Source organism: Megasphaera stantonii (assembly GCF_025567065.1).
Lineage (GTDB): Bacteria > Bacillota > Negativicutes > Veillonellales > Megasphaeraceae > Megasphaera > Megasphaera stantonii.
On sequence record NZ_JAOQKD010000005.1, the window covers coordinates 1 to 54990 of the forward strand.

58 protein-coding genes, 1 pseudogene and 1 riboswitch (1 of these 60 only partly in view) are annotated in these 54990 nt (G+C 55.5%); of the genes and pseudogenes, 32 read left to right on the forward strand and 27 right to left on the reverse strand.

Annotated features, from left to right (window positions below):
- Window positions 1-106, forward strand: a pseudogene (locus OCV58_RS04290) (IS30 family transposase); the annotation flags it as partial.
- Window positions 107-181: 75 nt separating this feature from the next.
- On the opposite strand, the gene OCV58_RS04295 reads toward OCV58_RS04290, so the two are convergent.
- The 9 genes from OCV58_RS04295 to dnaA all read right to left on the reverse strand — a co-directional run bounded on the left by OCV58_RS04295 (window position 182) and on the right by dnaA (window position 9393).
- A complete protein-coding gene (locus OCV58_RS04295) occupies window positions 182-940 on the reverse strand; it encodes a hypothetical protein (RefSeq protein WP_087477770.1) in 759 nt (252 codons plus the stop codon).
- Between the two features lie 26 nt (window positions 941-966).
- Window positions 967-2127, reverse strand: coding sequence for a pyridoxal phosphate-dependent aminotransferase (locus tag OCV58_RS04300; RefSeq protein ID WP_154877057.1), 1161 nt, complete (start codon window positions 2125-2127; stop codon window positions 967-969).
- Window positions 2128-2139: 12 nt separating this feature from the next.
- The gene (gene gyrB, locus OCV58_RS04305) at window positions 2140-4059 is read right to left on the reverse strand and encodes a DNA topoisomerase (ATP-hydrolyzing) subunit B (RefSeq protein ID WP_095628986.1); all 1920 of its coding nucleotides are present in this window, start codon (window positions 4057-4059) and stop codon (window positions 2140-2142) included.
- Window positions 4060-4128: 69 nt separating this feature from the next.
- Complete coding sequence (locus tag OCV58_RS04310; protein WP_232818813.1) at window positions 4129-4368, reverse strand: DUF370 domain-containing protein; 240 nt, start codon at window positions 4366-4368, stop codon at window positions 4129-4131.
- Window positions 4361-5269: a DciA family protein gene (locus OCV58_RS04315; RefSeq protein WP_154877058.1), complete on the reverse strand. Its 909-nt coding sequence runs from the start codon at window positions 5267-5269 to the stop codon at window positions 4361-4363. Before OCV58_RS04315 ends, OCV58_RS04310 begins: the two co-directional genes overlap by 8 nt.
- Window positions 5250-6359 (reverse strand): DNA replication/repair protein RecF, encoded by a 1110-nt coding sequence (gene recF / locus OCV58_RS04320; RefSeq protein ID WP_154877059.1) that lies wholly within the window; start codon window positions 6357-6359, stop codon window positions 5250-5252. The genes OCV58_RS04315 and recF overlap by 20 nt, the downstream gene beginning before the upstream one ends.
- 2 nt (window positions 6360-6361) lie before the next feature.
- Complete coding sequence (locus OCV58_RS04325) at window positions 6362-6577, reverse strand: RNA-binding S4 domain-containing protein (protein ID WP_087477764.1); 216 nt, start codon at window positions 6575-6577, stop codon at window positions 6362-6364.
- Window positions 6577-7692 carry a DNA polymerase III subunit beta gene (gene dnaN / locus OCV58_RS04330; RefSeq protein ID WP_087477763.1) on the reverse strand — a complete coding sequence of 372 codons (1116 nt, stop codon included), beginning with the start codon at window positions 7690-7692 and terminating at the stop codon, window positions 6577-6579. Before dnaN ends, OCV58_RS04325 begins: the two co-directional genes overlap by 1 nt.
- A gap of 225 nt (window positions 7693-7917) precedes the next feature.
- On the reverse strand, window positions 7918-9393 hold the full coding sequence (dnaA, locus tag OCV58_RS04335) for a chromosomal replication initiator protein DnaA (protein ID WP_317239260.1): 1476 nt from the start codon (window positions 9391-9393) through the stop codon (window positions 7918-7920).
- Window positions 9394-10100: 707 nt separating this feature from the next.
- On the opposite strand from dnaA, the gene rpmH reads away from it, so the two are divergent.
- From rpmH to OCV58_RS04385, 10 genes are all read left to right on the forward strand, one after another.
- Window positions 10101-10235 (forward strand): 50S ribosomal protein L34, encoded by a 135-nt coding sequence (rpmH, locus tag OCV58_RS04340; protein ID WP_087477762.1) that lies wholly within the window; start codon window positions 10101-10103, stop codon window positions 10233-10235.
- A 73-nt stretch (window positions 10236-10308) separates the two neighbouring features.
- Window positions 10309-10671: a ribonuclease P protein component gene (gene rnpA / locus OCV58_RS04345; RefSeq protein WP_087477761.1), complete on the forward strand. Its 363-nt coding sequence runs from the start codon at window positions 10309-10311 to the stop codon at window positions 10669-10671.
- The gene (gene yidD, locus OCV58_RS04350; RefSeq protein WP_095628990.1) at window positions 10668-10877 is read left to right on the forward strand and encodes a membrane protein insertion efficiency factor YidD; all 210 of its coding nucleotides are present in this window, start codon (window positions 10668-10670) and stop codon (window positions 10875-10877) included. The genes rnpA and yidD overlap by 4 nt, the downstream gene beginning before the upstream one ends.
- A gap of 84 nt (window positions 10878-10961) precedes the next feature.
- Entirely contained in the window at window positions 10962-11624 is a 663-nt protein-coding gene (locus OCV58_RS04355) for a YidC/Oxa1 family membrane protein insertase (RefSeq protein ID WP_095628991.1), read from the forward strand.
- Window positions 11621-12418: an RNA-binding cell elongation regulator Jag/EloR gene (gene jag / locus OCV58_RS04360; protein ID WP_154877060.1), complete on the forward strand. Its 798-nt coding sequence runs from the start codon at window positions 11621-11623 to the stop codon at window positions 12416-12418. The genes OCV58_RS04355 and jag overlap by 4 nt, the downstream gene beginning before the upstream one ends.
- A gap of 105 nt (window positions 12419-12523) precedes the next feature.
- Window positions 12524-13903 carry a tRNA uridine-5-carboxymethylaminomethyl(34) synthesis GTPase MnmE gene (gene mnmE, locus OCV58_RS04365; RefSeq protein WP_154877061.1) on the forward strand — a complete coding sequence of 460 codons (1380 nt, stop codon included), beginning with the start codon at window positions 12524-12526 and terminating at the stop codon, window positions 13901-13903.
- 15 nt (window positions 13904-13918) lie between these two features.
- Window positions 13919-15799 carry a tRNA uridine-5-carboxymethylaminomethyl(34) synthesis enzyme MnmG gene (gene mnmG / locus OCV58_RS04370; protein WP_087477756.1) on the forward strand — a complete coding sequence of 627 codons (1881 nt, stop codon included), beginning with the start codon at window positions 13919-13921 and terminating at the stop codon, window positions 15797-15799.
- Complete coding sequence (rsmG, locus tag OCV58_RS04375; RefSeq protein ID WP_154877062.1) at window positions 15792-16502, forward strand: 16S rRNA (guanine(527)-N(7))-methyltransferase RsmG; 711 nt, start codon at window positions 15792-15794, stop codon at window positions 16500-16502. The genes mnmG and rsmG overlap by 8 nt, the downstream gene beginning before the upstream one ends.
- A 35-nt stretch (window positions 16503-16537) precedes the next feature.
- On the forward strand, window positions 16538-17554 hold the full coding sequence (locus OCV58_RS04380; RefSeq protein WP_154877063.1) for a D-alanyl-D-alanine carboxypeptidase family protein: 1017 nt from the start codon (window positions 16538-16540) through the stop codon (window positions 17552-17554).
- Window positions 17555-17605: 51 nt separating this feature from the next.
- Window positions 17606-17690: riboswitch (ZMP/ZTP riboswitch) on the forward strand.
- Between the two features lie 70 nt (window positions 17691-17760).
- Window positions 17761-19029 (forward strand): L-lactate MFS transporter, encoded by a 1269-nt coding sequence (locus OCV58_RS04385; RefSeq protein ID WP_154877064.1) that lies wholly within the window; start codon window positions 17761-17763, stop codon window positions 19027-19029.
- A gap of 77 nt (window positions 19030-19106) precedes the next feature.
- On the opposite strand, the gene OCV58_RS04390 is transcribed toward OCV58_RS04385, so the two are convergent.
- Both OCV58_RS04390 and OCV58_RS04395 read right to left on the reverse strand, forming a co-directional pair.
- On the reverse strand, window positions 19107-20648 hold the full coding sequence (locus tag OCV58_RS04390; protein ID WP_154877065.1) for an AbgT family transporter: 1542 nt from the start codon (window positions 20646-20648) through the stop codon (window positions 19107-19109).
- A 213-nt stretch (window positions 20649-20861) separates the two neighbouring features.
- Window positions 20862-21287 (reverse strand): type III secretion system chaperone family protein, encoded by a 426-nt coding sequence (locus tag OCV58_RS04395; protein WP_154877066.1) that lies wholly within the window; start codon window positions 21285-21287, stop codon window positions 20862-20864.
- Between the two features lie 250 nt (window positions 21288-21537).
- Here OCV58_RS04395 and OCV58_RS04400 point away from each other — a divergent pair, with 250 nt between their 5' ends.
- The 6 genes from OCV58_RS04400 to OCV58_RS04425 all read left to right on the forward strand — a co-directional run bounded on the left by OCV58_RS04400 (window position 21538) and on the right by OCV58_RS04425 (window position 28155).
- Window positions 21538-22296, forward strand: coding sequence for a DeoR/GlpR family DNA-binding transcription regulator (locus OCV58_RS04400; RefSeq protein WP_095629001.1), 759 nt, complete (start codon window positions 21538-21540; stop codon window positions 22294-22296).
- Complete coding sequence (gene pfkB, locus OCV58_RS04405; RefSeq protein ID WP_087477749.1) at window positions 22293-23201, forward strand: 1-phosphofructokinase; 909 nt, start codon at window positions 22293-22295, stop codon at window positions 23199-23201. The genes OCV58_RS04400 and pfkB overlap by 4 nt, the downstream gene beginning before the upstream one ends.
- A gap of 34 nt (window positions 23202-23235) precedes the next feature.
- Complete coding sequence (locus OCV58_RS04410) at window positions 23236-25182, forward strand: PTS fructose transporter subunit IIABC (protein WP_154877067.1); 1947 nt, start codon at window positions 23236-23238, stop codon at window positions 25180-25182.
- A gap of 97 nt (window positions 25183-25279) precedes the next feature.
- A complete protein-coding gene (locus OCV58_RS04415) occupies window positions 25280-25537 on the forward strand; it encodes an HPr family phosphocarrier protein (protein WP_087477747.1) in 258 nt (85 codons plus the stop codon).
- 27 nt (window positions 25538-25564) lie between these two features.
- The gene (ptsP, locus tag OCV58_RS04420; RefSeq protein WP_154877068.1) at window positions 25565-27196 is read left to right on the forward strand and encodes a phosphoenolpyruvate--protein phosphotransferase; all 1632 of its coding nucleotides are present in this window, start codon (window positions 25565-25567) and stop codon (window positions 27194-27196) included.
- Between the two features lie 146 nt (window positions 27197-27342).
- Window positions 27343-28155, forward strand: a complete 813-nt coding sequence (locus OCV58_RS04425; protein WP_087477745.1) for a basic amino acid ABC transporter substrate-binding protein — start codon at window positions 27343-27345, stop codon at window positions 28153-28155.
- A gap of 33 nt (window positions 28156-28188) precedes the next feature.
- Here OCV58_RS04425 and OCV58_RS04430 read toward each other — a convergent pair whose 3' ends face one another.
- From OCV58_RS04430 to OCV58_RS04440, 3 genes are all read right to left on the reverse strand, one after another.
- Window positions 28189-29511, reverse strand: a complete 1323-nt coding sequence (locus OCV58_RS04430) for an MATE family efflux transporter (protein ID WP_154877069.1) — start codon at window positions 29509-29511, stop codon at window positions 28189-28191.
- A 185-nt stretch (window positions 29512-29696) separates the two neighbouring features.
- Window positions 29697-31169: a sodium:solute symporter family protein gene (locus tag OCV58_RS04435; RefSeq protein ID WP_267312787.1), complete on the reverse strand. Its 1473-nt coding sequence runs from the start codon at window positions 31167-31169 to the stop codon at window positions 29697-29699.
- Window positions 31170-31484: 315 nt separating this feature from the next.
- A complete protein-coding gene (locus OCV58_RS04440; RefSeq protein ID WP_154877070.1) occupies window positions 31485-32309 on the reverse strand; it encodes an undecaprenyl-diphosphate phosphatase in 825 nt (274 codons plus the stop codon).
- A 613-nt stretch (window positions 32310-32922) separates the two neighbouring features.
- Here OCV58_RS04440 and OCV58_RS04445 point away from each other — a divergent pair.
- The 8 genes from OCV58_RS04445 (at window position 32923) to OCV58_RS04480 (ending at window position 37273) form a co-directional block, all read left to right on the forward strand.
- The gene (locus tag OCV58_RS04445) at window positions 32923-33885 is read left to right on the forward strand and encodes a bile acid:sodium symporter family protein (protein WP_154877071.1); all 963 of its coding nucleotides are present in this window, start codon (window positions 32923-32925) and stop codon (window positions 33883-33885) included.
- Window positions 33886-33900: 15 nt separating this feature from the next.
- Window positions 33901-34758, forward strand: a complete 858-nt coding sequence (gene panC, locus OCV58_RS04450; protein ID WP_154877072.1) for a pantoate--beta-alanine ligase — start codon at window positions 33901-33903, stop codon at window positions 34756-34758.
- The gene (panD, locus tag OCV58_RS04455) at window positions 34755-35138 is read left to right on the forward strand and encodes an aspartate 1-decarboxylase (RefSeq protein WP_095629008.1); all 384 of its coding nucleotides are present in this window, start codon (window positions 34755-34757) and stop codon (window positions 35136-35138) included. Before panC ends, panD begins: the two co-directional genes overlap by 4 nt.
- A gap of 165 nt (window positions 35139-35303) precedes the next feature.
- Window positions 35304-35480, forward strand: coding sequence for a hypothetical protein (locus OCV58_RS04460; RefSeq protein WP_158221356.1), 177 nt, complete (start codon window positions 35304-35306; stop codon window positions 35478-35480).
- Window positions 35481-35692: 212 nt separating this feature from the next.
- Window positions 35693-35947: a hypothetical protein gene (locus tag OCV58_RS04465; protein ID WP_154877073.1), complete on the forward strand. Its 255-nt coding sequence runs from the start codon at window positions 35693-35695 to the stop codon at window positions 35945-35947.
- 171 nt (window positions 35948-36118) lie between these two features.
- Window positions 36119-36514, forward strand: a complete 396-nt coding sequence (locus OCV58_RS04470) for a pyridoxamine 5'-phosphate oxidase family protein (protein WP_204967215.1) — start codon at window positions 36119-36121, stop codon at window positions 36512-36514.
- 126 nt (window positions 36515-36640) lie between these two features.
- A complete protein-coding gene (locus OCV58_RS04475; RefSeq protein WP_107196011.1) occupies window positions 36641-36841 on the forward strand; it encodes a 4Fe-4S binding protein in 201 nt (66 codons plus the stop codon).
- A gap of 57 nt (window positions 36842-36898) precedes the next feature.
- Window positions 36899-37273: a winged helix-turn-helix transcriptional regulator gene (locus tag OCV58_RS04480; protein ID WP_107196012.1), complete on the forward strand. Its 375-nt coding sequence runs from the start codon at window positions 36899-36901 to the stop codon at window positions 37271-37273.
- A gap of 144 nt (window positions 37274-37417) precedes the next feature.
- Here OCV58_RS04480 and OCV58_RS04485 read toward each other — a convergent pair whose 3' ends face one another.
- From OCV58_RS04485 to OCV58_RS04495, 3 genes are all read right to left on the reverse strand, one after another.
- Window positions 37418-37840: a PTH2-like family protein gene (locus OCV58_RS04485; protein ID WP_154877074.1), complete on the reverse strand. Its 423-nt coding sequence runs from the start codon at window positions 37838-37840 to the stop codon at window positions 37418-37420.
- A gap of 98 nt (window positions 37841-37938) precedes the next feature.
- Window positions 37939-38787, reverse strand: a complete 849-nt coding sequence (locus OCV58_RS04490; protein WP_154877075.1) for a helix-turn-helix domain-containing protein — start codon at window positions 38785-38787, stop codon at window positions 37939-37941.
- Window positions 38788-38990: 203 nt separating this feature from the next.
- Window positions 38991-39896, reverse strand: a complete 906-nt coding sequence (locus OCV58_RS04495; RefSeq protein ID WP_154877076.1) for an alpha/beta hydrolase — start codon at window positions 39894-39896, stop codon at window positions 38991-38993.
- A 225-nt stretch (window positions 39897-40121) separates the two neighbouring features.
- Between OCV58_RS04495 and OCV58_RS04500 the strand changes: the two genes are divergently transcribed.
- Genes OCV58_RS04500 through OCV58_RS04515 form a run of 4 tightly spaced genes read left to right on the forward strand, consistent with a single transcriptional unit; the run spans window position 40122 to window position 43010 of the window.
- Entirely contained in the window at window positions 40122-40556 is a 435-nt protein-coding gene (locus OCV58_RS04500) for a MerR family transcriptional regulator (RefSeq protein WP_154877077.1), read from the forward strand.
- A gap of 59 nt (window positions 40557-40615) precedes the next feature.
- Window positions 40616-41314 (forward strand): response regulator transcription factor, encoded by a 699-nt coding sequence (locus tag OCV58_RS04505; RefSeq protein WP_154877078.1) that lies wholly within the window; start codon window positions 40616-40618, stop codon window positions 41312-41314.
- On the forward strand, window positions 41311-42432 hold the full coding sequence (locus OCV58_RS04510; RefSeq protein WP_154877079.1) for a sensor histidine kinase: 1122 nt from the start codon (window positions 41311-41313) through the stop codon (window positions 42430-42432). Before OCV58_RS04505 ends, OCV58_RS04510 begins: the two co-directional genes overlap by 4 nt.
- Before the next feature lie 53 nt (window positions 42433-42485).
- Window positions 42486-43010: a GNAT family N-acetyltransferase gene (locus OCV58_RS04515; RefSeq protein WP_154877080.1), complete on the forward strand. Its 525-nt coding sequence runs from the start codon at window positions 42486-42488 to the stop codon at window positions 43008-43010.
- A gap of 318 nt (window positions 43011-43328) precedes the next feature.
- On the opposite strand, the gene OCV58_RS04520 is transcribed toward OCV58_RS04515, so the two are convergent.
- The 6 genes from OCV58_RS04520 to OCV58_RS04545 form a co-directional block, all read right to left on the reverse strand.
- Complete coding sequence (locus OCV58_RS04520) at window positions 43329-45917, reverse strand: heavy metal translocating P-type ATPase (RefSeq protein WP_154877081.1); 2589 nt, start codon at window positions 45915-45917, stop codon at window positions 43329-43331.
- Window positions 45918-45929: 12 nt separating this feature from the next.
- Entirely contained in the window at window positions 45930-46244 is a 315-nt protein-coding gene (locus tag OCV58_RS04525; protein ID WP_154877082.1) for a metal-sensing transcriptional repressor, read from the reverse strand.
- Window positions 46245-46452: 208 nt separating this feature from the next.
- Window positions 46453-47112: a 3-oxoacid CoA-transferase subunit B gene (locus OCV58_RS04530; RefSeq protein WP_087478419.1), complete on the reverse strand. Its 660-nt coding sequence runs from the start codon at window positions 47110-47112 to the stop codon at window positions 46453-46455.
- A complete protein-coding gene (locus tag OCV58_RS04535) occupies window positions 47112-47855 on the reverse strand; it encodes a 3-oxoacid CoA-transferase subunit A (RefSeq protein ID WP_087478420.1) in 744 nt (247 codons plus the stop codon). Before OCV58_RS04535 ends, OCV58_RS04530 begins: the two co-directional genes overlap by 1 nt.
- A 41-nt stretch (window positions 47856-47896) precedes the next feature.
- A complete protein-coding gene (locus OCV58_RS04540) occupies window positions 47897-48691 on the reverse strand; it encodes an enoyl-CoA hydratase/isomerase family protein (RefSeq protein WP_154877083.1) in 795 nt (264 codons plus the stop codon).
- Between the two features lie 398 nt (window positions 48692-49089).
- Window positions 49090-50427, reverse strand: coding sequence for an acetyl-CoA hydrolase/transferase family protein (locus tag OCV58_RS04545; protein ID WP_154877084.1), 1338 nt, complete (start codon window positions 50425-50427; stop codon window positions 49090-49092).
- Window positions 50428-50720: 293 nt separating this feature from the next.
- Between OCV58_RS04545 and OCV58_RS04550 the strand changes: the two genes are divergently transcribed.
- From OCV58_RS04550 to OCV58_RS04560, 3 genes are all read left to right on the forward strand, one after another.
- Window positions 50721-51035, forward strand: coding sequence for an ArsR/SmtB family transcription factor (locus tag OCV58_RS04550; protein ID WP_087478423.1), 315 nt, complete (start codon window positions 50721-50723; stop codon window positions 51033-51035).
- A gap of 90 nt (window positions 51036-51125) precedes the next feature.
- A complete protein-coding gene (locus tag OCV58_RS04555) occupies window positions 51126-52139 on the forward strand; it encodes a permease (protein WP_154877085.1) in 1014 nt (337 codons plus the stop codon).
- A 2-nt stretch (window positions 52140-52141) separates the two neighbouring features.
- On the forward strand, window positions 52142-52489 hold the full coding sequence (locus tag OCV58_RS04560) for a thioredoxin family protein (RefSeq protein WP_087478425.1): 348 nt from the start codon (window positions 52142-52144) through the stop codon (window positions 52487-52489).
- Between the two features lie 213 nt (window positions 52490-52702).
- Here the strand turns inward: OCV58_RS04560 and OCV58_RS04565 are convergent, their stop codons facing one another.
- From OCV58_RS04565 to OCV58_RS04580, 4 genes are all read right to left on the reverse strand, one after another.
- Window positions 52703-53635 carry an AEC family transporter gene (locus OCV58_RS04565; protein ID WP_154877086.1) on the reverse strand — a complete coding sequence of 311 codons (933 nt, stop codon included), beginning with the start codon at window positions 53633-53635 and terminating at the stop codon, window positions 52703-52705.
- Window positions 53636-53759: 124 nt separating this feature from the next.
- Window positions 53760-54191 (reverse strand): OmpH/Skp family outer membrane protein, encoded by a 432-nt coding sequence (locus OCV58_RS04570; RefSeq protein WP_087478427.1) that lies wholly within the window; start codon window positions 54189-54191, stop codon window positions 53760-53762.
- A gap of 118 nt (window positions 54192-54309) precedes the next feature.
- On the reverse strand, window positions 54310-54705 hold the full coding sequence (locus OCV58_RS04575) for a GerW family sporulation protein (RefSeq protein WP_095629022.1): 396 nt from the start codon (window positions 54703-54705) through the stop codon (window positions 54310-54312).
- A protein-coding gene (locus tag OCV58_RS04580) for a hypothetical protein (RefSeq protein ID WP_154877087.1) crosses the window boundary here: on the reverse strand, window positions 54662-54990 show its end. 427 nt of this gene lie beyond the right edge of the window; only the last 329 of its 756 coding nucleotides appear in the window; its start codon lies off the right edge, out of view — the gene reads right to left on this strand; the stop codon is at window positions 54662-54664. The genes OCV58_RS04575 and OCV58_RS04580 overlap by 44 nt, the downstream gene beginning before the upstream one ends.

Consider the following 54990-nt stretch of genomic DNA (forward strand, 5'->3'; position numbering starts at 1 on the left):
CTATGTGCAAGCTGTTTTTGCAGAACTAAATCGCCGTCCCCGAAAATGTTTAGGATACAAAACGCCATACGAAGTACATTACTCTAAAAAGTTGCACTTAGCTTGACAATTCGCCGTATATAAAAACAGAGCGGAATGCGATGACTATTCCGCTCTGTACCTATGCATAGGATATAACGATTTACCACCAGGGCCCGACACCGATGCCGATGCCGCCGCCATGATGCCAGCCGCTGCCCCATCCTACGCCGATACCAATGCCGACGGAGGGGCTCATGCCTCTGTCGCGGCCGTCGTCGGCCGTATCGATAATGGAGACGGTTTCCGTAAAGGTGCGCGTCGCCGAGCCGATCTTCAAGTCGACGACGATGTCCGTCTTGCCGGCGCTGACGGGGACGATATTCATCTTATCGGAGATTTGCGCCACGTTGGCGTTCAAGCTGGTCAGCTTGATGTCGTAGGGGAGCATGCCCGGCACGTGAACCCGGATGATGCCGTAGCTGCCCAAGGCGATTTTCTTGGGATAGACGACGATTTCCGTCTTTTTCAGCAGATTTTCTGCGCTGCCGTAAATCATCACTGCGTCGCCTGTCGGGTCGAGACGCCATACGCAGCTTTCATCCTTGGCGAAGAAATAATTTCCCTTCTGAACGTGCGTATTCGTATCGTAGGCTTTGACGTGATAAAAATAGTCGTGAGTCAGCTTCTTTTCAATTCGGAAATAATAGTCTCCCGAAAGGCCCGACGCCTCGGAAGGAAGATTTTGCAGAAGGGCTGTAATTTTATCATACGTACTGCCCTTCGTAATGTAGTAGTCGTCCAATGTTTCCATACGGACCGACGGGTCGATCTGTACGGCTGCCCCTGCCGGCGCGGCGGCAAAGGCGGAGAAGCTGCCTAAGCAGCACAATACGCTGAGTACTAACGCAGGCCATTTCATACAAAATCCCTCCTTTAACGCAGTGATTACCGTTTCATGCAATGAATGCCTTCCAGGCGGTTCAGCGCTTCATAGAGCGTTTCGTCCTTGACGGCAAATTGAAGGCGGACGAGGTTGTGCACGTCTTCGTGGAAAAAGGTCGAGCCGGGTACGAGGGCTACGCCAAGCTTCCGAATCAAGTCTTCGCAGAAGGCCGTATCGTCATCATAGCCGTATTCCGATATATCCATCAGCATGTAAAAGGCTCCCTGAGGCACGTTGTGAGGAATGCCGATAGCGTCGAGGCCCTTCATGACGATGTCGCGCTTCTTCGTATATACTTCCCGCAGCCCTTCGTAATAGGACCGGTCGAAGCCGAGGCTGGTCACGGCCGCTTCCTGGAGAGGGCTCGGCGCGCTGATGGTCATGAACATGTGGAGCTGCCGCAGCGCCGCGGCCAGATGCGGCGGCGCGAAGAGATAGCCGATGCGCCAGCCCGTAATTGAATAGGTCTTGGACAAGGAGCCGCACGATATAGTCCGTTCGTACATGCCCGGCAAATTGGAGAAGTACGTATATTCCGTCGGCTTGTACACGATGTGCTCGTATACTTCGTCGACGATGGCGAAGGCATCGTATTTCTGCACCAGGCCGGCGATGATTTCCAGCTCGGCCTTGGAAAATACCTTTCCGCAGGGATTGGACGGATTGCAGAGGATGATCGCCTTCGGACGCTGCCGGAAGGCGTCTTCCAGCACGTCGGCGTCGAAGGTGAAGTCCGGCTGGCGGAGAGGCACGTAAATGGGCTCGCCGCCGGCCAGCAGCACGTCCGTGCCGTAGGCTTCGTAAAAGGGCGAAAATACGACGACCTTATCGCCCGGGTCGACGAGGGCCATCATTGTCGTCATCAGGGCTTCCGTGCCGCCGCAGGTGACGATGACTTCCTGTTCCGGGTCCAGCGTCTGGCCGGCGAAGGTCCGGCGGTAGTTCGCCAGGGCCTGCCGCAGGTTCTGGGCGCCGCTGTCTATACTGTATTGGTGTGGCCCCTGAGAGGCTATATCCTTCAGGCGGTTCCGCAGGGCTTCCGGCGGGGGAAAATCGGGAAAGCCTTCCGATAAATTAATCGCCTCGTACCTTTCGGCCATGTGGGAGATTCTGGCAATGGCCGATTCGGAAAACAAGGAAATTCGTTTCGATATGTTCGGCATAGACACATCCTCCTATAAGTCCAGATTCCGCACCTTCTTGGCGTTTTCCTGAATGAATTGACGGCGCGGTTCGACCTTGTCGCCCATAAGGACGGAGAAAATGCGGTCCGCTTCTACGGCGTCTTCCAGATGGACCTGGAGCATCGTGCGGTTCTGGGGGTCCATCGTCGTTTCCCAGAGCTGCTCCGGATTCATTTCACCGAGGCCCTTATAGCGCTGGACGACGACGCTGCTGTCGCGTCCCAGCTCATCGAGCTTGGCGTTCATCGCTTCGTCCGTGTAGTAATACCAGACCTGCTTGCCCTTGCGCACCTGATACAGGGGCGGCTGGGCGATGTAGATATGGCCTTCCGTAATGAGAGGCTTCATAAAGCGGTAGAAGAACGTCAGCAGGAGCGTGCGGATATGGGCTCCGTCGACGTCGGCATCGGTCATGATGATGATCTTGTCGTAACGCCGCTTGCTGATGTCGAATTCTTCGCCGATGCCCGTGCCGAAGGCCGTAATCATGGAGCGGATTTCTTCATTGGCCAGGATCTTGTCCAGACGGGCCTTTTCGACGTTGATGATCTTGCCGCGGAGTGGTAAGATGGCCTGGAATTTCCGGTCCCGGCCCTGTTTGGCCGAGCCGCCGGCCGAATCGCCTTCGACCAGGTAGATTTCCGTCATAGCGGCGTTCTTTTCCGAGCAGTCGGCCAGTTTCCCTGGCAGGCTGCTGATTTCCAGGGCGTTTTTGCGGCGCGTCAGGTCGCGGGCGTGGCGCGCTGCCTGGCGGGCTCTGGCGGCGGAAATCGCCTTGTTGACAATGGACTTGGCTTCGCCGGGATGCTCTTCGAAGAATTCCTTCAATCCGTCGGACACGATGTTGTCGACGATCCCCTTGACTTCGCTGTTGCCCAGCTTCGTCTTCGTCTGCCCTTCGAACTGCGGTTCCCGTACCTTGACGCTGACGATAGCCGTCAGGCCTTCGCGCACGTCTTCGCCGGATAAGTTTTCTTCCTTGTCCTTCAGCAGTCCCGCCGTACGGCCGTAGTCGTTGATCGTGCGGGTCAGGCCGGAACGGAAGCCGCTCAGGTGGGTGCCTCCTTCTTCCGTAAAGATGTCGTTGACGAAGGTCAGGATATTTTCACTGTAGCCGTCGTTGTACTGCATGGCGATGTCCACGAGGACCTTGTTCTTTTCGCCTTCCAGCGTAATGACCGTCGGGTTGACGGCTTCCTTGTTTTCATTCAGAAATTCCACAAAGGACGTGAGGCCCCCTTCGTAGCAGTAGACTTCGCTGCGCCCTTCGCCGCGCTTATCCGTCAGGGTAATATGCAGGCCCTTGTTCAGGAAGGCCAGCTCGCGGAGACGCGTCTTCAGCGTGTCAAAATCATAGGTCGTGTCGGGGAAAATGTCCGCGTCGGGCTTAAAGCTTACCTTGGTGCCCGTTTCTTCGCCCCGTTCCATGGGACGAATTTTTTTCAGCGGTTCCGCCGTCAGGCCCCGGGCAAAGGAGATGTTCCACAAATACCCGTCGCGCTTGACTTCGACCTTCGTCCACAGGCTCAGGGCGTTGACGACGGATATGCCGACGCCGTGCAGGCCGCCGGAAATAGGATAGCCGTCGCCGCCGAATTTGCCGCCGGCGTGAAGCACCGTCAGTACGACTTCGACGGCAGGCTTGCCGATCTTATGCATGGCTACGGGAATGCCGCGGCCGTTGTCGACGACGGTAATGCTGTTATCAGCTTCAATCGTCACTTCAATGTGCGTGCAGTATCCTGCCAGCGCTTCGTCGATACTGTTGTCGACGACTTCATATACTAAATGATGGAGACCGCGCAGAGACGTGCTCCCTATATACATACCAGGACGCTTGCGAACGGCTTCCAGGCCTTCCAGGACCTGAATCTGTTCCGCGCCATAATTTACTTTTTTATCTTGCGGCATGCAGCAATTCCTCCTCTTCAAACATACTTAACATCTTATTATACAGCAAATCCCCCTGGGATAGCTAGTTTACAATCGCTGCACGGGCCCCTTTGACGAAAACAGCCGCTTGTACCGCCCGATAATCGTTTCCAGCGTAATGGGCGAAGCGTAAATGCACTCCTCCGTTACGATATAGCAGCGAATCTGCCCTTCGTCCATGCCGTCGAGCAGCACGAGGGGGCGGTAATACTGCCGCAGCGGGTTCGACTTGTTCATCTTTCGCGGATGGGCCTTGAACATCGCGACAATGCGGCGTATATCAATCATTTTCTGTCCGCCTATGTGAAGATACATCGCTTTTTCTCCTGTATTTTTCCGTTAAATTGCGAATAAACGCGTCGGTCATCTCCGTCGGATTCCGCCGCGTAATCAGCAGGGCCAGCATCATATCGTCTTCCGGCGTATCGCAGCCGTGGTAAATGCGCTCCATGTATTTATAAATGCACTCGCGCCGCACCTCGTTGTACAATTCCTCGTACAGCCGTCCCTCGTCTCCGATCATGCCGTAGGCCTTTAGTTCGTCCAGCGTCAGCCAGGGCATGTCCATAACCGTGGCATAGACGGCTTTTTTCTTTTCCTGACGTGCCCGGAGCCGGCAGAGGAAGCACAGCTCCTCGCCCTTTTCCAGCCACCGCCCGCACGACGGGCACTGCCGGACTCCTGCTGCCTGGTACGCCGTCTGCCGTTTCGCCTGGGCGAAGCGCAGCTGGGCCATTTTTTCCTGGATGGCCTCGGGAAGGGCCGCCGTCTCCTGCCGGATGCGACGCACCGTTTCTTCTGAAAGCCGCGCGTTTCCCACGCGGACAGCGAAGCCTTCCTCTTCTTCTCCGGCAGTATTGGCGTACGTAACGGCTGGGGGCTTTCGGCCGCTCCGCACGAAGCGGATATCCGTGACGAAGGGTTCCTTGATATACTCGTTGATGGCCTTAATGATCTTTTTCTTGTACATGAACAGCTGGTTCATCCATACGGAATTCAGCACGGCTACCTGTACGACGGACTCGTCGAAGCCCTGAATATAGGAGTATTTGGCAATTTGAGGGCCGACGATGGTCTTCCAGTCCAGCTTCGCCTGATACAGCTTATAGGGGACGAGAAGCCGGTTCCGTTCCAATATTTTGGGAATGGAAAGGCCGGCCTTCTCCATCTTATGATTCCGTTCCTCCATGGGATATTACCTTTCCCTGCGCGATGCAGATATGACAGCAGCCGGCCATGGATTCGAAAATCAGCGGCTCTGTCGTCGTAATAAAGGTCTGTATCCGGCCGCGCACAAAATCCAGCAGGGCCTGACGGCGGCCGGCGTCGAGCTCGCTCATCACGTCGTCCAGCAGCAGGACGGGATACTCGCCCGTCTCGGACTTCATATATTCCAGCTCCGACAGCTTGAGGGCCAGAACGGCCGTCCGCTGCTGCCCCTGGGAGCCGTATTTTTTTAAATCGGCTCTGCCTACGGCCAAGGCCAGGTCGTCCCGATGAGGTCCTATCGACGTGGACATGCGGTATATGTCGTCCTGCCGGTGCTCCTGCAGCAGGTCGTAGTACCGCTGAGCGTCGGTAATGCCTCCCGCCCCGTCGCCGTAGGGCTGTACGTAATCCATCGTCAGCAGCTCTGAGCCGCCCGTCAGGCGGCGGTGAATGACACCGGCCAGAAAGCTCATCTTCCGCAGGGCGTCGAGGCGCCTCCGCACGATTGCGGCGGCGAAGGATGCGATCTGCCGGTCCCATTCCTCCAGCGACGCCCCGCCTTCGTACTTCATCTGCTTCAACAGCAGGTTCCGCTGCGATACGGCCCGGTTATACTGCAGCAGCAGGCGGTAGTAGGCCGGGTTGACCTGGGATATTTCCATATCCATAAACCGCCGCCGCAAGGACGGGCTGCCCTTGATCAGCTGCAGGTCTTCCGGGGAAAACAAGACTTCGTTCAGCGTCCCCACTAGCTCCTTCTGTGGGACCTTCGTCTCGTTGACCCATAATTCCTTTTTACTCGTCTTCGATAAGATGACTTTGATCTGCTGGGCGACGCCGCTGCGGACAAAATCCAGGATGACGCTGCCTTCGCCGCAGTCCCATTGAATCAAGTCCGTGTCGGCCATCCCCTTATAGGATTTCCCTATACCTCCCAGGTACAGGGCTTCCAGCAAATTCGTCTTGCCTTGTCCATTCTGACCGTACAACAAGATAATAGACTTGGGAAAGATTATCGTTTCCTGTGTATAATTTCTGAATTGATGAAGCCGTACAGATTGTATATTCATACTTATGCACCAACGATTTCATACGTCCCGATGCCCTTGATTTCTACGATGTCGCCGGCATAAAGCTTTTTCCGCTTTGCCGAGCACAGTTCGCCGTTAACAAAAATCCGCTGTTCGTCCAGCAAAAAGCGGATTTCGCCGCCGCTCTGCAAGATGCTGGCCCACTTTAAAAACTGGTCCAGCTGTATCATTTCCGTTTCAATTTTTACCTTTTCCATTATTTTGTCCTCATCGGCGTCACGACGAATACGCTCGCTTCGTTCCCTTTATCCTGTACCAGCATGGGGCTGTTTTGCCGCGTATTTAACACGACTTCGTCGTCGTGGCAGTGTTTTAAAATATCTAAAATAAACTTGCCGTTAAAGGAAATTTCCAACGGCTCCCCGGTCATTTGGCAGGCTACGTAGTCTTCGATGGTGCCGTAGTCGGGGTTCTGGCTCATGAGATGAATTTCCCCGTCGCCGAATACGAAGTTGATGACGTTGTACTGGGCGTCTTTGGCGACGATGGAGGCCCGTTCGACGGCTCCCGTAAATTCGCTGCGGCCGACGGTGATGCTGCACTGGAAGTCCGTCGGGATGACGCGGCGGTAGTTGGGGAATTCCCCTTCAATCAGGCGGGTGCGGATGTAGACGTTGCCGAACTTAATGGCTAAATAGCTGCGGACCGCCGTAATTTCCACCGCTTCAGGAATGTCCGTCGGCAGCTGGCGGGAAATTTCCGTGAGCAGCCGGCTGGGAATGACGGCCTGGAGGGGATTTTCAATCGGACTATCCAGGGGCGCCGTCTTCAGCGCCAGCCTGTGGGTATCCGTAGCGACCATGGAAATGGTATCGCCCTGAACGTCCAGATAGGTACCCATAAAGATGGGCCGGGCTACGTCCGTCGCGCAGGCGTAAGACGTATTGTCGATGAGATCCTTTAATACGACGCTGGTCGTCGTAAAGTGGGAATAGCCGTTTTCCAGGATTTCCACTTCGTTGAAGTCGTTGGGATTCATGGTCAGGCATTCAAATTTCAGCTTGCCGCCTTTGATGATCATCTGGGTGTCAGCGTCTTTTTTGGTAATTTCGATTTCGTCGCTGGGAAGCTTGCGCGTCAGCTCCATTAAGTACGGGTTGGCAACGAAGGCTTCGCCTTTTTCTTCGATGATGCCGGGAACAATGGTTTTGATTCCCATATCGTAGTCGTTGGCCTGAAATTCGATTACGTCGTTCATGGCCTTGATAAGCAGGCCGTTTTCTGAGGTCAGGTTGTTGTTTTTATTCTGGGCGACCTTTTGGACGGTCTGAAGGCCTTTGTTTAAATCTTCCTTTTTTAAGATAAGTTTCATGGGTGTATCCCCTTTTCTGCGTTTAGTTTTTTAATTGAAGTAAGTTAAAAGAGTAGAAGAAGTAGTAGTAGAGGGTGTGGATAGTGTGGAAAACTGGGGAAAACTCTGAATTTTCAGCTATGCACAGCTGTGTATAACCTGTGTATAATTCATGCCTGCCTATCCACAAATTCACTTTTCTTCCGCAAATTTTCGCTGTCCACAAACTATCTACAGACTATGCACTTACTTGTCCACGTCTAAAATCTTCTCTTTCAGCCGCTCGATCATTTCCTTGAAGGTGTCGCTGTCGTTCATCATCTTGGTAATTTTTTCGCAGGCGTGCATGACCGTCGTATGATCGCGGCCGCTGAAGGCCGTGCCGATGTGAGGGTACGTATTCCCCGTCAGCTCGCGGCATAAGTACATGGCTACCTGCCGGGCCAGGGCAATATTTTTCGTCCTCTTCTTGCCCATGAGCTCGTTGTAGTTTACGCTGTAAAACCGGCAGACCGAACTGGTGATTTCGTCGATGGTGATGTACTTCTTTTCTTCCTTTTCCGCAACCAGGTATTTCAGGGCCCGCTGCGTCAGCGACAAGGTCACGTCGTTTTTTTCGATGGAAGCCATAGACAGGACGTTGTTGTACGCGCCGTACAGGTCGCGGATATTATCGCTGACGTTGGCGGCAATGTAGTTGATGGCGTCCTTATCGATGTTGATTTTTTCCTTCTGAGCCCAGGTCCGCAGAATTGCCGTCCGCGTTTCCAGGTCCGGCGGCTCGATGCCCGTCACCGTGCCGCTCTGGAAGCGCGAGCGCAGGCGGTCTTCCAGGCTTTTAATATCCAGAGGCGGCCGGTCGCTGGTGAATACCATCTGCTTTTGGCCCTGATAGAGCTTATTGAAGGTATGGAAAAATTCTTCCTTCGAGCTGTCCTTGTCGCCTTGGCCTAAAAATTGGATATCGTCGACGAGGAGGACGTCGATGTTGCGGTACTGCTGGCGGAAGTTTTCCGTGTTTTTATCCTGTATGGCCTGGATGAAATCGTTGACGAAGTCTTCGCTCGTAATGCAGCGCAGGCGCATGTGGGGGAAGTTTTTCAGAATCTGGTGGCCGATGGCGTGCATGAGGTGGGTCTTGCCCAGGCCGCTGCCGCCGTATATATATAAGGGATTATATTTCTTGGCCGGCGCTTCCGCCACGCTGGCGGCGATGGAATAGGCGATGCGGTTGCTGTTGCCGACGATGAAATTGTCGAAGGTATAATTGGGAATGAGGTTGTCTTCCGTCGTCGGTTCTTCCGGCGGCGGCGAGATCGATTCGTTCGCTTCCTTGACCATGACGGCCTTCGGCTCGGGCTCCGCCTTTTTCTTTGGCGGCGCTTTCGGCAAGTCTTCGTCGGAAAACAGAGTGTCCTTATATAAATCGTCCGTTTCCGCTGGCTTTGCCGGTTCCGCGGCGGGGGCGTTCATATCTTCCAACTTGACCGTCGTAGGCCTCCCCGTGACGGCTTCGGCGGCTTCGTTGAGCTGATCGGCATAATTCTTATTGACGAAATTGCATACGAATTTCTGCGCCGCCGCCAGTACGAGGACGTCGTTTTCGTAGGACGTCGGGATGAGGGACGAGACGAACCACGTTTCGTAAATCGGTTTTGGCAGAACCTTTTTCAGCTGTTCCAGCATTCCCGCCCATAATGTAGCTAGATCCATTGATTCCATAATAGCAAAGTCCTTCCTGCATAATATTGTGGATATGTGCGTTGCAGCACAATGTGGATAAGTGCGCATTTAGAGGCTGAAAAAAGCGGAAACGCGATAAATATCGAATTTCCGGCCTGATTTTGATTTATCCACACATTGTGAACAACCTGTTGATAACTGAACTTTTTATCCACACATCTGATTACATTGTACAACAAAATCCTCGAAAAATACATAGAAGCAGCTGAATTTGTCAAAAAATTCATAATGCCATTCTCTCTCGTCCTCTGTTCATACCGTAAACAGAATCCTTCTTCGCAAGGATGATTGGGGATATGTTTACGGCCATATTGTGGATATAGTGCATAACTCGATTTGAAAGAAGGGAGAAACGCTAGTATACACCTGGGCTTATAGGTATTTTCTACTTGTCCACATTTTGTGAACAACGTGTTGATAACTTGCCATGCTGTCCACAATGCATGTGGAAACATCTTTCCATGAGAATTTCCTCCCTCTGACAGCTTCAGTATAGCAAAGGGCGGCGACACCCTGTGCCGCCATGTACAAACGGTATACGTTCACGACGCTGTCCCTATGACAAATGCGGCATCATCGCCGCGATTCCGGAAAAAACGATTGACAGCCCTATCCTTTTTGAATATAATTATGCTGTTATGGTGTAAGTTCATCTACTGTTGATTGAGACAAAGGAGGTGCCTATCGTGAAACAGACATATCAGCCGAATACGCTGTGGAGAAAAAGAACGCACGGCTTCCGTGAAAGAATGAAAACCAAAGGCGGCCGCATGGTTTTGAAAAGACGCCGTTTGAAAGGCAGAAAGAGACTCTCCGCGTAATTATTACAAGATGAACAGAAAAGTTCCGCTAAGGAATTTTTCTGTTCTTCTGGCATTTTCGGGACAATAACGTATGTATGAGTTAAAAAAAGAAAAAAGGCTGTGCAAAAATCGGGAATATCAGGTTGTGTACCGACGGGGAAAATCCTATGTGAACCGCTTGGCCGTCTTGTACGTCTTGAAGCGGTCGCCTAAGCAGCCGGCCCGCATCGGCTTCGTAACGGGCAAGAAAATCGGCTGCGCCGTAGAGCGGAACCGCTGCCGGCGCCTGATGAAAGAGGTATACCGCCTTCATCAGTTCGAGCTGGCAAACGGCGTCGACTTGGTGCTTATCGGACGCAGCAGCCTGAAATACGCCGGATACGCCCAGGCGGAACGAAGCATCCTGCAGCTGTTCCGACAGGCCGGGATATTGCGAAAGAACGAGATGCCATGAAAAGATGTTTCATCATTCTAATACGGTTTTATCAGCTTTGTATATCACCATTAAAACCGCCGTGCTGCCGGTTTTACCCTACTTGTTCTGCTTACGCTATCGAGGCGCTGCAGAAATACGGCGCTGTGAAGGGGAGTTATTTAGCAGTCAGGCGCATTTTGAAATGCCATCCCTTTCATAAAGGCGGATATGATCCTGTGCCGTAAGTATCAGGCAGATGAAATAGAGGCTGCCTGCTGGTATTTTATCCTTGACTGGAGTTGAGAATATTGGATTTTTTTAGTGGAATAATGGATTTTCTCAGTGGCATCATGACCACGTTTATGGATTATTGCTATGCCTTTACGCAGAGCATCGGATATCCCAGCTACGGTTTGGCCATCATCATCCTGACGCTGGTAATCAAGCTGGCCCTCTCGCCTCTTACGGCCAAGCAGATTCGTTCCATGGAAGGCATGCAGACCCTGCAGCCGAAGATTAAAGAATTACAGCAGAAATATAAAGGTAATCAGAAAAAGCTTCAGGAAGAAATGGCGAAGCTGTACAAGCAGACCGGCGTCAATCCCCTGTCCGGCTGCCTGCCGATCCTGATTCAGATGCCTTTCCTCATCGCGATTTTTTACGCCCTTCGCTCCTACCCTTACGATCCGGCGTACGAAAGCTTTTTATGGCTGCCCAGCTTAGGCGCGGCCGACCCGACGTATATCATGCCGATTTTATCCGCTGCGTCTACCTACGTCATCCAGAAACAGATGTCGGGCACGCAGGTAGCGGCTTCGGAAGCGCAGGAAAAGCAGCAGAAAATCATGCGCGTCATCATGCCGCTGTTTATCGGCTGGATCAGCTTGAGCTTCCCCAGCGGCCTGGTTATTTACTGGTTCCTTTCCAACGTGTTCCAGTGGGCCCAGCAGATGATTATGTTCCGTAATAAGGGAAAGGGTGCAAAAGCATGAGAACCATTGAAGCGACAGGAAAAACGATAGAAGACGCAGTCCGTTCCGGCCTGGTCCGCCTCGGATTGATGGAAGAAGAAGTGACGATCGAAGTACTGGCCGAACCGAAAAGCGGCTTTCTTGGCTTTGGCAGCAAGCCGGCTAAGGTACGCCTGACGGAAAAGGCCAGAAAGACTGCTCCGATTTACGATATTGAAGAAGAAGAGCGGAAAGCCGCACCTCCGGCGGAACCTAAGGCGGCAGAAGCTGCGCAGGCCGAAGCCGTGACGGCGGAAGCGCCGGAAGAACCGGTCGAAGAGCCGGCTGCCGACGAAGCTGAACCGGCAGAGGAAACTTTTACGGCTGAAGAAGCGGCCGCCAAGGCCAAGGCCTTCCTGCAGGACGTGCTGCGCAACATGGGCATCGACGTGATGATCGAAAAGATGATCAAATCCGATAAAATCATCCTTCACCTGCACGGCAAGAACCTGGGCATCCTCATCGGCAAGCACGGCCAGACGCTGGACGCCCTTCAGTATTTGACGAACTTGACGACGAACCAGGGCGAAGAAACGCGCCATTTCATCATGCTGGACGTAGAAAACTACCGCCAGCGCCGAGAAGAAACGCTGAAGCAGCTGGCCGTACGGTTGGCCGGGCGGGTTAAGCGCAGTGGTGAAAAGGTCGTCCTCGAGCCGATGAACGGCTACGAACGCAAGATCATCCACGTCGCGCTTCAGAACGAAGCCCATGTGCGGACGGAAAGCGAAGGCCAGGACCCGTATCGCCACGTGGTTATTTATTACGAAAAATAAGCTTGAATATGACACGGCAGTGAGTCGGCAGCTATGAGCGGACGAGTCACTGGTACAATAAAAACCGGCGCCGCAGCGCCGGTTTTTTTGAAAGGAGCGTTCACTGTGTACGATACAACCGATACGATAGCCGCCATCGCCACGCCGCTGGGCGAAAGCGGCATCGGCGTCATCCGAATCAGCGGAAGCAAGGCCTACGACGTAGGCGACGCGATTTTTAAGAGCAAATCCTCCCTTCCCTTAGCGCAGCGGCGCGATCGGTCCATACAGTACGGCCTGATCGTAGACGACGACGGCAAAGCGGTGGACGAAGTTATTCTTCTCATCATGAAGGGTCCCCGTTCGTATACGGCAGAGGATGTCTTGGAAATACAATGCCACGGCGGCCGCCAGTCCTTGAGCGAAATCCTGGGGCTGGTCCTGCGCCACGGCGCGCGGCTGGCCAATCCCGGCGAATTTACCCAGCGGGCCTTCGTCAACGGCCGCATCGACCTGGCTCAGGCCGAAGCCGTCATGGACGTCATTCAGGCCAAGAGCGCCCAGGGCCTGACCAGCGCCGTCAGCCAGCTCGAAGGCCGCCTGTCCCGGGTCGTCGGCGACATGCGCCTTCACCTGACCGACTTTATCACGCGGCTGGAAGTAACCGTCGATTATCCCGAAGAAGACCTGGAAGACATAGAAGTGCCCGATATTGCCGGCGCTATCCGGGAGATGGAGCGGCGTCTGGACGATATGCTGGCCGAGTCCAAAAGCGGCCGCATGATGCGGGACGGCGTCATGGCGGCCATCGCCGGCACGCCTAACGCCGGCAAATCGAGCCTGCTCAACCGCTTTTTGGAAACGGAACGGGCCATCGTCACCGACGTGCCGGGCACGACGCGGGACGTCATCGAAGAGTGGATTACTATACAGGGCGTGCCGATTTGCCTCGTCGATACGGCTGGCATCCGCAGCACCGACGATACGGTCGAGCAGATCGGCGTGCGCCGGGCGAAGGAATACATGGACCGGGCCGATATCATCCTCGTCGTCGTCGACCAGTCCCGGCCCTTGCAGGAAGAAGACCGGCAGATTCTGGAAACGGCCAGAGGCAGGCAGGCTCTGATCGTATTGAACAAGGAAGACTTGCAGCCGGCCTTTGCAACGGAAGATCTGCAGTCTTACGGATTGCCCCTCCTTTCGATTTCGGCCAGTACGGGAGCCGGCATGGGCGAATTGAAGGACGCCATGCTGTCGCTGGCTCTTAAGCAGGGGTTGATGGCGGCCCAGAGCGCCCTGCTGGCCAATACGCGCCATATCGAGCTGGTCCGGCAAAGCCGCGAAGCCCTGCAGCGGGCCCTGGACACGATAGAAGCAGGCATGCCCGTCGACTGTGCTATCGTCGATATCCGCGAAGCCTGGGAGCTCCTGGGTTCTATTACGGGCGATACGGTCCACGACGACATCATAGAAGAAATATTCAGCAGATTTTGTTTAGGTAAGTAGAAAAAGGGTGAAATCATGTTTGTAGTCGATACATACGACGTCATCGTCGTCGGCGCAGGCCATGCAGGCTGCGAAGCGGCCCTGGCCAGCGCGCGGTTAGGCGCGCGGACCCTCGTCGCGACGCTTAATTTAGATAATATCGCCCTCATGCCCTGCAATCCCGCCGTAGGCGGCCCCGGCAAGAGCCACCTCGTACGGGAAATCGATGCGCTGGGCGGCGAAATGGGCATCAATACGGATAAGACGTGCATCCAAATGCGCATGCTCAACACGGGCAAGGGGCCGGCCGTCTATTCCCTGCGGGCCCAGTCCGATAAGAAGATGTACCAGATGACCATGACCCAGGTGCTGGAAAATCAGGAACATCTGGACGTCAAGCAGCTCATGATTACGGATATCCAGATGGAAAACGGCGCCGTTACGGGCGTCGTCACGGAAATGGGCGAAGTGTACAAGGCGAAATGCGTCATCCTGGCGACGGGGACCTATTTAAAGGGAAAGATCATTACAGGCGAATGCGTCTATTCCGGCGGCCCCATGGGACAGCGGTCTGCAGAAGACCTGTCTGATTCCCTGCTGGCAGCGGGCATCAAGCTTATGCGCTTTAAGACGGGCACGCCGGCCCGCGTCGACCGCCGCACCTTGCGGACGGAAGAAATGCAGAAGCAGGAAGGCGACGAGCAGGGCCACGCCTTTTCCTTTTTGTCCGAACGGAAGAACCGCAACAAGGAATGCTGCTGGCTGACCTTTACGAACGAGGAAACGCACCGCATCATTCGGGAAAACCTCGACAGGGCGCCCATGTGCAACGGCGTCATCCAGGGCGTTGGCCCGCGCTACTGCCCGTCTATCGAATCGAAAATCGTCCGCTTTGCCGATAAGAAGCGCCATCAGCTCTTCGTTGAGCCCGAAGGCGAAATGACTGAAGAAATGTACGTCCAAGGGATGAGCACCAGCCTTCCCGTCGACGTGCAGTACGCCTTCCTGCGGACGATTCCCGGCCTGGAAGACGTGCGGATCATGCGCCCCGGCTACGCCATCGAATACGACTGCCTGGACCCGACGCAGCTGACGCCGTCGCTGGAAACGAAGGCCATCAGCGGCCTCTTTTCGGCAGGCCAGTCCAACGGCACCAGCGGCTATGAGGAAGCGGCGGCCCAGGGCCTCATGGCCGGCATCAACGCGGCCCGCAAGGTACAGGGCAAGGAGCCCTTTATCCTCACCCGCTCGGAGGCCTACATCGGCGTCCTCATCGACGATTTGGTCACCAAGGGAACGGAAGAACCGTACCGCATGATGACCAGCCGCTCGGAATACCGACTCATCCTGCGGCAGGACAACGCCGACCTGCGCCTGACCCAGAAGGGCTACGACATCGGCCTGGTCACGCAGGAACGGTACGACGCCTTTATAGAGAAGAAAGAAGCCGTCGAAGCGGGACTGGAGGCGCTGAAGGCCCTGCCCGTCACGCCGACAAAGGAAAATCAGGAAAAGCTGGCTTCTATCGGCACGGCTCCCGTCCGTACCGGCCTCAAGGCTTACGATTTGCTGCGGCGCAACGAAGTGACCTATCATACGCTGAGCCAGGTATTTCCCCTGCCGCAGCTGGCCGACGACGTATGCGAGGAAATCGAGATCATGGTCAAGTACGAGGGATATATCAACCGCCAGCTGGAACAGGTGGAAAAGATGAACCGCCTGGAAAAGAAGCTGATGCCGGAAGATATCGTATACGCCGACATCGATACCCTGTCGGGCGAAGCGCGGCAGAAGCTGGACGCCATACGGCCCCGCTCCTTAGGGCAGGCCAGCCGCATCTCCGGCGTATCGCCGGCGGATATTACGGCCCTGCTCATCGTGCTGGAACAGCGCCAGCGGGAGGAAAGCCATGTTTAGAGACGAACTCATCGCGGCGGCGAAGGACTTTGGCCTGGCCCTGACGGCGGAGCAAATCGACCGATTCTGCCTGTTTGCAGAGCGCCTGGTCGAGACGAATAAGGTCATGAACCTGACGGCCCTTACGGAGCCGGCCGACGTAGCCGTAAAGCATATGATAGACAGCCTGTCGTGCTATGACGCGGCGTGGTTTCCCGAAGGGGCCTCCGTCCTGGATCTCGGCACGGGAGCCGGCTTTCCCGGCCTGCCCCTGCTCATCTACCGGCCCGATTTGAAGGTGACCTTTTTCGATTCCCTGCAGAAGCGGCTGACGTTTTTACAGGGCGTGACGGCGGAGCTGGGCCTGCCGGCTTCCTTCCTGCACGGCCGGGCCGAGGAAATGGCCCACAAAGAGGAATACAGGGAACGCTTCGATATCGTGACCAGCCGGGCCGTAGCCCGCCTGCAGATATTGGCCGAATGGGCCCTTCCCTATACGGCTCGCCAGGGCGTATTTATTTCCTTAAAAGGCGCCCAATATGAGGAAGAGCTGGCCGAGGCTCAAAAGGCCCTGTCCATCCTCGGCGGCGCGGCGGCGGAAGTCCGCCCCGTCCATTTGCCGGGGCTGGATGACAAGCGGGCCGTCCTGTACATCAAAAAGACGAAGATATGTCCGGCCAAATACCCGCGCAAGCCGAAAATGGCCGCTAAAAATCCGCTGTAATCATCTATAGTTTATGTTCAAGGGAGGCATGTATCATGTCTTTAAAGAAAACGATCTTAGCTGCGCTGACTGCCTGCGTAGCCCTATCTTCCGTAGCCTTTGCCGAAAATCTGGAACCGCCGGCAGTGGCGGCCCAGGCCGCTTACGTCATGGACGCCGATACGGGCGACGAGCTGTATGCCAAACAGCCCGACCTGAGAGGATATCCGGGCAGTACGACGAAGATGATGACCTGCATCGTCGCCCTGGAAAACGGGCAGGCTATGATGGATCATGCGATTCGCATTACCGACAAGGCCCTGAGCGTCGAAAGCGACGCCTCTGTCCTCGGCCTGCAGCAGGGCGACCAGATTACGCTGCGCAACGCCCTGACGGGCATGATGCTCGTGTCGGGCTGCGATGCCGCCGTGGCCATTGCGGAAACGGTTGAACCGACGGAAGAAGCCTTCGTCGCGAAAATGAACGCGAAGGCGGCGGCTATCGGCGCGACCCATACGCATTTTGTCAATCCCCACGGTCTTCCCGACGCCAACCACTATTCGACGGCCCGGGATCTGGCCAAGATAGGCGCCTACGGCATGAAACTGCCGGCTTTCCGGGATATTGTCAAGCGCAGTACCTTCGATATGCCCTACGTCGACGGCAGCTATAAGCATTGCGTTTCGACGAACGAATTCCTGACCAGCGGGTTCCCCGGAGCAAACGGCATTAAAACCGGCACGACGAATGCCGGCGGGCCGTGCCTCGTCGTTTCGGCGACTCAGAACGGGCGGACGGTCATCGCGGCTATCATGAATTCGGAAGACCGCTACGGCGATGCCCAGGCCCTGATGAAATACGGCTTTTCCGTATTGAAGCCCCTGGAAAACGTCTACATCATCCGCAAGGCCCCGGCAGGTCAGACGCTGACCGAATTGGGCCGGCAGCAGATGGAGCAGGCCAAGGCTGCGGCGGACGCCAAGGCTAAGAGTAAAGCCGCGCAAGAAACAGCTTACGGAACGGACGCCGATACGGCCGACATGGCTGCGGCAGCTGTGAAAAAATCTGCATAATTCTTGACAGGTATGCTCTAAATCCGTATAATCATATCATAACAACGTACCTATACAGTGCAGGACTGACGGAATGAAGTGGAATAACCACGTGGACTGCACGGTGACATACACGCCGACCGTCTGGGCAAGAGTACATCTATTCTTTGTCCAGCCGGCCGGCTTTTTGTATTGCCGCGGCGGGACAAGTCAAAGGAGACGATATCATGAAGAGAAATCGCTGGCTCATTGCCCTGTCCGCCATGGGAATTCATATCTGCATCGGCAGCGTCTACGCCTGGAGCGTCTTGACCAAACCCATTATGGAATCGATGGGCTTTACGCTCCAGCAGACGACGTGGACCTTTTCGCTGGCTATCTTGTTTTTAGGTTTGTCTGCCGGATGCCTGGGAAGCTTCGTCCAAAAGGCCGGCCCCCGTAAGTCGGGCCTCCTTTCGACCTTATTTTTCGTTTCGGCTATGTTCGGCACGGCGGCGGCCATGGAGTTCCGCAGCCTGCCTATGCTGTATCTGTTTTACGGCGTTATCGGCGGCATCGGCTTGGGGACGGGATATATTACGCCCGTCTCGACCCTGGTCAAATGGTTTCCCGACAACCGCGGCTTTGCCACGGGTTTGGCCATCATGGGCTTCGGCTTTGCCAGCATGATCGCCGGTCCGGCGATGCAGCTTCTCGTCGCTAATTTTGGCCTGGCGACGAACTTCCTCATCTTGGGCGCAGTGTATCTCGTCGTCATGACAGCCTCGTCCCTGTACTTAGCGCCGCCGAAGGACGACGAAATACCCCGTCCCGATACAGAGCTGGCGAAGCCATCCGGTCCGGTCTATGCCGATGCCATGCCGCAGTTTTCCCTGAAAGAGGCCATGAAGACCTGGCAGCTCTATACGATTTGGTGGCTCTTTTTCGTCAATATCACCTGCGGCATCGCCCTCCTGGCCGTCGCCTCGCCGATGGCCCAGGAAGTCGTCGGCATGTCGCCCATGGCTGCCGCGTCCATGGTCGGCCTCATCGGCTTTTTGAACGGCGCCGGCCGCATCGCCTGGGCGACCGTATCGGATTATATCGGCCGGGCTAATACGTACGTCCTCTTCTTCTTTATCGAGGCCCTGGCCTTCTTCAAGCTGTCGACGGAAACGAACGCTTTCAGCTTTCAAATCGTCGTGCTGCTCATCATTACCTGCTACGGCGGCGGTTTTTCCTGTATGCCGGCTTACCTCAGCGACCTGTTCGGCACCAAGGCCCTGAGCGCTATCCACGGCCGCATCCTCACAGCCTGGGGGGCCGCCGGCGTGGCCGGCCCCCTGCTTCTGTCGTGGATCAAGGAGACGACGAACAGCTACTCCATTACCCTGCAGGTCTTCTCGGCCCTCTTCGTCACATCCCTGCTGGTCATGGCCGTCCTGAAATACAAGACGCGCCACGGCATCGCCGGTCAGGACGCCTATTGGTCGGCAAGGAAAGCGTCTGTCAAATAGATTTCAGTAATAAAAAATCAGGGTCTTCCTTCATGGTGGAAGATCCTGATTTTTTGTTGTCTATTCAACGATTCAATTTATAACCGCTGGGGAATACCCGGGCCGACGGGCCAGCCTGTGAGATACCAGAAGATGAACAAGGCGTACCACATGACCAAGAAGGCCATGGCGTAGGGCATCATGAGGGACAGGTAGGTGCCGATGCCGCTGTCTTTTTTGTAGCGGCGGATGATTTCCAAAAACAGGGGCAGGAACGGGTTGACCAGGGCTACGGTGTTCAGCGCGCCGTCGCCGGCCCGGAAGGCGGCCTGGATAAAGGCCGGATGATAGCCCAGGAGCATGAACATGGGGACGAAGACCGTCGACAAGAGGGCCCATACGGCGGAGCCGCTGGATGTAAAGAGGCCCAGGAGCTGGCCGAAGAGCATGAAGCAGATGAGAGCCGGCAGGCCGGTCATGCCTACGTCTTTCAGGAACAGAGCCCCTTTCATGGCGATCATCGTCGACATGTTGGTCCAGGCGAAGGCCGCGATAAACTGGGCAATGAAAAAGGCCATGACTAAAAAGCCTGACAGGCCTTTGACGGCGTTGGTCATACAATGTATCATGTCATCGGCGTTTTTGATTTTGCCTATGGATACGCCGTAGGTCAGTCCGACGGTCAGGAGAAAGCCGCAAAGCAGCGGGATGACGCCGCGCAGCAGAGGCGACCCCAGGAGCGAATGGGTCTGGGGATTGCGGAGCAGGCCGTTGTCGGGAAAGGCCATGAGGAAGACGACGGCCAAATACAGGACGGCGGCGATGAGGGTGTGGCGCAGGGCCTTTTTTTCCTCCGGCGACACGTCGGGAATGGTCAGATTTTCCTGGGCGTGGGCCGGGTCATATACGCCCATGCGCGGTTCGACGAATTTTTCCGTAATGAAGGTCGTCACGGCCGTCAGGTAGAATACGGCGAAGGACATGAAATACCAGTTGTCGATTGGCGTGACGGTCATCGTCGCGTCGATGGTACGGATGGCCTGGGTCGTAATGCCCGACAAGAGGACGTCCGTCGTGACGATGAGGATGTTGGCCGTAAATCCCGAATAGATGGCGGCCAGGGAACAGGCGAAGCCAACTAAGGGATGGCGTCCCATGGAATAAAACAGCATGGCCGCTAAGGGCGGCATGATGACGATGGCCGCGTCAGAAGCGATATGGCTCATGAGGCTGATGAAGACGACGGCCAGGGTCACGTACTTCCGCGGGATATTGTGCATGGAGTGATGGATGAGCGTCTGGAGCAGCCCCGTTTCCGACGCCACGCCCAGGCCGAAGGTCAGGACGATGATCATGCCCAGGGGCGGGAAATTAATGTAGTTTTTGATGAGGTTCGTCAGGAGCCAGTCCAAGCCTTCGGCACTGATGAGGCTGCGGATATGGATGATTTCATTGGTCTTGAGATTGACGGCCGTTACGCCGGCCAGCTGCAGGACGTAAGAGCAAAGGGCCAGCACCATGAAGAAAATCAAAAAAAGAATAGCTGGATTGGGAAGCTTGTTGCCTACCCGTTCCAACCATTTGAGAAAAGAGCCGCGCGTGTCGTCGCTTACGGCGACGGCGGCAGCGGTGTGTTTCATACGGATCCCCTCCTATGTAATTATGCTGTAAAGGTATACGTTATCATTCCCCTATTGATATAAAGTAATACTTTACTATAGTAGCGTATTACTTTACACGCAGCATGTCAAGAAAAAGTATTTAATCTATCCATAGGAAATTCGTATGGTTTTAATGTAATGGGGATATAATCGAAAAAATCCCCTGCTTTACCGGCAGGGGACGTCAAATTGTTATTTCCAGATTTCTTTCATAATGTTCTTATACGATTCGTTCAGGTGCTCGATGACGGTCTGGAACAAGGCGTATACGAGGTCGCCGTTCAGCGATTCGTCGGCGCTGACGATGGAAATATCCAGGATCAGGGAGCCCTTGTTGTCAACGTAATACTTAAAGGCCTTGAAGGTCTGGTTGTACGTGTTGAGCAATTTAGCGAGGCCTTCGCTTCCTTCGGGGACTTTCGGGGCGACTAAGATGCGGATAATGCCGTAAATGCTGTCGTCGGCGATGACGATGGTCGGCAGGTTATTGCCGTCGATATTGAGCTGCGAGCGGAAGACGACGGTATGGAAGGGGTCGTCCTTGATTTCGTCGACTGTAAAGGCGGACAGATTTTTTTCTTTTAAATATGCCTGGAAGCTTTCGGCTTTTTTATTCATGACAATCACTCCTAATGTAGTAAAATCAGTAAGCTTATACGTTATTATATCATAAATTGCGCCTTCTGGCTTCCGTATTTGCGTCCACCCTGGCGGTTGTTCTGTGATATAAATCACAATGTATGATTCGTGCGCATAATTGACTGTTAATGATTGAAAAATACGCAATTATGATAGAAAATGATTGAAAAAGAAAGAATTTGATTGTATAATGCAGGTGTAAAGGAACTTAGCAGAAAGGATGAGGGTCATGCTGACCGAAGAAAGACAAGCTGAAATCATGCGCATCGTCAACGTGCACGGCGCCGTGTCGGTTCAGGAGCTGGTCAATTATCTGGATATTTCCGAATCGACGGTCCGGCGGGATTTGGCCGCCTTAGATGAAGAAGGGCTGCTGCGGCGCGTTCACGGCGGGGCGACGTCCTTGAAGGAAGGGGCCTACGACGCGGCCATGGAAGATTTGCAGGACAAGTACTCCCTGCACATCGGGGAAAAGCGGCGCATCGCCCAGTTTGCCGCCTCTCTGGTCCGGCCGGACGACTTCGTGTATCTCGACGGCGGCTCGACGGTCGAGCAGATGGCCGATTTTCTCGTCGGCTCCGAGGCGTCCTTTGTGACCAGCGGCCTGCCGACGGCTCAGAAGCTGGCCCGCAGCGGCGTAAAGGTGTACGTCCTGCCCGGCCTGGTCAAGGGAAAGACCGAATCGGTCATCGGCAGCGAAATGCGGGACATGCTGAGCCGCTACCACTTTACGAAGGGATTTTTCGGCACGAACGGCCTGACGCCTCAGGAGGGCTGCACGACGCCCGACGTGGAGGAAGCGGCCTGCAAGGGCGCAGCCGTGCGGCAGTGCCGGCAAGCCTACGTATTGGCCGACGTCAGCAAGTTCGGCCAGTCGGCGCACATTACCTTTGCAGACCTGGCCCAGGTCACGGTCGTCACGGCCAAGGGCGAAGAAGACATGGACTATAGTTCTTACGAATCTTTGACGGAGGTGCATATCCTTTGATTTATACGGTTACGTTCAATCCCTCGCTGGATTATGTAGTGCAGATGAAGGAATTTAAGGCCGGCGACATCAACCGGGCCGAAGCGGAAACGATTTATCCCGGCGGAAAAGGCGTCAACGTGGCGCTGGTACTGGGAAATCTTCACATTCCGGCGAAAATGCTCGGCTTCATCGCCGGCTTTACGGGACGGGAAATAGAACGGCTGGCTTTGGAATGCGGCAGCGACTGCGATTTCATCGTGCTGGACGAAGGCTATTCGCGCATCAACCTGAAGATCAGCGCAGCTGACGAAACGGCGGTCAACGGCATGGGGCCGGTTATCCCCGACGACAAACTGCAGGCCCTGATGGCCCAGATCGACGGGATGGCCGACGGTGATACCCTCGTATTGGCCGGCAGCATCCCGGCCGCCCTTCCCGACGACATATACGAACGGATCCTGCGCCGCCTCGAAGGCCGCTCCGTACGGGTCGTCGTCGACGCGACGGGCGATTTGCTGAAAAACGTCATGAAATATAAGCCCTTTTTAGTCAAGCCGAATAACTTCGAGCTGGGCGAATTGTTCGATACCGTCCTCAAGACGGACGAAGAAATCGCCGAATGCGCAAGAAAGCTTCAGGATATGGGCGCGCGAAACGTCCTCGTATCCCTCGGCGGCGACGGCGCCCTGCTCCTCGGCGAAGACGGCCGGGTATACCGCATGCAGTCGCCTAAGGGCAAGCTGGTCAATTCCGTCGGCGCCGGCGACAGCATGGTAGCCGGGTTCTTAGCCGGCTTCGAATCGTCGGGCGGCGACCTGCAGGAGGCCCTCAAGATGGGCATCAGCGCCGGCAGCGCTTCGGCCTTCCACGATTGGCTGGCGACGGAAGACGATATTAAAGAAGTATACGGCCAGCTGCCGTAACGCAGGTTTGTAGGTAAAAGGAGATTGTAAATTCATGCGGATTGTAGATTTATTGAAAAAAGAAAGTATCGACTTACAAGCCGTCGTCGCCGACAAGGGCGCGGCGATCGACCATCTCGTATCCCTGATGGATAAAGGCGGCAACGTGACGGATCTGGAAGGATACCGCAAGGCCGTGCTGGCCCGCGAAGCCGAAGGCAGCACGGGCATCGGCGAAGGCATCGCCATCCCCCACGCCAAGACGGACGCCGTGTCGGCTCCGGGGCTGGCGTCGATGATCGTCCGTTCGGGCGTAGAATATGAAAGCCTGGACGACGAACCGGCCTTCCTGTTCTTCCTCATCGCCGCCCCGGCCGGCGGAGCCAACGTCCACCTGGAAGTGCTGAGCCGCCTGAGCCGTATGCTCATGGACGACGAATTCCGGGAAAAATTGATGAACGCCAAGACGGCCGACGAATACCTGGCCGTTATCGATGAGACGGAAACGGCCCAGCTGGCGGCGGAAGCGGAAGAAGAAGCTGCCGAGGCAGAAGCGGCTCCGGCTGACGAACCGGCCTCCCCCGCTCCGTCGGACCGGCCCTTCGTCATCGGCGTCACGGCCTGCCCGACGGGCATCGCCCACACCTACATGGCGGCGGAAGCTCTGGAAAGCAAGGGAGCTGCTATGGGCGTCGACATTAAAATCGAAACGAACGGTTCCGGCGGCGTCAAAAACCATCTGACTGCCGAGGATATCGAGCGGGCCGTCGGCGTCATCGTCGCCTGCGACAAGGACGTGCCGACGCAGCGCTTTGCCGGCAAGCCCGTCGTCTTTACGAAGGTCGCCAACGGCATCAAGATTCCGGAAGAACTGATCCAGACTGTCCTCGACGGCAAGGCCCCCATTTTCAACGGCGAAAGCTCGTCGTCCGAGGCCGTATCGCTGGATGCGGCGGAAAAGGAAAGCGCCGGCCGTCAAATATATAAGCACCTCATGAACGGCGTATCCCACATGCTGCCCTTTGTCATCGGCGGCGGCATCCTCATCGCCCTGGCCTTCCTCTTCGACATGGAGCACGCCGGCACGGCCCAGTTCGGCACGGGCACGCCTCTGGCGGCCTTCCTGAAAAACATCGGCGGCCTGGCCTTCAGCATGATGATGCCTATCCTGGCCGGCTACATCGCCATGAGCATCGGCGAACGGCCCGCCCTCATGCCGGGCATCGTCGGCGGCTTTTTGGCCACGACAGGCGGCTCGGGCTTTTTCGGGGCCCTCTTTGCCGGGTTCATCGCCGGGTACCTCATCATCCTGCTCAAGAAGGTATTTTCCAACCTGCCCCAGGCCCTGGACGGCACGAAGCCCATCCTGATTTATCCCGTCTTGGGACTCGTCCTCATCGGGGTCATCATGACCTATATCATCAACCCGCCGACGGCCCTGTTCAACACGTGGCTCTTTGACGTCCTGAACAGCATGACTACGACGAGCCGCATCGTCCTCGGCTTTATCCTGGGCGGCATGATGTCCATCGACTTCGGCGGCCCCATCAATAAAGCGGCCTACGTCTTCGGTATGGCCTCCCTCATGAGCGCCTCCGGCGAAGCGATTTCTTCGGGTATCATGGCTTCGGTCATGATCGGCGGCATGGTGCCTCCCATTGCCATTGCCCTGGCTATGCTGCTGTTCAAGCAGAAATTCACGGCGAAGGAACGGCAGTCTACGGTGACGAACTTCATCATGGGATTGTCTTTCATTACGGAAGGGGCTATCCCCTTTGCCGCATCCGACCCGGTGCACATCATTCCGCCCTGCGCCGTCGGCGCGGCCGTCGCCGGGGCCCTGTCCATGCTCTTTCACTGCGCCGTTCCGGCTCCTCACGGCGGCATCTTCGTCTTCGGCGTCGTGACCAATCCGCTCATGTACGTCGCGGCTCTGGCGGCAGGCGTCGTCGTCGCGGCCGTGCTGATGGGAATTGTTCGTAAAAAACAGTCGGCTGATTAATTGCATTCGGCTGTAAAATCAGATACACTTATAGTATGTAATATATTTTCACATAATATAATATTGGGCGCACGCGCCTGCGAAGGAGGAACTACACATGAAAGAATTTACGTTTACTGTCACCGATCCTATGGGTATCCACGCTCGTCCGGCCGGACTCTTGGTCAAGGAAGCCAAAAAATATGAATCGGCTATTACGATGCTCAAAGGCTCCCGCAAGGGCGATTTGAAAAAGATTTTTACCATTATGGCTCTCGGCGTTAAACAGGGCGAAACCGTTACGGTCCAGGTAGAAGGCGCCGACGAAGAAGCAGCCGCCGCGATGGTTGAAACTTTCCTCAAGGAAAACTTCTAATATCTACGACATAAGGGGGATGTATCCATGCTGACGTTAAAAGGGAAAAGCGTCTTTCCCGGCATTACGATCGGGCCGCTGGCGCTGTTCCACCGCAACACGATTTCGACGGCCCAGCGTCCGATTCAGGATGCCGAAGCCGAAGTAGCCCGCTTTCAGGATGCTCGCAAGGTAGCCATTGAACAGCTGAAGGACTTGTATGAAAAAGCCCTGGAAAAAGTAGGCGAAGAACAGGCCGCCGTGTTTGAAGTACACCAGATGATGCTGGACGACGACGATTATATCGACTCTATCGAAGGGCAGATCCGCGATGAAATGCTCAACGCCGAAGCGGCCGTCGACCGGACGGCCCAGCAGTTTGCCGAAATGTTCCGCTCTATGGACGACGCCTACATGCAGGCCCGCGCCGCCGACGTCCTCGACATATCGCGCCGCGTGGAACAGCAGCTGTGCGGCGGACCGGGCGTCGATTTCAGCAAATACGACCACGTCATCATCGCCGCCGACGACCTGGCTCCCAGCGAAACGCTGCAGCTCGACACGGACAAGATCCTGGGCTTCGTGACGTCGGCAGGCAGCACGAATTCCCACACGGCGATTTTGGCCCGTACCCTGGGCATCGCCGCCGTCGTCAGCACGGATACGCCCCTGCATACGGATGTAGACGGCATGATGGCCATTATAGACGGCCTGACCGGCACGGTATACATCAATCCCGATGAAGAAACGCTGCAGGCCATGGAAGCAAAACAGCGCGAAGAAGCGGACCGGAAGCGCCGTCTGGAAGAAGTGCGGGGCGCGGTGTCGGAAACGAAAGACGGCCGCCGCGTCAAGATCTTCGCCAACATCGGCAACCCCGGCAATATTCCCCAGGTCCTCGACAATGACGCCGAAGGCATCGGCTTGTTCCGCAGCGAATTCCTCTATCTGGAAAACAGCGACTATCCGACGGAAGACCAGCAGTTTGAAGCCTATAAGAAGACGGCCGAAGCGCTGGGCGGCAAGACCGTCGTCATCCGTACCCTCGATATCGGCGCGGACAAGCAGGTCGACTACTTCCAGCTGGATAAGGAAGAAAACCCGGCTATGGGCATGCGGGCCATCCGCATCTGCCTGACCCGTCCGGAACTGTTCAAGACGCAGCTGCGGGCCCTGCTGCGGGCTTCGGCCTTCGGCAAAATCGCCGTCATGTTCCCCATGATTATCTCTGCAGACGAAGTGAAGCGGTGCAAGGCTATCCTGGCTGACGTCCGGGCCGAGCTGGACGCCGAAGGCGTCGCCTATGACAAGGATATGGAAGTAGGCATCATGGTAGAAACGCCGGCGGCGGCTATCATGAGCGACGAGCTGGCGAAGGAAGTAGACTTCTTCAGCATCGGCTCCAACGACCTGACGCAGTATACACTGGCGATCGACCGCCAGCAGACGAAGCTGGACGCCTTCTTCGACGCCCACCATCCGGCGGTGCTCCGTCTCATTCAGCAGACCGTCGAAAACGGCCATAAGGCCGGCATCTGGGTCGGCATCTGCGGTGAGCTCGGCGCGGATTTGACGCTGACCGAAGCGTTCCTGCGCATGGGCGTCGACGAATTATCCGTCAGCCCGCCCCTGGTGCTTCCCCTGCGTGAAAAGGTACGCTCCCTTGATTTGAGGAAATAACTTGCAGATAATAAAAAGGTAATTCCCAAGTATGCGATTTGGGAATTACTTTTTTTATGTTATGTATTGCATTTTTACTAATAAATGTTGTATAATTTTGCTTAATTAATTCATATGTATTTGAGATTACTAAGGGGATGAACGATATGAAATTTACAAAATACGTTGTTACAGCCTTGGCCGGCATGATGGCCGCGTCGATGATCGCCGGCTGCGGCGGCCAGGATAAGGCGGCTGCTGAAAAGAAGGAACCGCTCCGCGTCGCTACGAACGCTACCTTTGTGCCCTTCGAGTTTAAGGACGAAGCGAATCCGGAAGATTACAAGGGCTTTGAAATGGATTTGATTAAGGCCGTCGGCAAGGAAATGGGCCGGGAAGTCCAGATCAACAACCTTCCCTTCTCCGGCATTATCCCGGTCATCCAGCAGGGCGATATGGATATTGCCGCCGCCGGCATGACCATGACCCAGGAACGGGCTAAGAACGTCCTCTTCGCCGCTCCCTTCTACGAATCGAAGCTGGTTATCCTCGCTCCCAACGGCAGCGGCATCACGTCTATCGACGACTTGCAGGGCAAGACCGTCGCCGTGCAGATGGGCACGACCGGCGCAGGCTACGCCGAACAGAAGGGTCTGAACATCAAGCAGTTCGACCACAACTCCGAGCTCATCATGGACTTGCAGGTCGGCGGCGCCCAGGCCGGCATCCTGGATAAACCTGTCGCCGATTACTTCCTGGCTCAGGACGGCAAGGGCAAGTACGAAATCATCGACATTCCCGATACAAAATCGGAATACTTAGCCTTCGCCATCAATAAGAACAACACGGAGCTGCAGAAGGAAGTCAACGCGGCCCTGGCGAAGCTGAAGGAAACGGGCGAATTCCAGAAGCTGTATAAGCAATGGTTCAATACGGACGCTCCTGATCTGCCGGCTACGGCTGAAGAAGCGTTAAAATAATATTGTCTGTGCCAACGGGCTGACTCGCATATATTACGGCGAGGCGGCCCGTTTTTTGTGCCATAAGAAGTGCGGGACGTAGCATATCAGCATGACGATCCACTGCAGCCCTTCGGCGTGGGCGATAGCCATGTTGCCGAGATACGGGGCCAGGGCGTAGGATAAGGCGATGCGGGCCAGCAGGGACGCGATGCCGACGATGCTGGAATACAGGACCAGGCCCATCCCCTCTACGGCGCCGCGGAGGGCTGAGGCGATGCCGAAGCACAGGTAGTAGACGGCGATTTGCCGGAAGAATTGGCTGCCGATAAACGCCGCTTCAGCTCCGACGCCGAACATAGCCACCAGCTTGCCGCCGAAGGCCGCCATGATGATCATGAGCAGGAAGGCGATGGCTGCGTTCAGGGCGACGCCGTACCGGCAGAACGATTGGGCTTTGGCTAAATTGCCGGCCCCCTTGCTCTGGGCGACCATCGTCGAGACGGCCGAGCCCAGGTTGATGATGGGAAGAAGCATGATGAGGTCGATGCGGTAAGCCGTCGTAACGGCGGCTACGGTAGCGGAGCCGAAGCCGTTCATAAACTGCTGGAGGGCCATATTACCCAGGGCCATGACGCTGCTCTGGACGGCCGGCGGCAGGGCGAACCGCCATCCCTGGGCGACGATATGGGGCTGGACGAGTTTTTCTTTCAGGGACAGGTGCAGCAGGGGCCGCTTCGTTTCTGCGTACCAGACGATGAAGATGGCCATGGCGATTTGCGATATACTCGTAGCCCAGGCCGCCCCGCTTACGCCCCAGCGGCAGACGGCGACGAAGACGAGGTCGGGGACGACGTTGACGACAGACGACAGGACGATGGCGAAAAAGGGCGTCCTGCTGTCGCCGATGGCCCGCAGCAGGGCCGAGTAGAGATTGTAGACGGCCAGAAAGGGCATGCCGAGCAGGATGACGCGCAGGTATTGCCCCGTAAATTCGGCGATGTCTGCCGGCGTGCGGAGGGCGTCGAGAAGGGCTTCTTCCAAGATACAGCCGGCGGCGGCGCAGAAGGCGCAGGCCGGGACGAGGAGGACGAGAAAGGCCGACAAGATGCGGGGCAGCGTCTCGTACTCTTTTTTGCCGTATTTCTGGGCGGCTAAGATGGACAGGCCCAGGGTAAAGCCCGTCATGGACATAGTAAACAAATTGCTGACAGCCGTCGTCATGCCGACGGCGGCCAGGGCCTCTTCGCCGACGACGTGGCCGACGATATAGGCGTCGGCCCAGCTGTACAGCTGCTGCAGCATCCCGCTCAGGATCAAGGGCAGGCTGAAGACGAGCAGGACGGCGGCAGGATGGTCTTTGGAATACAGGGTCATGGCTTGGACTCCCCCTCTCCTCTGATATAGAAAAACAGCCAGACTTTTCAGCCTGACTGTCGGTAGGTGCTCACCCGTATGCTTACTATATCGTATATTTTTTCACCGGTCAAGATTCTGACGGATCCGGCGATAAAAAAGCAGCCGGGCCGGCAGGCCTGACTGCTTGTATGAGGCGTATGTCGTTAGTTTGCCGTTTTGACCGAGCCCGAAGGGAGCACGCGCTGTACCGGCTCCGGTTCTTCGGCGTATTCTGCCTTGACGGTAGGCAGCGTAATCGGCGTCTTGTCGACGACGCGGACGACGAGGAGCGTGATGATGCAGATGAGCCATTCGAAGTAGATGACGTGCGGCAGCACGCGGACTTCCGGGAACAGCTGCCAGGCTACGAGGCCGATGATGCCGACGAGGGTCGTCCAGAAGGCCGTGTTTTTGCGGCACAGGGACGGGCAGAACATGGTGCACAGGAAGACCAGCGTGAAGGCCGTCGTCAGGCTCAAACCGATGAGCATGACCTTGACGATGCCGACGGCGTTGAAGGCCAGCCACAGCGTGCCTAAGCCGATGATCAGGATGATCAGCCGGTTGGCCTTGACGTAATTGGCCTGGGAAATATCGGGCTTGAAGAAGCGCTTGAAAATATCCTGGGCGACGAGGGTGCCGGCTCCGAGGAGAATCGTGCAGGCCGTCGATACGTCAGCCGCCCAAAGCGCTGCCAGGGTCATGCCCGACGAGAAGGGATCGAGACTCATGATGATCTGCGGCAGGGCCATCGTCGGGTTCAGTTCGGGGAACTGGGCTTTAGCCGCCAGTCCCAGTACGGCGCAGAGGAAGCCGACGGGGAAAATCAGGATGCCGCCTAAGATATAGCCTTTGCGGGCGGCGTTGACGTCTTTGGCGCCGCAGGCGATCTGCACGGGGCCCTGGGCCGTAATGGCCTGGGTCGTCATGACGATGATCCAGCCGATGAGGACGGCGAAGGACAGGCCGCCCATCGGCGTAAACCAGCCGAAATCAGCCTGGGGCAAGGCGGCGTTGATGCCGCTGATGCCGCCGTCGCGGATGAGGATGCGCACCATCGAGTAGATGATGCCGAGGTAAATGACCGTAACGCTCAGAATATTGGACAGTCCCGACGACCAGAGGCCGCCGATGGCCGTAATGCCGATGAAGACGACGGCGCTGGTAATCATGCCGGCGTGCATGGAAAAGATATCGGGCATGAGGGCGTGCAGGATAGACCCGCCGGCGACGTACTGCAGCGACGTAATGCAGATCATGATGAGAGATAAGCCGATGACGCTGATGACCCGGGCCTTTTTATCGTAGCTCCGTTCAAAGAGCTCGGGAATCGTCGTACAATTCAGGGCCCTGTACTTGCCGGCGGCGACGAAGCCCATGATGACGGCGCCGATGGCCCAGGCGGCGTTGTACCAGCCCGCTGCCAGGCCGATGGTCGTGGCGCTTTCAGCTACGCCGACTGTCGACGCGGCGCCGACGGCCATGCCGGTGATGCTGACGGCGACGAGGCCTGTAGAGAAGCGCCGTCCGGCAAACAAGTATTCCGTCGGGTTTTTGCTGGCCCGCCGTTTGACGTAAAATGAAATGGCGAATAATAAGACGATATATAAAATGACAATACACAACTGAATAGACATTTTCCATTCATCCCCTTCAGAAAAGCTGTTTATCGCAACTGTAGTTCCGTACAATGCAACAACAGTAACATAAGATGTTATTATTGTATTCCAAAACGGAGAAAAATACAAGGTAGTTTATTGAAAAAAGAAGAAAATATCCGCAGTTTTCCAATAAATTTTACATAGCCTTTGTCCTTTATCTCAATATTTAATATGTTTTCTAAGAAGTTAAACGTTTGTCTCAAAAGATGCGTTCATACTTGAATAGATAAATCTATTTTTTGGCAAATAAAATCGGGCCCCTGCGGAAACGCCTGCAGGAGCCCGGGCTCGTTACTGGAAGATAAAGAAATATAAGGAGGCTACGGCGGCCAGGATAATCCGGTACCAGCCGAAGACCTTGAAGTCGTTGGTCTTGATGAAGGACATGAGGAAGCGGATGGCCAGGACGGATACGATGAAGGCCACGATCATGCCGGTCAGGAGGACGGCTCCCTCCGTAGCCGTGAAATGGAGGCCGAAGTCCAGCAGCTTGACGGCGCTGGCTCCTATCATAATCGGCACGGCCAGCAGGAAGGTGAATTCCGCCGCGGCAACACGGGATACGCCGATCATAAGGGCGCCGATAATCGTCGAGCCCGAACGGGACGTCCCGGGAAATACGGCGGCGATGAGCTGGAAACAGCCGATCCACAGGGCGGCCTTGTAGGTCAGGTCGGCTGTTGTTTTGATAACCGGCTCTTTTCCCTTGTTCCTGTTTTCCACGACGATAAACAGGACGCCGAACAAGGCCAGCATGACGATGACTACGGGATAGGTAAAAAACAGGGAGTTCAGCTCGTTGCCCCACAGCAGGCCGACGACGCCGGCGGGAATGCTGGCTGCGACGATCTTCGGCCATAAGGCCAGGGCTTCGGCCTTGAGGCGGAAGCCGCCGCGAAGGGAAAAGGGCAGGAGCTTGTCGCCGAACAGGACGAGCACTGCCAATATGGCGCCGAGCTGGACGACGACGAAAAACATTTCCATGAATTTTTCCGACATGTTCATCGTCACGAATTCGTTCAGCAGGATCATATGGCCCGTGCTGCTGATGGGCAGCCATTCCGTAATGCCCTGGACGATGCCGAACAATACGGCTTTTGCGATTTCAATAAGCATATGGAGTCTCCTCTTTTGTGAACTCTGACGGCGGCGAAAACGGCCCGTCCCCTGCCCTGGCAGTGAGAACGGCCCGCGGAATCATCGCGCGCCGGCGTTTAATTTATACGATATATATGCATACAGGTAAGGACTGTTTTGCCGCTGGTAGTGGTAATACATGTCAACTTGCTGCGGCAAATAATAGTTTATTTTAACAGCATGGGGATAATCTTGTCAATTCGTTTTTTTGATAAGACAACACGTATTGTTGTATATGCCGCTGCGGTATGGCCAGTGAAGAGGCGTTGCTCTTTTCGCCTTGGGAAAAGTTTGTGAAATTTTGCTCTTGTTTCTTTCAGCCCGATGTGGTAAGATACGGGCAAGGCAAAAGATGACATCACCTTTGTGAGTTATACTTTTTCGGATCATTATATTTGCGCGATGTACGTGCATCTGCTTGGATCGTAACGGACCGAGACAGAAAGGGTCACTCATCATAATCAGGCGTGCAGGGAATTGCTGCGTTCGTGTCTCTGCGCGCTGGTTGCAGCACTTGTGTATGTGCGCCTTTCGGTCTACGCCGGAAGGCGTTTTTCTTTTGCCCCAACTATTTTATTAGGAGGTTGATACCTTGAAAAAATGTTGCGGCTTTTTAGTGAACAACATGGCTCTCTTCGTCCTTCTCATAGGCGTCGTCGGGGCCGTGCGGCCTCAGACCCTGACCTGGGTCGGCCCCTACGTGGGCTGGCTGCTGGGCGTCGTCATGTTCGGCATGGGCATGACTCTCACCTTTCAGGATTTTAAGCGGGTTCTGCAGCGGCCCTGGGAGGTCCTGCTGGGCGTCGTGGCCCAGTTTCTCATCATGCCCCTGGCGGCCTGGTTTCTGGTCTGGCTCTTCGCCCTGCCGCCGGAGCTGGCTATCGGCGTCGTCTTAGTGGGAACCTGCCCGGGCGGCACGGCGTCCAACGTCATTTCCTACCTGGCTAAGGGCGACGTAGCCTTGTCCGTTTCCATGACCATGGCGACGACCCTGCTGGCGCCGGTCGTTACGCCGACCCTGACCTGGCTCCTGGCCGGCTCGTGGATAGAAGTATCCTTTACGGCCATGATGATTTCCATCGCCCAGATGGTCCTCCTGCCCTTGCTGCTGGGGCTGACGGCGCACCATTTCTTTGAAAGGACTGTAGAAAAGATACTGCCTGTCATGCCCGTCGTATCGGTCGTCACCATCGTCCTGCTAGTCGGCGGCGTCGTGGCCCTGGGGGCTGAAAGCCTGCTGGACGTTGGCCTGCTCATGGCGGCTATCGTCGTGCTGCACAACGCCTTCGGCCTGGTCCTGGGATACGGCATGGCCCGCCTGTTCCGCCTGGATTCCAAAAAGGCCCGCACCGTGTCCATCGAAGTGGGCATGCAGAATTCCGGCATGGCCGCCTCGCTGGCCGTCCTGTACTTTAGCCCGGCCGCGGCCATTCCTGGCGCGATTTTCAGCGTATGGCACAATATTTCCGGCTCCATCGTAGCGAACTACTTCGCCCGTAGGGACGAACGGAAAAACGTAGACGTAAAGAATGTAGAATCAATTCACTTGGCATAAAGGAGCATCTCTATCATGAAAATTTTTACGACAGTATCAGACATGCAGGCCTTTTCGGCTGCCTTAAAAAAAGAAGGAAAATGCATCGGCTTGGTTCCGACGATGGGAGCCTTGCACGAAGGCCACCTGACGCTCATGCGGGCGGCGAAGGAAAAGTGCGATGTTGTCGTCGCCTCGGTCTTCGTCAACCCGACCCAGTTCGGGCCGAACGAAGATTTCGACGCCTATCCGCGCCGCTTTGAAGAAGACTGCCGCAAGCTGGAAAGCGTCGGCGTCGACGCCGTGTTCCATCCCGAACCGGCTGAAATGTATCCTGAAGGGTACTGCACTTACGTCAACGTAGACGGCGACATTACTCATAAGCTGTGCGGTGCTCAGCGTCCCATCCACTTCCGCGGCGTGGCGACGGTCGTCACGAAGCTCATGAATATTACCCGGGCTGACGAAGCCTTTTTCGGCCAGAAAGACGCCCAGCAGGTCGTCGTCGTCCGCCGCTTCGTCGACGATTTGAATATTCCCGTCCACATCAACATGGTGCCCATCGTCCGCGAAGACAGCGGCCTGGCCCGCAGCTCCCGCAACGCCTACCTCTCGCCGGCGGAAAAGGAAGCGGCCCTGGTCCTGTCGCGCAGCCTGAGAAAGGCTAAAGCCGCTTACAACGGCGGCGAAACGAATGCCGAAGCCTTGAAAGCCATCGTCACGAAAGAAATCCAGAGCGAGCCCATGGCCGTCATCGACTACGTAGACCTGTTTTCCTTCCCAGCCCTCCTGCCTGTGGAAACAGTGAATGAACCGTGCCTGCTGGCCATCGCCGTCCGCATCGGCAAGACCCGCTTAATCGACAACATTATTTTAGGAGATGCCGAAAAATGATACTGAATTTACTGAAATCTAAAATCCACTGCGCTACCGTTACGGAAGCCAACCTGCAATACATGGGAAGCATTACCATCGACGAAGCCCTGATGGAAGCGGCCCATATCCTGCCGAACGAACGAGTCCAGGTCGTCGACAACAACAACGGCGCCCGCCTGGAAACGTACGTCATTCCCGGGCCGAAGAACTCCGGCGTCATCTGCCTAAACGGCGCGGCGGCCCGCTGCGTCCAGCCCGGCGACGTGGTCATCATCATGGCCTACGCCTTTATGACCGAGGACGAAGCCCGGTCCTACGTGCCGACTGTCGTCATGGTCGACGGGCAGAATGCCGTCCGCGAAGTGCGCTGCGCAGAACATCACGGCCAGACCCATTAGGACAAGCCCATTGTTTCACGTGAAACAACGCCTCCCTCTTCTGTCTTCACATTTTCTTGACAATTTCTTCATGACTTTTTCATAGGCAAGCAGTATACTATAGATGTACTGAAGGACAGATATACTTTCTTTTACATAACTCACGTATTGCAAGGAGGCGTACCTATGAAACTCTTTTTGGCTAAAAAGCTGCGCGTCGCCCTGGCCGTCATGGCCTTCGCCGGCTGTACGGCGGCCTTTGCCGCCGACGGACAGGCTGCTTTCGTTCAGGTCAGCCCTGACGCCTATTCTTACTGCCACGACGGCTCCGGCCACGGTCATCATCACGGCTGCGGCTGGTAGCGCTGGCGCAGGAGCGTAAAAAGCTTTCTCTCCTTATCCATTGCAGATGAGGAGAGAAAGCTTTTTTTGTCTATTCTTGCCCGCCCTTTCGGATGATGAAAATCTTCATACTTTCTTCATAACTTCTCCATTCTTTGTTCACAGGCCTCTTATATACTGTACTTGTAATCAGGAACACATCATACAATGGATTTCAGCATAGGAGGTATAGTATGAAAACGATCATTATGGCTAAAAAATTCCGGTATATCTTGGCAGTCGTCGCCTTAGTCGGCTGTACGGCAGCCTTTGCCGCCGACGGCACGGCAGATACGGCTCAGACGAATCAGAGCCAGAGCCAGTATACCTGCCCCTATCATCAGGACTGCCCCTACGGCGACGGCCGGGGACGCGGCCAGGGCCGGGGTCATCACCACCACCGCGGCTACTGCCATCAGAACGACGCCCAGACAGTGACTCAGCAATAACGAACAAGCTCCCTTTGGCGATCATACCGCTGGAGGGAGCTTGTTTTTGCTGCCGCTCATAAATTTATGAGTGACTTATAAATTTGCTAATATATTGTTCGCTGCGAGTTAATTTTTTATAATGAGTTCAGACAAAATCAATTAAGAGGCATTGCATGGGAGGTATGCATCATGATGAATGAACAGGTTATAGCGTTATTGAAGTCGGGCATTTGGGATTTGGCTACCTGCGCGGACGGCGAACCGAACGTCGTGCCCGTCGCCTTTAAAGACGTGACGGAAGATGGCAAATTGGTCGTCGGCGACGTATTTTTAGAAACGACGCTGCGCAATATCAAGGCCAACGGCGGCAAAATCGCGATTTCCGTATATGACGGGCAAAGCCTGGAAGGGTATCAGATTAAAGGCGTCGCCGAATACGTGACGGAAGGCCCTGTCGTCGATACGTTTAAGAACATGGTCGAAGCGATGTTCAACGGCGCGGCGACAGCTAAAGGCGCTTTAATTATTTCTACGGAACAGGTTATCGTGACGACGCCCGGCGCAGACAATAAGAAAGTATTATAAACTAAAGGAAAAATAACGGTACGCGGCGATACCTTTAGCTGCATGAGTATGATACGGCGAGCCTGAAGACATGTCTTTGTTTTCGGGCTCCTTTTATAAGGAAGAGCGGCGTAAGGAGAGATGAAGATGTATACGGCGTATATTGACCAAACAGTCTGCGTCGGCTGCGGAGCCTGCATAGGCCTATGTCCCGTCGGGGCAATTCGCATGATGCCGGGATGGATTTGCGCAGTACGGCAGGATGCCTGCATCGGATGCGGCGCGTGCGCCGCCGTGTGCCATAAGAAGGCTGTCCGGCTGCAGGAAAAAGGCTCGTACATTTCATAGATGCTTAACCATAATGAACCGGCATGGTACAATAAAAGAAAAAAGGAAGTGTCGCCTATGTATCAGAAAAAATTACAGCCCGATATCCGCTGCCCCCTGGAATACGGTTTGGACGTATTCGGCGGCAAGTGGAAATCGCGGATCATCTGCGTGCTGGCGGCTATGGAAACGCTGCGGTACGGCGAGCTGCGCAAGGAAATGAGCAATATTACCGACGCCGTGCTGGCTTCGACGTTGAAGGAGCTCATAGCCGATGAGATGGTACTCCGTAAATCCTATGATGAAATTCCGCCCAGAGTCGAATATTCGCTGACAGAGAAAGGCCGGTCCGTCGTCCCTATTTTGCAGAGTATCTGCCATTGGGCCGGCGTCTTTTACAAAGAAGATACGGAGCATAAAATGACGCAATGTCAACGATGCGATTATCTGTAATGCGATGGAAGGCGTTGTGTTTCACGTGAAACATGACGTAGTTTTCCCTGCGACGATACAACGCTCTCCGTCCGCAAATACGACGATGCGGAGGGAGAGCTTTTTATGGCGCAATGAAGGGATACGCTCCTGCCTAGGGGCAGTCTAGCGCAGCAGGGGCATCTGTCCCGTCAATTTGTTTATTTTCTTTTTTGTCCCGCATATGGCGATTCCGAAGTAGTTCAGATCTTCTTCCGCTGCGTCCTTCATCTTTCCTGCGAATTCGTCATAGGTCTTGCAGCCTTGGGCCAAATCGGAAAAGTCAACGACTGTCACGTCGGAAAACTCCGGCCCATACAGCCTTTCGCGGATGGCTTTTATGCTTTCGCCATTGCCCTTCAAGATGGGGACGGGAAATTCAATGATGCCTAAATGTTCGTGTCCTGTTTTGTCGGCCACGTCGGCGCCGACGATTTCCGGCATGGCCTTTCCCAGGGTAATCCCCAGAATTGCCGCTGTATTCGCCATAATCCCCAAGGGCAATCGTTCGTCGAGTATCATGACGCATTTTTCATCGTGTACGTTCATTGCGTTCCACCTCATTTCGCATACTTTTTGGGGGAATCGGCACGGCTGTAAGTCCCGGCAGCCATTGAAACGCAGCCTTGCCAGCTGAAAAGACCCTCCTATGGGGAAGCCTGCCCCTCCCCTCCTGTTCCGCTGCTCTTTAGGAAAATATCCCGATATGCGCCGGGCGTTACGCCGATGAAGCGGGCAAAGTAATTGGTGAAATGGCTTTGGTCGGAAAATCCCGTCTGCAGCGCCGCTTCCATGGGAGACATGCCTTGCTCCAGCAATTTTTTTGCCCTGCCAATGCGGAGGCTTTCCAAATAGCAGTACGGCGCGACGCCCTTTGATTTGGCGAAGGCCCGCAGTAAGGTAGATTTGCTCAAGCCAGCCTCGCGGCATATTTGGTCCAAGGAGATGCGTTCTGCAGCGTGTTCCTCCATAAATGCGCAGGCCCGCTCGATTTCCTCCCGGCATTCGGGAATACATTCTTCAAAGGGTTGTCCGTATCGCTGCATAAGCAGGGACAGCATCAGGAGGAGGCTTTCTTCTTTTCCAAATTCCAGGGACCCGTTTAGGACGAGGTCATGGAGGGGCCGTAAATAGCAGGACACTTCTTCGTCGCAAAGTACGGCCGGCGAAAATCCCGGCAGTGTCCTGTTTCCCGTGATTTCTTCGGCCAAATCCAGCATGACTTCCTTTGGGATGTTCAATCCCCGATAGTCTAAGGCACAGCCGTCGGCCTGAACGCAGGCGTGAGTGTCGCCGGGATTGAACAGCAGGATCTGGCCTGTGCCGATTGTGTATTCCTGATGTCTGCACCATAAGCGGCGCTCCCCTTTTTCTATCAATCCGATGACGTAATAGTCGTGGAAATGATTGGGAAAGGCTTTGGACATTCCTTCAAAGCGATACGCTTCCAGGCGGAGCTCCTCGTCGTAGACCAGGGTTTTTATTTCTTTCCTCATAGATGATTCCCCCTCATCGCTATTGTATCACTTGGCCTTGCCGACGCCTTGTAATATATCGTCAACGTGGAGAATTTCAGGGCCGTTCTCGTATCGCGGCTATGCGCTGCTATGTTTCACGTGAAACATTTTCCCTATAACGAGACCAAGCTCTCTGTCCGTAACGAAGACATGCGGAGAGAGAGCTTTTTGAGATGGGCTGATTAGGTTAAATAGGTGTGGAAAAAGCCGGCCAGCTTGTCGACGGCTTCTGTGACGTACGGTTCTTTGTCGTACAGGTCGAAGTGCTTGGCTCCGCTGATGATGTACAGCTCTTTCGGGTCTTTGGCCAGTTCGTAGGCCTGTTCGCTGAAATAGAGGGTCTGGGCTTTCGAGCCGGCGATGAGCAGCAGCGGCCGCGGCGACATGAATTCGATCATGCCGAAGGGATAGAATTCCAGCTGGCGCAGGGTGCTGACGTAGCGGAAATTGCCTGTGGCTTTTTTATGGCCTCCCCGCCTCGTGTTGTAGTACTCGTAGGCGTCCTGCAGGAATTGGGGCGCGTCGGCTCCCGGCCTTTCCGTCGGCAGGAGTTTCGTAATGCGCGGCGTTTCCCCGCGGGCTTCCTTCGTGCGCTGTTCGCCTATGTCCTGTAAGGTTGCGCGGATGCCGTCGGGCGTCGTCGGCCAGACGTCCTTTAGTCCGGATCGGGCGGCGTCGCCGATGTCGTAGGTCGATATGCCGGCTGCTGCCTTGACGCGGGCGTCTGTCGACGCGGCGGCGATGGTGTATCCGCCGCCGGCGCAGATGCCTAAGGCTCCGATATGGTCAGCGTCGACGTCGGGGCGGTTGCTCAGGTAGTCGATGGCGCAGCGGATATCCTCTACCCGTTCCGACGGATTTTCATAGTAGCGCGGCTCGCCGCCGCTTTCGCCGTAATGGGAGGCGTCATAGGCCAGGGTGATAAAGCCCTTTTCGGACAGTTGTTCGGCGTAGATGCCTGCCGTCTGCTCCTTCACGCCGCCCCAGGGATGGGCGACGCTTATGGCAGGATATTTCTTAGAGTTGTCAAAATCGGCGGGGCGGTAGAGGTTGCCGACCAGGGTAATGTCATTGTTTTTAGACTGCACCTTAACTAACGACTATCGTACAGGGCCCGCCCGGCGAGGACGGCTGCTTTCATCATACGAGATTTCATCATCATGCACTCTCCTTCATCGTACAGTATATAAATTGGCGGAATGTCTTGACGTTTGGTCAGCCTTACTATATCATTAAAGTTAGCTTTAAAGTCAATCTTGTTTTTCAAACATTTTGAGAAATTTTTACGCAGGCTTCTCTAAGGAGGTTTTCCTATGTATACGATTCAGCAGGTGGCGAAGATGACCCATATCCCGGCGACGACGCTGCGCTATTACGATAAGGAAGGACTGCTCCCCTTTTTGGAGCGGCGCGAGTCGGGCTATCGGGCCTTTTCCGACGTCGATTTGGCTATGCTGCAGGTGCTGCAGTGCCTGAAAGCGACGGGCATGTCCATCAGTGAGATGAAGCAGTTTTCCCAATGGGTGCAGGAAGGCGACAGCTCTTTGAAGGAACGGTACGACTTGTTTGTCCGCCGCAAGGAAGCTGTAGAGCGGCAGATTGCCGAGCTGCAGAAATCGCTGGAAGTCATCAATCACAAGTGCGACTACTATCGCCGGGCCGTCGAGGCCGGGACGGAAAAGCACATGATGGGCAAGGACACCCTGCCCTATGCCGACGAATTTCTCCATGGCGGCGACGGAAAATAACGTCGGTGTTTCACGTGAAACATAGTTGATTACATAGAAATATTACGGAGGTGTATCCTATGGTCCCCTACTCTATCCTCATCGTCGACGACGACGAGAAATTGTGTGCCCTGCTGCGCTCCTACTTCGAGCAGGAGCAATGCCTGGTCTATATTGCCAACGACGGCATGACGGCCGTCTCGATGGTACGGCGGCACGAGCCGCAGATTATGGTGCTGGATTTGATGCTGCCCGTCATGGACGGCTTTGAAGTCTGCCGCCGCGTCCGCCAGTTCAGCGACGTCCCCATCATCTTCTTGACGGCCAAGGACGACGAGCTGGACCGCCTCGTGGGGCTGAATATCGGCGCCGACGATTACGTGACGAAGCCCTTCAACGTCAAGGAGCTCATCGCCCGTGTCCACAGCCTGCTGCGCCGGGCCCGGGGCGAAGTCATCCAGAGCTCGTCCCGCTACGCCGTCAGGGATTTGCTCATCGACAGGGACAAGTTCACCGTGTTCCGCAGCGGCGAGCCCATCGTGCTGACGCCGACGGAGTTCAACATCCTCGACGCCCTGGCCTCTTCGCCGGACCGGGTGTTCAGCCGCATGCAGATCATGGAAAAGGCCCAGGGCGGCTACGGCTTTGAAGGCTATGAGCGGACCATCGATACGCACGTCCGCAACCTGCGCAAAAAAATAGAGCCGGAGCCGGCCAAGCCGACGTATATTCTGACCGTATACGGCATCGGCTATAAGTTTTCCGGAGGCGGCCTATGAAACGGACAGACAGCTTAGTATTCCGCCTGACGGCGATGGTCTTCATCCTGCTGGCCGTGACGATTGCCGTCATCCTCTTTTTGGTAAACAGCCAGATGGATACGCATTTCACCCAATACCTGCAGATGGCTCCCCGCCGCGGCATGGGAATGGGCATGGGGCATCACATGATGCGCGGCGCAGCGGAGCTGCAGTACGTCGAGTCCATCCATCGCTCCCTCCTGTGGGTCGGCCTGGGCATGACGGTCATCAGCGTCGGCGTCAGCTACATCGTCGTGCAGAAGCTCGTCCGTCCCCTTCTCTCCCTGACTGAGGCCGTGCGTTCCGTACAGGAAGGGAAATTCGGGCAGACCGTACCTGTAGAACGGATGGACGAAGTGGGCATCCTGGCCAAGACCTTCAACGACATGTCGACGGAGCTGGAGCAAAACGAAACCATGCGCCGCCACCTCTTTGCCAGCGTAGCCCACGAGCTGCGGACGCCCTTGGCGATTATCCAGGGAAACTTGGAAGGCATGATCGACGACGTCATTCCGGCCAACAAAAAGATGTTTTTGTCCATGGAAGACGAAGTCCTGCGGCTGGGGCGATTGGTACAGGATTTGAACGATTTGTCTTTAGCGGAAATCGACAAGCTCGTCCTCCATAAGGAACGGGCCGATATAAACATACTGCTGGAACGGGCCGTCAGCATGCTCCAGCCCCTGTGCGACGAAAAGGAGCTGACCGTCCGGCTGCACCTATGCCCTGAGCTGCCGAATGTCTCCATCGACGTGGACCGGATTAACCAAGTCGTCTACAATATTTTGAACAACGCTATCCGCTATATCAACCGGGGCGATACGATAGCCGTAACTACGGAGCGGGCCGTCAAGGAAGGAAAAGAGTACGTTCTAGTCTCTATTGCCGATACGGGAAATGGCATTTCTCCTGAAGACTTGCCCCATATTTTCCAATATTTCTACCGCGGCGAAAAATCGCGGAGCCGTAAGAGCGGCGGCAGCGGCATCGGGCTGGCCCTGGCGAAGCAGTTCGTCGTCAGCCACGGCGGCCTGCTTGACGTGGAAAGCGAAGTCGGCAAGGGCACGACCTTTTACATGTATCTCCCTTTGGGCTGAAACGGCGGCATGCGGGAACAATAGGCTATGACAATACGGCAGGAGGCAGTTTTATGCTACAGATTCGCAGAGCCGGCACAGCGGAATTTGCGGCAGTGCGGGAGTTTTATTACGCTGTGATCGACGAAATGAAGGCCGCCGAATTTAAACCGGGATGGGAACAGGATGTATACCCGTCGCAGGACTTTCTGCGGGCGTCGCTGGATAGGGGCGAGCTCTACGTCGGCGAAATAGGAGGCCATCTTGTAGCGGCGATGGTCGTCAATCACGAATACAACGAAAGCTATGACGGCGCGCCGTGGTCTGTCGACGCGGCGGACGACGAGCTTCTCGTCGTCCACGCCTTAGGCGTGCGCCCGTCCTTTGCCGGCCAGGGCATAGCCCAGGCGATGACGGAGTACGCCATCCGCTTGGGACGGGAGGCCGGAATGAAGACAATTCGCCTCGATGTGCTGAAGGGTAATATTCCGGCAGAGCGGGCCTATCGAAAGGTTGGATTTGCCTACTGCCGGACGGCCTGTATGTTTTATGAAGATACGGGATGGACCGAATTCGATCTGTTTGAGTATATTCTGTAAGGGCCCTTCTCTTCTGAGAGTGTCGGGCCGTCTGGCCTTCAGCATAAAATCTATTGATATATATAAACAGGGACATACTGTTTCACGTGAAACATATGCCCCTGTTTTGCAGTATATGATTTGAAAGACAATAGCAGCATATTTCTGCATTCAGCGCTCTTGCGATACACTTTGGTTTTGCAGCGTTTCTTCATAAGATGGCAAGGTTTATGGTTATTGCCTGTAGATGCGCAGCGCGTTGGATATGACATATAAAAACGGGACTGGCGATGAAGGATTGCTTTTCTTCATCAGCGGTCCCGTTTTGCTTGCTGCGTCTTATTTTACCAGTTCGTATCCGGCGTCGGTAATGACCTTGGCGAATTCGTCCGTCGTAATGTCCTTCGTCGCCGTGACGTCGGCCGTCTTGCCTTCCAGGTTGACGGTTACGTCCGTTACGCCGTCCATGGCGGCTAAGGCGTCGTGAACGTGTTTCTGGCAGTGCTGGCACATCATGCCTTCGATGTGTAATGTTGTTTTCATAGCAGGTTCTCCTTCCTTCTGTTCAGATATAGGTGTATTTGGAGTTTCCCGTGGTGTTTCACGTGAAACAGTTCCAGCGGAATGGTTGGGCTTAAAAAAGCGCAGGCGCAGGGCGTTTAGGACGACGCAGACGCTGCTCAGGCTCATAGCTGCCGCCCCGATCATGGGATTCAGCTTGAGGCCGTAGGCCGGGTAAAACAGGCCGGCTGCCAACGGAATGGCGATGACGTTGTAGAAGAAGGCCCAGAACAGGTTTTCTTTGATGTTTTTGATGACGGCCTTGCTGAGGCGGACGGCGCTGACGGCGTCGAGGAGGTCGCTGCGCATGAGGACGGCGTCGGCGCTTTCGATGGCGACGTCGGTCCCTGCGCCGATGGCGATGCCTACGTCGGCTTTGGCCAAGGCCGGCGCGTCGTTGACGCCGTCGCCGATCATAGCGACGGTGCGCCCCTGGGCCTGCAGCTCGGCGATGTGCCGTTCCTTATCCTGCGGCAGGACGCCGGCGATGACCTTGGGAATGCCCAGGCGCTTGCGGATGGCTTCGGCCGTGCGGGCGTTGTCGCCAGTCAGCATGACCACGTCGATGCCCATAGCGGCAAAGCGGGAAATGGCTTCGGCACTGGTGGCTTTTTCCATGTCGGCGACGGCGATGATGCCGATGACGCCGCTGTTGTCGGCGAAGATGAGGGGCGTCTTGCCCTGATCGGCTAAGGCGTCGAGACGGCCTGTATATCTGCCGATGGCGATGCCCTGCTCTGCCATGAGGGCGGCGTTGCCGGCGTAATAGGTCTTCCCATCGGCGGAGGCGATGACGCCCTTTCCAAAGACGGCCTGGAAATCAGATACGGCCTTCGGCGCGATGCCCCTTTCTTTTCCGCAGGCTACGATGGCTTCGGCCAGGGGATGCTCGCTCCCCTGCTCCATGCCGGCGGCCAGGGCGAGTAGCTCTGTTTCGCTGCAGGTCAGGGCCTGCATATCGGTGACGCGGGGCTTACCTTCCGAAATGGTGCCGGTCTTGTCCATGACGACGGTATCGACGGCGTGGGCCCGTTCCAGGGCTTCGCCGGACTTGATGAGGATGCCGTTTTCCGCACCCTTCCCCGTGCCGACCATGATGGCGACAGGCGTTGCCAGCCCTAAGGCGCAGGGGCAGGAAATGACCAAGATGGAAATGCCGATGGAAAAGGCGAATTCCAAATCGGCTCCCATGGCGAAATACCATAGGGCCGTAGCGGCGACGGCCAATGTGATGACAGCCGGGACGAAGATACCGGCGACGGCGTCGGCGATTTTTGCAATAGGCGCTTTGCTGGCGCTGGCTTCGTCGACGAGGCGGATAATCTGGCTGATCGTCGTATCGTCGCCGACCCGCTGGGCTGTGACGTGAATATAGCCCGACGTATTGATCGTCGCCGACGTGACCTTGTCGCCGACCTGTTTTTCGACGGGAATGCTTTCGCCCGTAATGGCCGATTCGTCAATGCTCGTCGTGCCCTGAGACACGATGCCGTCGGCAGGAATGCGCTCTCCCGGGCGGACGACGATTTCATCGCCTACGGCTAAGTCTTCGACGGGGATGACCGTTTCGATGCCGCCGCGCAGGACCGTCGCTTCCTTAGGCGCTAATTTCATGAGCTTTTCAATGGCTGCGCTGGTCTTGCCCTTAGCCCTCGTTTCCAGATACTTGCCTACGGTGATGAGGGTGACGATCATGCCGGCCGACTCGAAGTACAGGTTGGCGCTATAGGTCTGTACCAAGGCCCAGTCGCCGTGGCCCGTGCCCCAGCCCATGCGGAAGATGGCGAAGGCCCCGAAGGCCGCCGAGGCCATGGAGCCCATGCCGACGAGGCTGTCCATGTTGGGCGCGCCGCGAAGCAGGTTGGAAAAGCCGTTGATGTAGTACTTGCGGTTCAAATACATGATCGGCAGGATGAGCAGGAACTGTGCGAAGGCGAAGGAAATGGCATTTTCCGGGCCGTCGAATACTGCTGATATAGCTGACGGGACGGGAATTCCCAGATGAGAGGCCAGCATATGATGCATGGCGATGTAGACTGTAGGAATGAGAAAGACGATGGACCACAGGAGGCGCCGCTTCATCTGCCTGACTTCCTGCTCGGCCGTATTGGCCGGACTTGCCTGCGGCGAAGCGCTCTTTGTTCCGGCTTGCCCGCCGGCCAGGGACGCGCCGTATCCGGCCTTGACGACGGCGTCTATAATCGCCTGGCTCGTAAGGATCGTTTCGTCGTAATCGACCTGCATGCTGTTGGTCAGCAAATTGACGCTGGCCTTTTCTATGCCCTCCAGCTTGGAGACGGCTTTTTCGACGCGGGACGAGCAGGCCGAGCAGGACATGCCCGTTACCTGATATGTTTCATGCTTCATGCAATCACTCCCTTACTTCATCAATTTTTGCAGGGTACAGACGAGCTCATCGACGACGTCGTCCTTCCCCTCGCGGATATCGTGGACGACACAGCTCTTGATGTGCTGGCCGAGGAGCTCCTTGTTGAAGGAATTCAGGGCCGACTGGATGGCCGTGACCTGCATCAGGATATCGATGCAATAGCGGTCCGTCTCCACCATGCGCTTGATGCCCCGTACCTGCCCTTCAATCCGGTTTAACCGGGAAATCAGTCGTTTATATTCCTTCTCGTCGCGGTGCTTCAGCTTCACGCCTCCGCAGCAGCTCGTATCGTTCGTTGAATCCATGCGTATCCCTCCTGATATATGCGCAGAGATAGTATACCCCATACCGGTATATAATCATAATATACCCAGTAAGGGTATATGTCAAGATGCCGAAGAGAGATTGGACGGACGTATGGAAGGAGCTGAGAAATAAAAAACGGTATGGGACGACAGCTGCTATAAGCGCTGCCGTTCCATACCGTTTTGTCGTTTTATACGTTATATACTGTTATTCCATGACGCCGATTTCGTCGGGGACGATGAAATCCGCTTCGGTGCAGGCCTTGATGTCGTCTACGGTGTAGCCTGCGGCCAGTTCCCGCAGGACTAAGCCTTCCGGCGTGACTTCAAAGTAGCACCGTTCGGTGACGATGTCGGTGACGCATTTCGCGCCCGTCAGGGGCAGGGTGCATTTTTTCAGGATCTTCGATTTGCCGCTCTTTTCGCAGTGGTCCGTCGCTACGATGATCTTCTTGACGCCAGCGCACAGATCCATGGCGCCGCCCATGCCGGGGACGAGCTTGCCCGGGATAGTCCAGTTGGCCAGGTTGCCTTCCTGGTCGACCTGCAGGGTGCCCAGTACGGTAGCGTCGATGTGTCCGCCGCGGATGAAGGCGAAGGACATTTCATGGTCGTATACGCTGCCGCCGGTGATGATGGAGGCCGGCTGGCCGCCTGCGTCGATGACGTCGATGTCGACGCTGTCCCAGGGCGGCGTCGCGCCGCTGCCGACGGTGCCGATTTCCGCTTCCAGCCAGAGGTTGACGCCTTCAGGCAGATAGTTGACGCACAAGAGAGGAACGCCGATGCCCAGATTGACAAAGTCGCCGTTTTTGAAGAATTTAGCGCACCGCGATGCGATGAGCGCCCGTCCAGTTAATGCCGCCATTATTTTCCGCCTCCTTCCGCAGCCTTAGCCTTTGCTTCGGCCTTGGCCTTCGCCCGCTGCCACATGGGGCACATCGGCCGTTTTTCGCCGGTCCGCACGTATACCATGTCGACGATGGGTGCCGGCACGTCGATTTCTTCAGGACCCAATTCGCCGACTTCAACCAGCTCTTCGACTTCGGCGATGACGAAATCCGCCGCCAGGGCGATGGTGCTGTTCGTCGCCCGCGAGTTCAGGCGGAAGGAAATGTTGCCGGCCTTGTCGGCCTTCGTCGCCTTGACCAGGGCGACGTCAGCCCGCAGGGGCAGCTCCAGGAGATAGTCCTTGCCGTTGATGGTCAATACCTGCTTGCCTTCAGCCACTTCCGTGCCGAGGCCCGTCGGGGTCAGGCAGCCGCCGAGGCCTGCGCCGCCGCAGCGGATGCGTTCGGCCCAGGTGCCCTGGGGGCTGAATTCGACGTCCAGCTCGCCGGCCAGCATCTGGTCCTTCGCTACGGGATTCAGGCCGATATGGGTCGTAATAATGCTCTTGACCCGTTTGGCTACGATCAGCTTGCCGACGCCTTGGTCGGGCATGCCGGCTGAAACGGCGATGGCGTGGATGTCCGTAACGCCCTTTTCCAGCATGCCGTCGATGATTTCATCGGCGGCGAATTCGCCGTGCCAGTCGCCGAACATAATCGTCTGGCCGTCGTGAATCTTGCTCAGCGCTTCTTCTTTGGTCACTACTTTGTTTGCAAACACAAAATGACCTCCTTTCCTCCTATAACACTGCGTCTATGCGCTTATTTCCCTTGGAATATGGCTTTGCGTTTTTCCATAAAGGCCTTGCAGCCTTCCTGGAAGTCCATGGACGCCGAGCATTCGCGCTGCGTCGGCACTTCCGTTTCGTCAAGCCACTTCTTGTAGTCGACATACATGGCGTCGTATATCTGCTTTTTGATGTTCTTGTACGACAGGAGCGGCCCTGCGGCGATCTTCTTGGCAAAGGCCATGGTCACGCTGTCCAGCTCTTCCACCGTCGTGACCTTATAGGCCAGGCCCAGGGCTTTGGCTTCTTCCGCGCCGACGGGGCGGCCCGTAGCGGCCAGTTCCATCGTGCGGTTCGGGCCGATGAGGCGGGTCAGGAGATACGTCGCGCCCGTGTCGGGGACGAGGCCCAGGTTGACGAAGGCCAGGATGAATTTCGCGTTGTCGGCGCAAATCATGAAGTCGCCGCCGATGGCCAGGCTGACGCCGGCTCCGGCTGCCGCGCCGCTGACTGAGGTGATGACGATTTTGCTCATTTTCTTCAGCCCGTCGGCGACATTGCCTACCTTGCTGATCAGTCCGTCCATGTTGACTTCGCCGCCGGCCTGGATGAGTTTGTAGAAATAGCCGATGTCGCCGCCGGCGGAGAAGGCCTTTTCCGCCCCTTTAATGACCAGGACGCGCACGTCCGGGTCGTGTTCCGCCTTGTCGACGACGTACATGAGCTCGTCGGCCATCTGCTCGTCAATGGCGTTGAGGTTCTTCATGTAATTCATCGTAACGACGGCGATGCCGTCTTCTACCGTGTAAATCAACTTCTGCAATTCCATGCCAGTTCCTCCTTTACAGGTCTTCTCTATCACCAAAACTGCCTTGGGCAGCCTTTAGTCGGGGGAATATAAAAATTAACCGTTTATACGAAGGGCGGGCCATGCTCCTGTCTGCGGCGCGGCAAACCTTCTTACTGACGCCTGTTGCGGCGTCTCTGCTGGTTTCTCTATATTTAATTTCCATGTACACGTTCGGTTTCTTATAAGTAAATAATATATGGATTATGCGAAATTGTCAATAATGGGTCATTTTAGAATGGACATTAGTTCTATATTTCATGGATTTGCCATGCAAATAGAGGCGGTACCCGAACTGTACGATATCAAAACTGCAAGAAAGCCCTGCACCGTCTCGTCCGTGCAGGGCTTTGTTCATGGAGTATATGGAATTGCGCGGCCTACCGCTTGTTGCTCCGCCGCCAGATGCGCTGCTTTTCTGCGGCCTTGATCAGGGCGTCGCGGAAATCGGGATGGGCGATGCTGATAAGGGCCTCGGCCCGCTGCCACGTCGCCAGGCCCGACAGGTTGACGGCGCCGTATTCCGTCGCCACGTAAGGCGTCTGGGTCCGCGGCGTCGTGATGATGTCGCCGTCCGTAAATTTCGGCAGGATGTTGGAGCGGCCGACGCCGTAGGCGTCGAAGTACATGGAGGGCATGGCCAGGAAGGCCTTGCCGTGGGAGGCCATGTAGGTGCCCGTCACGAAGTCCAGCTGACCGCCGGTGCCGCTGATCTGCCGCGTCCCGACCGATTCGGCGCAGACCTGGCCGTACAAGTCGACGGCAATGCAGCTGTTGATGGAGATGAAGTCGTCGAGCTGGCGAATCGTCTCGGCAGCGTTGACGTAGTACATGGGCGCCGACAAAATCCCCTGATTATAATGGAGGAACTCGTACAGCTCCTTCGAGCCCAGGCAGACGGAAAACACGCCCTTTCCCCGCTGGAGGGGCTTCTTTTTATTAGTAATTTTTCCCGACTGATAGAGCTTTAAATAGCCGTCGCTCATGATTTCGGCATGCATGCCTAAGTCTTTCAGATCCGATTCGGCGATGAGCTCGCCTAAGGCGTTGGGCATGCCGCCAATGCCCAGCTGCAGGGTCATGCCGTCGTGGAGATAGGGAAAAATCTGGGCGGCGATTTTCTTATCCAATTCGCTGGCCGGCCGTCCCGGTGCGGCGCTGATGGGCTCGTCGCTTTCGACGACATAGTCTACGTCGGATATGTGGATGTGGTCGTTGGCTACGCCGTACACGACGGGCATGTCCGGATTGACCTCCAGGACGATGTGCTTCGCCGCGTCGAGGACCTCCTGCTGGCAGCAGTTCGTCAGGCCAAAGGAGAAATTTCCCTGCCGGTCCATAGGCGCTACGGTAATCATGGCCACGTCGACGGGGGCGAATCCCCGTTCGTAGTAGGAGCCGCAGTTGCGGAACAGCATGGGCTGATGATAGGCTCGTCCCTGGTCCAGGTACTTCCTGTCGATGGCCGAGCAGTGCCATACGTTGTAGGTAAAGGTCTCATTATCTGGGTCCTGCTCCAGCACCTGTACGGGCCGGCAGGTCACGCTGCCCCGGACCTTGACGTCTTTGAGCTCGTCCCGCCGTCCGGCCAGGGCCTTGTCCAGGGCCGCCGGAAAGGAGCAGCAATGGCTGTAGTCTACCCAGTCGCCGTCTTTGACAATCTGCACGGCCTGCTCCGGACTGCGGAGCTTGGCCTGATACTCGCGGTATACGTCCATAGTATCACCTCGTATATAGCCAATTTTTAGGAAAACAGTTCACGTCGGTATGTATGTGTTTATTATATACGAATTAACATAAAAAGTCATGGCAAAAGAGCCTTCTGCGGAGCTGAAATACCGTCCTGCCCGTGAAACCTCCTATGGGAAGCTGACAGCACGGCGTGAGAGCTGAGGGCGAAAATCCCTTGTGCGGCTGAACCGATACGGGCAAGGACTATCGATGGTATTGACAAGCTGCGGCATAAAGCCTATACTAATCACATCAAAATAATTTGATGTGAGGTAACGCTATGAAAACGGAATACCAAGAACAAGCGAAAGTCTTTAAGGCACTATGTGATCCTAAGCGCCTGGCTATTCTGGAGCAGCTGCGGGGCGGCGAAAAATGCGCCTGCGTGCTGCAGGAGCCGTTGGATTTGACCCAGTCGGGCTTATCGTACCATATGAAGATCCTTTGCGATTCCGGCATCGTAGTCAGCCGGCAGGAAGGAAAATGGACGCACTACCGGTTGAGCTCTTCCGGCAGAGACCGGGCCGTGCAATTACTGAAAAAGCTCACGACGCCTACTATTGAACAAGAAACGCCCGTTCCTCCGTGCAGATAGAAAAGACATCGGACTCTGGACGGCGTTTCTTTTAACCCAACACATCAAAAAATATTGATGTATTATGGAAATAGAAAGGAAGCGGTTGACATGCATATCTGGGAATTTATTCAATATCAGCTGCTCGGCATGAAATGGCTTGAGCACCTGGTCGGGACGGGGCTATCGTCGCTCGGCCTGGACCTGAACGGACGTATAGGAGGCAGTATCCATTTTTTTGTATATGACGCATTGAAAATCACGCTGTTGCTTTGCCTGTTGATTTTTATGATTTCGTACGTTCAAAGCTACTTTCCGCCAGAACGGAGCAAACGCATTTTAAGTCGTTTTCATGGATTTTCAGCCCATATCCTTTCGGCCCTGCTGGGAACCGTCACTCCCTTTTGCTCCTGCTCGTCGATTCCCTTGTTTATCGGCTTTACAAGGGCAGGACTGCCGCTGGGCGTCACATTTTCCTTTTTAATTTCCTCTCCCATGGTCGATTTAGGAAGCTTGGTGCTGCTCATGAGTATTTTCGGCGCCCAGGTAGCCATTATCTATGTGTCCCTCGGTCTTGTCATTGCCGTCACCGGCGGCGCTATTATCGGACAGCTGGGTATGGAAAAACATGTAGAACCTTTTGTCCGCGCAGCGGACAGCGCCGATATAGATGAGCCGGTTCCGACAAGGCGAGAACGTCTGACGTACGCAAAGGAGCAAACGCTGGACACGTTCAAAAAGGTCTTTCCGTATATTCTGGCAGGCGTCGGCATCGGCGCAGTCATTCACAACTGGATTCCTGAAAGCTGGATAGAAACAGCTCTTGGCAGGGACAACCCCTTTGGCGTTCTTGCGGCAACGATTGTGGGCATTCCTATGTATGCCGATATTTTCGGGACCATCCCTGTAGCGGAGGCCTTATTTGCCAAAGGCGCGCAGCTTGGAACGGTCCTGTCCTTCATGATGGCCGTTACGACCTTATCCCTGCCTTCACTCATTATGCTCCGCAAGGCCGTTAAGCCGGCGCTGTTGGCCCTGTTTATCGGCGTTTGCGCAGCCGGTATTATCCTCGTCGGCTGCGTATTTAACGCATTTCAATATATGTTGATAAAAGGAGTGTGGTAAGTATGAATTTATTTAATAAGAAAAAAGAAACCTCAAAAAACGACGGTAGCGAAGCCAGCTGCTTGCCGAAAATCGGAGGGCAAGGCACCGGCGGATCTGTCCGAATCAAAATATTAGGCTCGGGCTGCGCTAAGTGCCATGCACTGGAAAAATCTGTCCGCGCCGCTTTGGAAGAACTGCACCTGGAGGCGGCAATCGACGACGTGACGGATTTTTCACAAATTGCCGCCTACGGCGTCATGACTACTCCTGCCCTCGTCGTAGACAACGTCGTCGTATCGTATGGGAAGGTATTAAAAACAGAAGAAGCCAAAGGGCTTATTGCGGCGGCCCGAAAAAAATCGGAATAACATTTAAAGGCAGCGTGTCATGGATTTCTGGCAGGCTGCCTTTTATCTCTATAAAGTATAGTTTCCCCATATGCAAACCAGCAGGGAGTCAATCCCTGCCGGTTTGCTGTTTTTTACCTTCTTATCTTGTCAGTAAAGCGTTTTTAGCTGTCAGCGTGCGCGGATGACACGAAGCCGTACATAAATCTGTACTTCGTCTAAAGGAAGGGCCTATTACAATACGTTGAACATCAAGTAGGACACGATGGTCATCGTTCCCAGGCAGGCTACCGTCGTTAGGAGGACCATGCTCAGGGCGTAGTCGCCGTGGTTGCGGTTGGACTGGGCAAACATGGCCACGGCGGCCATCGTCGGCAGGGCCGCGATGAGCGTCGCCGCCTGCACCATTTCCAAATCATCGCACAGGCTGCGGGCGATGAGGAAGAAGCCGATGGGAAAGAGCAGCATCTTCGTCGCGATGCCCACGTACAGGTCCTTCGTCCGGGCTCCGACACTCCAGTCCGTATAGTAGATGAGGCCGCCCAGGTAGAGGAGCGACAAAGGCGTCGCCGCCCGGCCGACGGTCAGCAGGGACGTTTCCAGCACGGCCGGCAGGCCGACGCCGGCCAGGATCAGGGCGATGGCCAGCAATATGGCGCACAGGGCGGGATTTAAGAATTTTTTCAGGGAAAGGGCCGTCGTTTTCTCTCCCGGCGTCGTGAGGTACATGCCGTAGGTCCACAAGACGAGCTGGTCGATAATGCTGAACAAGGCGATGTACAGGCCGCCCCGTTCGGGGAAGGCTGCCGACAATAAGGGGATGCCGAGAAAGCCTACGTTGCCGTAAATCATCGTGGCCTGGTAAATGCGGCTGCGGTTGCCCCGGTGGCCCAGGAGACGAGCTACGACGGCCTGCAGGACGATGAGGCCGCCGTATATGCCGGCCGACAGCAGGATCATGGCGTAGCAGTCGAACAGGATCTGCCGCGTCGTGCCGTTCATGGCGTTGGCGAAGATGAGGATAGGCAGCAGGATGCCGATGATGACCTTGGACAACACGTCCAGCGAGGGCTGGGACAAGATTCCCCGGCGGGCGGCGATATAGCCGCAGACCATCATGACGAAGAATTGAAACAGCTGATTGGAAATGATATAAAATAAATCCATACGTACACGCACCTTTTGTTTAGAATAGAAGCTGACGAGCTAGTATTGCAGGTCTATGCCCTTGCCCCTTGGCAGATAAAAAAATACTCCCTGAACGGGAGTATTTGCAAGGGACTGGGTTCCCTTATTTTTTCAGGATATTGACGACTTCCTGCGTTTCGTCTGTCGCATTTTCGAAGCCGGCGATGATGGAGCCCTGAACGACGATGGCGTCTAAGCCCTTGTTCTTGCGGACCTGGTCGACGGCCTGTACGACGTCTTTTTCCATGGGAACGACCAGTTTATTTTCCAATTCGGCGATGTTCTGGTTCAGCTGTCTTGCCAGATCGCGTTTTTCCTGGTCCGTCTTCATGTTGGCGGCTTTTTTCGTAAATTCTGCGTCGGCTTTTTTGATGGCTTCCTGCATCTGAGCGCTGACTTTCGGATAATCTTTATGAGAAGAAATCAAGGTATCGAAGTTGACGTAACCGACGCCGGCCGCAAAGGCGGACGTAGCGGCTACTACGCTCATCATACCGATTACTGCGAGAGAAGCTATCTGCTTTTTCAATTTCATTCTAACAATCCTCCTGCGTTGAATAGATTTAACTTTATTTCGTTTTTTTATTATATCAGACTCATTGAAAAACTACAACGGGCCCCGTAAAACTGAGACAATTTTGTAACCTTGGAAATTACTTTTCTTTGTCTGCTGCCGGTGCTTCCTCGTCTTCGTCTTTGATGTAAATATATTTATCCTTTTTCATCTTGTCGATGATTTCCGGAGCCATGGCGATGAGCTTTTCAAAGGCCGAGGCCTGATAGCCGTCCTTTTTGATGGAAAACATTTCCACCCTGTCGCCCTTGATGACCAATACGGCCGCCGGTTCCAGCTTCGCGCCTCCGCCTCCGCCGGCGCGGCTGCCCTGACCGTCTGTCGAGCCGGAGCCGAAGCCGAAGGTGACGTCGACGAAGGGAATGATCGTCGCGCCGCCGATTTGGACGGCCTGTCCTACGACGGTTTCTACCTTGATCATTTCCCTGAAATTATTGAAGATCGTTTCCAGATTGTTTTTTATCGTGTTGTCCATGATGCTCTCCCCTTTTCGATGCATGCCAGCCGGCGATGAGACGGCGAACGGGACGGGACGCTATAAAGAGCGCCGAATACCACAGCAGCGCCGCCGGATACAGGGTCCCGCTGCCGCGTATCGTGCTGTCGTACCGTTCTTCCAGGTAGTCGAAGCGCAGGCCGCCGATAGCGTCCGGGACGACGGCGTACAGCGCGCCGGCCAGGAGGCCCGTTTCGTGAGGCTGTCCCAGGCCGATGACGCCGCGGATGTCCAGCGAGCGGACCCGCGAATGATGCAGGATGC

What these genes read in the sequence shown, in the direction of transcription:
- OCV58_RS04295 (WP_087477770.1), bottom strand. Translation starts at nt 940, where the DNA reads ATGAAATGGCCTGCGTTAGTACTCAGCGTATTGTGCTGCTTAGGCAGC.
- OCV58_RS04300 (WP_154877057.1), bottom strand. Translation starts at nt 2,127, where the DNA reads ATGCCGAACATATCGAAACGAATTTCCTTGTTTTCCGAATCGGCCATT.
- gyrB (WP_095628986.1), bottom strand. Translation starts at nt 4,059, where the DNA reads ATGCCGCAAGATAAAAAAGTAAATTATGGCGCGGAACAGATTCAGGTC.
- OCV58_RS04310 (WP_232818813.1), bottom strand. Translation starts at nt 4,368, where the DNA reads ATGATTGATATACGCCGCATTGTCGCGATGTTCAAGGCCCATCCGCGA.
- OCV58_RS04315 (WP_154877058.1), bottom strand. Translation starts at nt 5,269, where the DNA reads ATGGAGGAACGGAATCATAAGATGGAGAAGGCCGGCCTTTCCATTCCC.
- recF (WP_154877059.1), bottom strand. Translation starts at nt 6,359, where the DNA reads ATGAATATACAATCTGTACGGCTTCATCAATTCAGAAATTATACACAG.
- OCV58_RS04325 (WP_087477764.1), bottom strand. Translation starts at nt 6,577, where the DNA reads ATGGAAAAGGTAAAAATTGAAACGGAAATGATACAGCTGGACCAGTTT.
- dnaN (WP_087477763.1), bottom strand. Translation starts at nt 7,692, where the DNA reads ATGAAACTTATCTTAAAAAAGGAAGATTTAAACAAAGGCCTTCAGACC.
- dnaA (WP_317239260.1), bottom strand. Translation starts at nt 9,393, where the DNA reads ATGGAATCAATGGATCTAGCTACATTATGGGCGGGAATGCTGGAACAG.
- rnpA (WP_087477761.1), top strand. Translation starts at nt 10,309, where the DNA reads ATGTATGAGTTAAAAAAAGAAAAAAGGCTGTGCAAAAATCGGGAATAT.
- yidD (WP_095628990.1), top strand. Translation starts at nt 10,668, where the DNA reads ATGAAAAGATGTTTCATCATTCTAATACGGTTTTATCAGCTTTGTATA.
- OCV58_RS04355 (WP_095628991.1), top strand. Translation starts at nt 10,962, where the DNA reads ATGGATTTTCTCAGTGGCATCATGACCACGTTTATGGATTATTGCTAT.
- jag (WP_154877060.1), top strand. Translation starts at nt 11,621, where the DNA reads ATGAGAACCATTGAAGCGACAGGAAAAACGATAGAAGACGCAGTCCGT.
- mnmG (WP_087477756.1), top strand. Translation starts at nt 13,919, where the DNA reads ATGTTTGTAGTCGATACATACGACGTCATCGTCGTCGGCGCAGGCCAT.
- rsmG (WP_154877062.1), top strand. Translation starts at nt 15,792, where the DNA reads ATGTTTAGAGACGAACTCATCGCGGCGGCGAAGGACTTTGGCCTGGCC.
- OCV58_RS04380 (WP_154877063.1), top strand. Translation starts at nt 16,538, where the DNA reads ATGTCTTTAAAGAAAACGATCTTAGCTGCGCTGACTGCCTGCGTAGCC.
- OCV58_RS04385 (WP_154877064.1), top strand. Translation starts at nt 17,761, where the DNA reads ATGAAGAGAAATCGCTGGCTCATTGCCCTGTCCGCCATGGGAATTCAT.
- OCV58_RS04390 (WP_154877065.1), bottom strand. Translation starts at nt 20,648, where the DNA reads ATGAAACACACCGCTGCCGCCGTCGCCGTAAGCGACGACACGCGCGGC.
- OCV58_RS04395 (WP_154877066.1), bottom strand. Translation starts at nt 21,287, where the DNA reads ATGAATAAAAAAGCCGAAAGCTTCCAGGCATATTTAAAAGAAAAAAAT.
- OCV58_RS04400 (WP_095629001.1), top strand. Translation starts at nt 21,538, where the DNA reads ATGCTGACCGAAGAAAGACAAGCTGAAATCATGCGCATCGTCAACGTG.
- OCV58_RS04410 (WP_154877067.1), top strand. Translation starts at nt 23,236, where the DNA reads ATGCGGATTGTAGATTTATTGAAAAAAGAAAGTATCGACTTACAAGCC.
- OCV58_RS04415 (WP_087477747.1), top strand. Translation starts at nt 25,280, where the DNA reads ATGAAAGAATTTACGTTTACTGTCACCGATCCTATGGGTATCCACGCT.
- ptsP (WP_154877068.1), top strand. Translation starts at nt 25,565, where the DNA reads ATGCTGACGTTAAAAGGGAAAAGCGTCTTTCCCGGCATTACGATCGGG.
- OCV58_RS04425 (WP_087477745.1), top strand. Translation starts at nt 27,343, where the DNA reads ATGAAATTTACAAAATACGTTGTTACAGCCTTGGCCGGCATGATGGCC.
- OCV58_RS04430 (WP_154877069.1), bottom strand. Translation starts at nt 29,511, where the DNA reads ATGACCCTGTATTCCAAAGACCATCCTGCCGCCGTCCTGCTCGTCTTC.
- OCV58_RS04435 (WP_267312787.1), bottom strand. Translation starts at nt 31,169, where the DNA reads ATGTCTATTCAGTTGTGTATTGTCATTTTATATATCGTCTTATTATTC.
- OCV58_RS04440 (WP_154877070.1), bottom strand. Translation starts at nt 32,309, where the DNA reads ATGCTTATTGAAATCGCAAAAGCCGTATTGTTCGGCATCGTCCAGGGC.
- panC (WP_154877072.1), top strand. Translation starts at nt 33,901, where the DNA reads ATGAAAATTTTTACGACAGTATCAGACATGCAGGCCTTTTCGGCTGCC.
- panD (WP_095629008.1), top strand. Translation starts at nt 34,755, where the DNA reads ATGATACTGAATTTACTGAAATCTAAAATCCACTGCGCTACCGTTACG.
- OCV58_RS04460 (WP_158221356.1), top strand. Translation starts at nt 35,304, where the DNA reads ATGAAACTCTTTTTGGCTAAAAAGCTGCGCGTCGCCCTGGCCGTCATG.
- OCV58_RS04465 (WP_154877073.1), top strand. Translation starts at nt 35,693, where the DNA reads ATGAAAACGATCATTATGGCTAAAAAATTCCGGTATATCTTGGCAGTC.
- OCV58_RS04470 (WP_204967215.1), top strand. Translation starts at nt 36,119, where the DNA reads ATGATGAATGAACAGGTTATAGCGTTATTGAAGTCGGGCATTTGGGAT.
- OCV58_RS04475 (WP_107196011.1), top strand. Translation starts at nt 36,641, where the DNA reads ATGTATACGGCGTATATTGACCAAACAGTCTGCGTCGGCTGCGGAGCC.
- OCV58_RS04480 (WP_107196012.1), top strand. Translation starts at nt 36,899, where the DNA reads ATGTATCAGAAAAAATTACAGCCCGATATCCGCTGCCCCCTGGAATAC.
- OCV58_RS04485 (WP_154877074.1), bottom strand. Translation starts at nt 37,840, where the DNA reads ATGAACGTACACGATGAAAAATGCGTCATGATACTCGACGAACGATTG.
- OCV58_RS04490 (WP_154877075.1), bottom strand. Translation starts at nt 38,787, where the DNA reads ATGAGGAAAGAAATAAAAACCCTGGTCTACGACGAGGAGCTCCGCCTG.
- OCV58_RS04500 (WP_154877077.1), top strand. Translation starts at nt 40,122, where the DNA reads ATGTATACGATTCAGCAGGTGGCGAAGATGACCCATATCCCGGCGACG.
- OCV58_RS04505 (WP_154877078.1), top strand. Translation starts at nt 40,616, where the DNA reads ATGGTCCCCTACTCTATCCTCATCGTCGACGACGACGAGAAATTGTGT.
- OCV58_RS04510 (WP_154877079.1), top strand. Translation starts at nt 41,311, where the DNA reads ATGAAACGGACAGACAGCTTAGTATTCCGCCTGACGGCGATGGTCTTC.
- OCV58_RS04515 (WP_154877080.1), top strand. Translation starts at nt 42,486, where the DNA reads ATGCTACAGATTCGCAGAGCCGGCACAGCGGAATTTGCGGCAGTGCGG.
- OCV58_RS04520 (WP_154877081.1), bottom strand. Translation starts at nt 45,917, where the DNA reads ATGAAGCATGAAACATATCAGGTAACGGGCATGTCCTGCTCGGCCTGC.
- OCV58_RS04525 (WP_154877082.1), bottom strand. Translation starts at nt 46,244, where the DNA reads ATGGATTCAACGAACGATACGAGCTGCTGCGGAGGCGTGAAGCTGAAG.
- OCV58_RS04530 (WP_087478419.1), bottom strand. Translation starts at nt 47,112, where the DNA reads ATGGCGGCATTAACTGGACGGGCGCTCATCGCATCGCGGTGCGCTAAA.
- OCV58_RS04540 (WP_154877083.1), bottom strand. Translation starts at nt 48,691, where the DNA reads ATGGAATTGCAGAAGTTGATTTACACGGTAGAAGACGGCATCGCCGTC.
- OCV58_RS04545 (WP_154877084.1), bottom strand. Translation starts at nt 50,427, where the DNA reads ATGGACGTATACCGCGAGTATCAGGCCAAGCTCCGCAGTCCGGAGCAG.
- OCV58_RS04550 (WP_087478423.1), top strand. Translation starts at nt 50,721, where the DNA reads ATGAAAACGGAATACCAAGAACAAGCGAAAGTCTTTAAGGCACTATGT.
- OCV58_RS04555 (WP_154877085.1), top strand. Translation starts at nt 51,126, where the DNA reads ATGCATATCTGGGAATTTATTCAATATCAGCTGCTCGGCATGAAATGG.
- OCV58_RS04560 (WP_087478425.1), top strand. Translation starts at nt 52,142, where the DNA reads ATGAATTTATTTAATAAGAAAAAAGAAACCTCAAAAAACGACGGTAGC.
- OCV58_RS04565 (WP_154877086.1), bottom strand. Translation starts at nt 53,635, where the DNA reads ATGGATTTATTTTATATCATTTCCAATCAGCTGTTTCAATTCTTCGTC.
- OCV58_RS04570 (WP_087478427.1), bottom strand. Translation starts at nt 54,191, where the DNA reads ATGAAATTGAAAAAGCAGATAGCTTCTCTCGCAGTAATCGGTATGATG.
- OCV58_RS04575 (WP_095629022.1), bottom strand. Translation starts at nt 54,705, where the DNA reads ATGGACAACACGATAAAAAACAATCTGGAAACGATCTTCAATAATTTC.